A 57,671-nucleotide genomic window follows, 5' to 3' on the forward strand; every position below is an offset into this window, starting at 1 on the left:
ATCACGAACAGATCGCGCAAACAGGCGCATTTCTCTCCTTTGATGGTATATCAAAAATTAAATATGCTCCGGAGAGTACACGTATCCATTGTATTCTGGAATTGGTGAAAAAAGGATATGAAGATCAAATTCTTGTGAGTGGAGATACAGCAAGAAAATCTTATTATAAGCACTATGACCATGGATTAGGGTTGGAATATATTATTGGAAAATGGGTTCCACGCTTTATTGATGAAGCACATCGAAATGGATTTGATGGTGAAAAATTAATTGATAAGATTTTTATTCGTAATCCAGAACGTTGTTTTACATTTAAAAAATAATCCAAAGGAGTATGTTAATTCTTTGGATTATAGATAAAAAAAGTAGGTGATAAAAATGGAATTCCAATATGAAAATTCTTTTGGGGTGAAGAGGAAGATTGATCAATCTAAAATTGCTATTTTACCAATTGGTGCAGTAGAGGCACACGGCCCGCACTTACCACTTGGGACAGACAATATCCTTGCAGAACGTTTATCCAAAAAAATAGCGAAACGTGTTAATGGTTTGGTATTACCTACATTACCTTATGGTCAGGTATGGAGTCTGCGTAACTTTCCGGGAAGTATTCATATAAGTAATCGTTCCCTTATCGCGTTTTTGGTGGATATTGGAGAAAGCCTTTATAAGCAAGGATTTAAGACATTTGCAATGGTAAATGGACATTTAGGAAATCAAACTGCTTTAAAAGAAGCAGCCCGTGAATTATATGAATCTTGCCCGGAATTACATGTATTCTATTTCTTTTATCCAGGTATGAATAAAGCAGCAGCTGAGATTCGTGATAAAAACGCTTCTCATACTACTTATTTCCATGCCGATGAGATAGAGACATCTTACATGCTTTATCTAGCTCCGGAATTCGTAGAGATGGAGAAAGCGCCAGCAGATATTCCAGATATACCGGCGTATGTAGATGCAACTCCTGTCCCCTGGGAAGATTTTACGGGAACGGCAGTATTAGGAGATGCAAGTATTGCAACAAGGGACAAAGGAAAATATATCATTGATATTGCTTTAGAAAATATTGTTAACATTTTAGAAAGCTTCGGAGAGATAGAATAGAGAGGAGGATGAGAATGATTCATTCGTATTTTAACCAAATTGCAGATTTATTGGAAACCGTAGAAAAAGAAGAAAAGGAAGCTATGATAACTGCTGCGGAGAAAGTTGCCAATGCGATACAAAATGGAGGAATTATCCACTTGTTTGGTTGTGGACATTCGCATATTTTAACGGAAGAAGTTTATTATCGTGCAGGTGGATTGGTTCCAATACATCCTATTTTTCATGAGCCGCTAATGCTTCATGAAGGAGCTGTTCGGTCCTCTGATTTAGAAAGAAAAAATGAGTATGCAAAAACCTTTATGGAAGAACAGGATATTCGTCAAGAGGATGTGGTGATGATTCTTTCCACTTCAGGAAGAAATCCTGTTCCAGTTGATGCTGCTAAATTTGCAAAAAGCAAAGGCGCTTATGTTATCGGTATGACATCTATCGGATATGCATCCAGTCAACCATCACGCCATATAAGTGGGCAGCGTTTGTTTGATACCGTGGACTTAGTTATTGATAACCATGCTCCAATCGGAGATGCACTTCTATCTCATGAAAAGGTCAAGGTAAACTTTTCACCAAGTTCTACGGTGATTGGAGCTGTACTATTAAATGCTATTTTTGCGGAATCTATTAAAAAGATGACAGAAAATAATTTTGAGCCTCCTATTTTCTTAAGTGGAAACTTGGAAGGATCAGATGAACATAATCAAATGCTTATTGCTAAGTATAAGGAGCGAATAAGTCTTTAAAGTCAACCGGCTACAGTTTTAATATTTCCTTTATATTGTGCATTTAGCCAGGGAATCGCCTGTTCTAATCAATATAAAGGATTTTTTAGTCTCTACATATTTAAAAATTGAAAATTAGTAATATGATCTGTTATCCGATAAAATAAATATAATATTAGAAATTTACTACATAAGGAGACTTCACTCATGCTGCCTAAATCTACCGAAGAAACTCTAAATAAAGAATTAAATCAAACCTGCAAAGAATTAAAAGTCCCCGGTATGGCACTAACCATATATCAAGAAGGACAGAGTATTTACGAGAATTACTATGGATATAGAAATATCGACGAAGCACTTCCCGTTACTAAAGACACCATATTTGGCTTAGCTTCTATCACCAAATCTCTGACATGTCTTATGGTCATGAAATTAGAGGAAGAAGGAAAACTGAGTCATAATGATAAAGTAATCAACTGGTTACCGCAATTACAATTACCCAGAGAGGATTATTTGAAACAGCTGGAAATTAAACACCTGATGTCCCATACCAGCGGCTTACCAGGTTTGCCTTGTATTCATAATGCACGTATCAGAAGCATCCAGAATGATCCGGATGGTGAGTTTTTATTTGGAGAATGGCAAGGAAACGAAAATGCCATTATACAGACAGTTGATGAATTGATTGAACAAATAAGCAATATGGATTTTGAACTGTTGGGACCTCCAGGTGCAGTATTTAATTATTCCAACGAAGGATTTGGTCTGCTGCAAAAAATCATTGAACTGGCAAGTGGTATGACATTTATAGAATATGTTGAAGAGAAATTATTTTCTCCACTGCAGCTGAAAGATTCTTATTTTCTTACTAAATCGTTGATGAATCGAGAAAATGTAACGGAATTATATGCATATAAAGAAAAGCAATTTGGTATTTTTCATTCACCAGCCTGGTGGGATGTCGGGGATATTTATACCAATGGTTCTTGGAAAGCATCCGCTGATAACTTAATGAACTATGTAGAAATGCTGCGTTTAAATGGTACTTTACAAGCAAGGGACATTATAACTGAAGATAAAATCGAAAAAATGATTTCTCCTGCTTTTAGCTTGCCTAATGGTGGCGATTATGGATATGGAATAGAAATAAATTCTATTGGTGAATACACTCGGTTCGGCCATGGAGGCGGTATAAAAGGCGTATCCTCTAATTTTCAAGTTATCAGGGACAAGGGAATATCTGCATCTATTTTAATTAACATGGCTGATGTTCCAGCAGAGAAGATATTAGTAACCGCATTAAATATTATTTTAGGGATACCAAATGAGGTACCTTTCAAAGAGAGCAATATATTACCTGGCGAAGCGTTGAATTGGCGTATTTTTTCTGGAGTATATCAATCAGGAGAAGGCGATAAAGCTTCTGTATCGATACAGGATGATGTGCTCTATTTAAACCGAAATGAATTAATAACCTGTTTTTACTCGATATCTGAAAATGATTTTATTGCGGAAACAGGGGAGAGAATTTATTTTTCAATGGATGGAGATCGTGTACATTCAGTTCTTATTGGGAAAAGGGTACTGGAGAAAGTAGAAAGATAAAAGATTAGAAACCCTTTGATTTTCATTAAATAAAATGAGAATCAAAGGGTTTTTGAATGGAATAAAAGTAGTGTAAATCGATGTAAGATTCCTGCTTAAAGAATAGAGAAAATATGAAATTTCTAAATAGAAGGTTTACCAGCTAGAGACAGAGACCAGTTTGTTCAATAAATTGCGGCTTTGTTGGATGAGTAATTGCAAATGATTTGGAGTTGCGATTACTCATCCAATCGAAAAAACTTATTGAATGAAGTTTCATTTTATGTTTCTGCAGATATAATTTTTGGATTATTGTCGATTGTGCCATCAATAATAAATGGTGTATTTAATGCTCTTGAAATTCGTAATAATGTATCTACTTTAGGGCTTGTTAAACCAGCTTCAATTCTTCCAATTGTTGATTTAGGAATGCCTGCTAAATCAGCAAGCTGTTGCTGGGAGAGTTTCATCTGATAGCGTGAGGTTTTTATTTGTGCGGCAATTCTTCCTTCATATTGCAAGTTTTGTACATGTTGTTCACCACGTATTAATGCATATCGTTTAAAAAAGTCACTCATTGTTAATCTCTCCTTTAGTATAGGGTCGGGTCATTTTTACAGTAAATTGCATAGTTTTCTTCAGCTGGGAGGATATTTTTTTGTTTTATTAAACCGTTATATTGTTTATCGAAGTAATGAAGCAGAATAACTTTATGATAATTATGAATTGCATAGATAATACGATGATTACCCGTTCTCTCACCTTTTATTCCCCACCTGTAAAAATTATGATAATTAGTGTTGTATATAATATGTTTCAAAGAGGGAGGGATTTCGTCTGAACCAAATATTGTAATTGTTGTTTCTGCCTCAGGATACGGATTGATTGAAATAATCGTAAGTTGCTTAGCGTAGATATCGGCAATTTTGGTCCAAACTCTTGGTTTTCCAACTCGTAATTCTTGTTCGGCTTGACGTAGAAGGTATAATTCAAAATTAAATGTATTCCCTGCATATAATATTGGGTAATTTGAATGGAGCATATCATAATTCCTTTTTATTTTATTGTATAATAATGATAGCATGTATGCTATTAAATTGCCAGAAAACTCAACCTGAATTATTTATTTTACAAAAAGAATAAAATTTAATGGAATATTTCTTAGCGAGCAGAACATAAGATTTATTCTTTTCGGTTCTTCACCAAAATCTATGGGTGACATAGAAGATATAGTTTTGGTGTAAGCAACCGCTGCAACGGGTTATGATGGGCTGAGTAATAGCAACCCCAGAAATATACTTCCTTTTCCATAGGCTTGTCTTCAGCCTCCCTGAAAAAGAAGATAGCCTTTCTGCATTGTATTCACACTGGGGTTACGGTTACTATCCACACCGAAGACCAATGCGATTTCCCAAAGGGGCTATGCTTATTTCCGCTGCTAGCTAGTTGTCTTTATCACACTTAAATATTTTTCAGCCAAAGATTTTGGTGTTGCCCATTCTTTTCTTCTTTATAAATTATTAGGCGTTTGGTTTATAAGATTGGTTATTTCCGCCTAGTTTTGTATAAATAAAATCTGCACAAACGTCTGTAAGGGGCTTTCCAATTGCATCTTTATATTTGAATCCAAGTAATTGCATGGTTTTTAAAGTATCAACATGTATTAAATCAAGAAAGGCATCTATACCTTGTCTTGCGGAAAGACCTTCTTCCTCACTTTTGTTTTCATCTTTATAATCATTAATGATAGTAAAAACTCTTTCAATAGTCTCTCTTAAATATTCTATATCCTCATCTTTAATGCTAACGTTCTCGTATAATTCTTTATAATGTAACGCAACGCTTTTTGAATTATTTTCCTCTTCTAGTAATTGATCAATAATCTCCTCATATTTTTCCCTTTGATCCTCTAGGGTTTGTGCATTTCTTGCAATTTCTCTTTTAGATATGATCCAACTATAACTACTTTTAAGCAACTGAGTTGAGACGTCTGCTAAATATTTTGTTGTGTATTCATCCATGTAAAGCACTCCTTTATCCAATATAATAGAACAAATGTTCTTATAATGAATAATAAAGGATCAGTATAAAAATTTCAATAAATTATTAACTAATAGTGCGTGTTTAAAAAATCTGATAAATAGGATCAAGTCGGCTAAGTTCGCAGCCACCTGAGGTTGGGGCTGCGATTACTTGCCCTACTGAAGAGCTTTTGCGATTACTCACCCCCCTAAATAAAAGATCATTTCTTTTTTCATCATTATTATAGAAACAATTTGAAATGAATAGAAAACGCTTACATGATAATTTAAATATAGATAATGTAAATAGTAAAACATAAGGAGGGAAGGCAGTGTTAGTTCATTCAAAAAATTTATTTGAAATAGCTCAGAAAAAGAAATTTGCTATACCAGCTGCAAATTTTATAGATCAATATACATTACGTGCTTATATGGATGTAGCAGAGAAATTGAATGTACCAATTATTGTTTCATTTGCACAGGCACACCATGAAGTGATGGATGTGGAAGAAGCAGCATTGCTCGGGAAATACTACGCAAAACATGCAAGAGTTCCTGTCGTGCTTCACTTGGATCATGGAGAGGATACAGCATTTGTAAAAAGGGCAGTTGATTTAGGTTTTTCATCGGTAATGATTGATGCATCTCAAGATTCATTTGAAGAAAATGTTCAAAAAACAAAGGAAATCATTGATTATGCACATAGTCAGGATGTTGTCGTGGAAGCAGAAATTGGCCATGTTGGGTCAGGAGATAACTATGAGAATCACGCACATAGTGATTCCTCTTATACAACTGTAGAAGATGCCCGAAAATTTTATCAGGAAACCAATGTAGATTCACTGGCAATTTCTATCGGTACTGCTCACGGGAATTATAAAGGGCTCCCCGAAATCAATTTTGATAGATTAAAAGATATCTCGAAGGTTGTACCAGTGCCATTAGTGTTACATGGAAGTTCATCTTCCGGCGATGATAATTTGAGAAGGTGTGCTTCCAATGGAATTGTTAAAATTAATATTTTTACAGATATCATCAACAATGCAGTGAAGAAACTTTCTATAGAAGAGAAAAATTATTTTGATATACAGAAGCAAATGAATGATGGAATGAAGGATTGTTTAAGACATTATTTTCAAGTGTTTAAAACGGAATCGATTATCTTTTAATGGAAGGGAGTGATGTAAGCTTTGCAAAAAGAAAAAATAAAAGCTCCATTTTTTGTAGTTAACCCGAAGAGTTTTTTATATGGAAACCCCTTAATGGAATTGGCACGGAAAGCAGATGAATTAGCTGTACACCATGCTATTGATATTTTATTTACTGCACCGCCCACTGAATTAGCGAATATTGTGCAGGAATGTCCCAATTTAGTTGTCACTGCTCAGCATGTAGATGATGTTTCTCCAGGAGCTTCGATGGGGAAGGTTTCCATTGAATCTCTAGTAGATATTGGTGTCCAAGCAGCTGTATTGAATCATGCGGATCATCCATTATCTCTGTCTACACTTGTGCATATTGTACAGCGGGCCAAACAAAAGGGATTAAAAACGATTATTTGTGCAGATTCTGTTTTGGAAGCCCAAGCTATAGCGTTGCTTCAGCCAGATATTGTATTGGCGGAACCGACGGAACAGATTGGACAGTCTCAAATCAGTAGTCGTGATTATGTGACGTCTACCATAAAAAAAATAAAAGAGATCAATCCCAATGTGTTAGTAGAGCAAGGAGCAGGTATCCGTTCTGAAAAAGATGTGGAAGAATTATTCCGTTTGGGCGCAGATGGTGTAGGTGTAACCAGTGGGATTGTCAAAGCTGCTTCCCCCATAGAAATGATGGAGAAAATGATTCAAGCTGTTTCTACAATTAATAGGGAAAGGAAGTAAGAAATGACTGTATATTCAGCAAAGTTAACCCTTACCTCATATGGAAATCGAGTAACTTATCATGAAATTACCGAGCAAGTTAAACAACATGTCGAGGCAAGTGGTATTAAAGAAGGAATATGTGTTGTAGCATCGCCACATACGACATGCTCTGTTATTTTTGAAGAACTTTCTTATGATAAAGATTTTTATGGTTATGAATATTTGCAGCTTGATTTAAACAAGTTGTTGGAGAATCTTATCCCAGATTGTAAGACACAAGGTCAGTATCATCATCCGGGTCCAGAGCATATACGAGTTGGATTGGAAGATTTTAAAGGGAAAATCAGCCCGGAAGCATATACCATGTTAAATACGGATGCGCATTTGAAAAGTACATTGTTAGGTACAAGTGAAACCTTTGTCATCGAAAATGGAGAAATGCAAATTGGTATGGTTGGCTACATTTATTTTATTGATTGGGATCAATTACGTAAGCGGGACCGAACTTGTCATATAAAAATAATTGGTGAATAGAGAAACCATTGAAATTATTCTGCTAAAATAAGCTTTAAAACAATTTGAGGTTTAGGAAGATAGTAGAAATATTTGTAATGATCATCCGACCTAATTTTATAGGAGGAAGTGTTCACATTGTTTGATATTACAACACGTCAAGCAAAATTAGTTAAATTAATGACGGATAAACAGGAATATATGCCAGCGAAATATTATGCCAATCTGTTAAATGTTTCAGAACGAACGATCTTTAATGATATTACAAAATTAGAGGAGGCGTTTCATTCTTTTGAAGTGAAATTCGAAAGAAAACCAAACCAAGGAATTAAATTATCTGGAGATATCGTATCCTCAGATACATTTTATCAGCAACTAAGAAGAAAAACGGATTCAGATGAAAATGTAATTTATTCGTCTTTGGATAGACAAATTTTAATTGTTAAGTGGTTACTGATAGAAAATCAAACGTTGACCTATCAATTCTTATCCATGGAATTATATATCAGCTCTACTTCTATTACGAAAGATTTGAACCAAATTAAGCGGTTTATGGGTGATGAAGTTTCTTTGATATCAGATGTTAAAGGAACAAGAGTAGTAGGATCTGAAATTGGTATTCAAAAAACATTAAAACGTTTTGCTTATTACGTGATTAAAAAGCGTGTTCATAACTATTCCATAGCTACGTATGCGAAAAATCTAGCGCCTCTATTTCAAGAAAATGTTATACATCATGTGGAACAAGCAATGGAGGAAATTGTTTCGGTTCTCAATAGAAATATTTCAGAGCAATATTTGAAATCTTTGTTCATTTTTCTCTTAATATTGACAGAACGTTCCTCTAAAGGCCATCACATCAAGGAGATACCTAAGATGGATTGGGAGGAGAATGAGATTTTAGCAAATTACCCGTTGGCAGTACAAATATGCCATCGAATCACTACAGCGTTAAATTTTGAGTTTACAGATTTGGAAATACAATATATAAGCAGCCAATTATTTGCGCATCGGATCGAAGTAAAGGTGAATAATAAATATATTGAAAGTTTCTTTTCATCGGACATTCGAAACATTATTTCCAAAGTCAGTGCTGCAATGGGAACTAATTTAACGTTAGATGAAAGGCTCTATGATTCTCTTATCTATCATATGTTCCCAATGATTTATCGACTGAAAACGGGCATCACCATTCATAATCCATTAGTGGATGAAATCAAAAAGAACTATGGGATTTTGTTTCAAATCGTTTGGTATGAGATGGAAAACTTTGAAAAAAAATATGATATTAAGCTATCGGATAATGAGGTTACTTTTATTACCATTCATTTTCAAGTTGCTATTGAGCGGAAAGTCTTAATGAGAGAAATCTTAGTCGTTTGTCAGACAGGAATGGTAACTTCTGACTTAATTATGAACCGGATAAAGAAGCTGTTACCTGCTAATATTCATTTTAAACTGATTGCCAAGCCGATGCTGAAAGATGAAGATATTTCAAAGGTAGATTTCATTATTTCTTCTGTCAATGTAGAGGAAGTTTCTTGTCCGGTTGTCTATGTTTCTCCTGTTGTAAGCGATGAGGATTTAATGAAAATTTATAAAGCTTACTTAACATATTCAACTTCTGAACAGTTGGAAGATATCCAAGAAGTATCTTCGGCTTCAGGGAAGACTTCTGGTTATTTGGAAAAAAAGTATATCTTTTTAAATGAAGAATTAACTGAAAAGAAAGAATGCTTAAATAAAATGATTCGTTTATTTGAACAAGATGGAATTGTAACAAGTAAGTTCAAGCAAACGGTCTATGAAAGAGAGGAGTTGGGCAATACATTAGTTCAAAGTTGGATTGCTACACCTCATGGTCAGAAAGCTGAAGTAAAAGAGACGAAAATAGCTGTAATGTCAACGAAGCAACCGATTAAATGGAATCATGAGTCGCACGTATCGTTGATTATTTTATTAGCTGTTGCAGAAAAGGACATGGGGCAGATACGGAATTTATTAGGAAAACTGTTTCAAAATATTCTCCAGATTGAGTCGATGGAGAATCAGGTAAAGGCTTTTACCAAACCAGAGCAATTCATCCAATTATTTATGGAATAAGCTACTATACCGCATATTAACAAATATTGGAGGACACACCATGTATGTTGAAGAAGATTTAGTATTTTACAACCTAAAGTTGGATAATCAAAACCAATTGTTTGATTTCATGGCAAATCAGCTTGAGAAAAAAGGATATGTGACGGAGGACTTCCGTGATGCAATCAAAAAAAGAGAACAAGAATTTCCAACGGGACTCAAGCTGAATAATATGAATGTGGCCATTGTTCATACAGAAGCAGTTTATTCTAATACAGAAAAACTTGTAGTGATCAAGCCGGAACAATCAATAACATTTCATAATATAGAGGATTTAAAACCAATTGAGGTAGACTTAATTTTTGGTCTTATATTAAACAACAATGAAGGGCATTTAGAGGTTCTTAAGAAAATTAGTCAAATATTACAAGAAAAAGAAGTTATTGAATCTATTAAACAAATTGATTCACAAACGGCGTTAACAAATTTTATGCAAAAGCATTTTAATTAAATTAAAAAAACTATGATGATGAGGAGAATTAGATATGACAAAAAGAGTGATTATCGCATGTGGAGCTGGGCTGGCAACGTCAACAATGATTTTGGGGAAAGTGGAAAACATTTTGCAGGAAGCGGGGATTGATTATTCTATCACCCAAGTGCAAATTAATGAATTAGATTCTTATGATGGAAAGTCTGATTTATTTGTTACTTCCATGAAAGTAGATGAAACAAAATATAAAACACCGGTTGTTATCGGTACGCCTTTCTTAATTGGTGTTAATGAGGATGCAGTAAAAGAAAAGATTATACAAATACTTACGTAAAAGGGGGCTTTACAATGGGAATCATTGATTACTTTTTATCACTTGGATCAACTGTCTTTGTTCCGGTTGTCTTGATAATCATTGGAATTATTTTAGGGCAAGGAATATTACGAGCTATTCGTAGCGGTATTATGGTAGGCGTTGGATTTATTGGTCTTAACTTAGCAATTTCTTTAATTTCAGATATATTAGAACCAGCAGTAAATGAAATTATGCAACGCTTTAATTTTAATTTGACAGTGATAGATATAGGGTCTGGTGCAGCAGCAGGTGTAGCTTTTTCAACAGTTGTCGGTGCGCTCATCATACCAGCAGTCTTTTTATTAAATCTAGTGTTACTAGTAATTGGTTTTACCCGAACAATGAATATAGATATCTTTAACTATTCTCACTACGCTTTTACAGGTGCAGTTGTTCATTTAATGACTGGGAGCATTGTAATTGCTATGGGGGCTAGTCTTATTCAAGCGACCTGGTCGCTGTTATCAGCAGACTATACTGCAAAAAAAGTGCAGAATACGCTTGGAGTTGACGGGATATCCATTCCACAAGGTTATGCAGCTAGTACAGTGCCGTTATTTACAATACTTGAGAAGATTTATAATCGTATACCATTTCTACGTAATTCAAAATTAGATCTATCATATTTACAAGGAAAAATTGGAATGTTTGGAGACCCAATTATTATCGGTGTGATGCTTGGAATTATTCTAGCTTTGCTTGCTGGCTATAATTTTACAGATGGATCCAATCTGATGATGGGTGTAGTTGCGATTATTGTTTTATTCCCGCGTATGGTAAAAATTATTGTGGAGGGTCTGCTCCCTATATCAGAATCTGCAAAGGGATTCTTTAATAAATATTTTAAAGGTAAAGAAGTTTTTATTGGTCTAGATTCTGCATTAACACTAGGGTTGCCAATAACACAGATTGTTGGGACAATGCTTATTCCAATTACTTTAATTTTAGCAGTTATCCTGCCGGGGAATAAAGTGCTTCCTTTGGGTGATCTAGCGTTTGTCGCATTTTTTACCTGTATGGCAACTATTATCCACAATAATAATATTTTAAAAACAATAATCAGTGGTATATTAAATATGATTATTGTATTATATGTAGCCAGTTGGTTTGCCCCATATTTTAGTAGCCTTGCTGAAGGAAGTGGTGCAACTGAAATTCAAGGGCAGACGACGGCACTTTGGAATGGGAATATTTTTGATTTTATTATTGCCAATATAGGAAGAATTGGTTATATTGGATTAATTATTCTTATTCTTATTACTATACCTATTGGATTTTTTGTTAAAAAGAAGGTAGCACAACAATATACCAATAATTAGACAAGAAAGCAGGTGATATGAATGATTGTATCTCCTTCCATTTTAAATGCGGATTATTTAAATTTAGAAAGAGATATTAAGCAGTTAGAACGTGCTGGGGCAGATGCAATTCATATTGATATAATGGACGGGAGATTTGTTCAAAATATAACGTGGGGGCCTCCTACCGTTTCTGCAATTCGAAAAGTAACCAATTTGCCATTAGAGGTTCATTTGATGATAGATAAACCTGAATATAATATCAAGCACTATTTGGAAGCGGGCGCAGATATTATCATCATTCATCAAGAGAGTACAATCTTTCTAAGGAAAAACTTACAAGCTATTAAACAAGCTAAAGTACAAGCGGGAGTTGCTTTGAAGTTAGAAACGCCAGTTGAGACTATTGTCCATTGTTTAGATCTGATAGACGTGGTTCTATTGATAACTTGTGATGAAGGTTTTGGTGGACAGGTATTCCATCCTCAAGCTTTATATAAAATTTCACAGATAGTTAAGTTACGTGAGATGCGACATTTAAATTTTTCGATTGAGGTGGATGGGGGAATAGGGATAGAAACCGGAAAACAGTGTAAGGAAGCCGGTGCAGGGAGACTAGTAGCTGGATCATTTGTGTTTAATCATAGAAAGAAAAATGAAGCAATTCAAGCATTAAAGAGCTTATAAATATAAGTAATGTAGTGAATAATTGGTTATTGTTAATTTTCAGTATGTTTTATTGTTTCTTTGATTAATCTTGTTTACAAATTATACTTGATAGATAAGTAATCATAACTCCAATCAGCGGAAGAGGAAAAACTTTTCGCTGATTGGATTTTAGTTTTATAAGCCTCCTAAAAGTTATAACTTTACCAAAAATCCCTCCTAACCTTCAACGAATGAATCCATCGCTGTCATGGCCATTTGTAATAATAATAAATCTTTCAAATTCCCTAAATCCAGACTTGTTAGCTCTTGAATCATCTTTATTCGATAACGAACTGTGTTTCGGTGTATAAATAAGGCATTGGCTGTTTCATCATAATTCATATTATTATCCAAAAATACTTTTAATGTAGAGAGTAAATCACTGTTTCGCTTTTTATCATAATCGACGACCTTTTTTAGATATTCTTGAAACATTGATTGAGAAGCAGCTTTGGGGTTATCTGAGAAAAGAATTCGTTCCACATCCAAGCTTTGAAAGCTTCGAATATATAATTGACTCTCTTTAGCAGTATCGCTCTCCTCGATGCTGGTATAAGCAACTTGATAAGCCGAAATAGCTTCTTTGTAGCTGGTCGATAATGCTTCTATCCAAGCTTTCCTGCCAATTCCACCACAGAAAGAGGTAATATTTAGTTTCCGAATGGTATGGCGTATTTTATTTATAATAGATGTATCTTCTTCTGTACCCGATACTAAAAAGATATAACGATTTTGAGCATCAAATCCAATAAGTGTTTTTGGTAATACGACACGTAATTCATTTTCAAATTCGTTAAGTATATTTATCTTTTGCTGCCAAATAGGTATGTCGTTTTCGTTAGGTGAATTTTCTAAGTAACAATCTAATAAAACCACTTTATAGCTATCTCCTAAATCCCAATTTACTTCTCTGGCACGACGATAGATTACTTCTTGCTCTAGTATCTTACCTTCTAGTAATTCTGTTAAAAAGTCATTACGAAAATGCTGCAAAGTAGCAGAAGATGTCCGGATTCTTTCTATTTCTAAAACGGTAATGACAGAAGTTTGCTCTAACGCTGCTTTTTCCCATGCTTGCAGTTCGGAATGAGCTCCCCATAAAAATACACCACCAACAAGGCGATTAGAGCTATATAGCCAACGTACCGTAAATTCCGTATCATTCCAATTTGCATTTAGAATCGGCTGACTCTTTTGGCAGGATAGAGTGGATATTATTTTTTCTATTTCTTCTTGAGGAAATATTTCTTCGTGTGTATGGATAATTTGACTATAATCTCTGTTATAAATGGTTATTGGAACTTGTATGATTGTGTGCAGCAAATCAGCCAGGTTATATAAATTTCCTTTTACCTTTAAATGATGATGAAATTGTTCATAGACTTCATGCGTTTTTTGTAATTCATTTTCTTGTTTTTGATTAATCTGGGTAATGATAGGAACAATAACATCTGACCAAGAAAGATCATTCGGGAGTGAAACAATAGGTAAATTGTTTTCATCTGCGTAAGTTACAATCTTTTCCGGTAAATCAGGAATATATCTTCCAAGCTTCACTCCCACCCCAGCACAATTCTTACTTACCAAACTCTTCAACAACTTCATTACCCCTTTTTCCCATGCCTGATTACTGATAAAAGGATATCCAGTTGTTACGATAAAATCACCGCTTTTACACCATTGATAACCATCTGGAGCATCAATAAACGTTGCATTCAATACTTTATTTTCTATCCCATTACGACCGGCTAAAATGCTGGCTTGCTGAAAAGGGGCTAACTGCATCATATCTCTAATATTCATTCTGCCAATTCTCTCCTTTAGTAATTGGTTGAAAAGGATTATATTGTTCTATTGTACAAAAGATTTCGAAATATTTGTACTCTGTTACAATTACATTCGTGTTATATTAAGGGAAATCCTCTAAATATATTAAATTTTTAAAAAGCATTGTAGATAATGACAAATCTATTATTTATTCATGGAGGTAATGAATTGAGTAGACAAAGAGAGACAGAAGTGGAAAGAGAGAAATCAATAGCATTCTTACAAAGCTTAATCCGTATTAATAGTGTTAATCCTAAAGGAAATGAGCTGGAGGTAGCGAAAAAAATTGCTGCTTATGCAGAAGAGGGTGGTTTGCAGACAGAAATTAAAGCGTTTACAAAGGGGCGTGCGAATATTGTAGTCCGTTTGGAGGGAAAAGATTCTTCACGTGCTCCACTCGTTTTTAGTGGACATTTAGATACGGTGCCGATTGGAGATACACCATGGAAGTATGATCCCTTTTCAGGAGAGATTTCGGATGGGAAGATTTATGGACGAGGGTCCTGTGATATGAAAGGAGGCGTTGCAGCAATTATTGAAGCGATGATTCGGTTAAAACAAGCAAATGAAAAAACTGAAGCCGATATCATTTTTGCTGGAACTGCTGGAGAAGAAGTAGATTGTCTTGGAGCGAGAGAGTTGATGAAAGATAAATCCATTCATCATGCCGGAGCAATCGTTATTGCTGAACCAAGTAATGGAAGGGTTTTCAGTGCCCATAAAGGAGCCTTATGGCTAGAGATCGTTGTTTATGGAAAAACAGCACATGGGTCTATGCCGGAGCAAGGTGTTAATGCCATCGTCCATATGAATAATGTTTTAAATAAACTGATGGAGTATCGATTTCCATATGAAAAAGAGCATGCATTGCTTGGGAAGCCCAGCCTTAATATCAGTACAATTACTGGTGGAGTAAAGACAAATGTTGTCCCCGATCAATGTGTGGTGACGCTAGATATTCGAAGTATTCCCGAAATAAAACATGAAACGATCTTGGATAATATCCAAGCTATTCTGGATGAGATACATGCGGACAATGAAGATTTCCATGCTGTATTAACAGTAAAAAATGATTTACCCGCTCTTGGGAACGAGGAGAATCAGCCATTTATTAAATCAGCATTAGAACTGAATGCTGCATTAAACAAAATACATCCGACGGAAGCAGGAGCAAATTATTACACAGATGGATCTGTTTTTGGATCATTTTTAAATATACCAATCATTATTTATGGACCAGGGGATGAAAGGTTGGCCCACCAGCCTAATGAATATGTTGATATAGAACAATATATGAAGTCTATAACCTATTATGAAGAATTAGCGAAAAGTTATTAATAACCACATATTTTAGGAGGTGAGATAAAGATAGACTGCATGTTTGTCTAATTTTTAATAGAAATTTTAAAGGAGGAACTATCATGAGTGCAATTAAAAATACGGAGTTTTTAGCAAGAACAAAATTGGTAACTGGTTCTGGATCTGTTAAATTTCTAGCTGATGAACTAAAAAAGGATCACTATAAGAAGATATTGATTATTACGGATAAAGGAATTGCTGGCTCAGGGATCCTGGATAACATTCAAGCCATTCTTAAACCGTTAGATATAGAAACAGAAATTTATGATGACGTGAAGCCGAACCCAAGTGTGACGGCAACAGATGGGGCTTACGAAACGTATAAGGATAATCAAATTGAGGCTCTTATAGCAGTTGGCGGCGGCAGTGTCATTGATTTTGCAAAAGCTTTATCAGTGTTGCTTGCTAATGGAGGTTCCATTGCAGATTATTTTGGTTTTGATTTATATGAGGATACACCAACGCCCTTATTTGCTATTCCTACCACTGTTGGAACAGGAAGTGAAGGTGGACATGCAGGTGTAATTACCGTTGATAATGAAGCATTAAAGACGAAGAAATTATTCTTTGGAGAAGATTTATTCCCGAAGGTTGCCTTTTTAGATGGTGATTTATTAACAGGGATGCCAGGTGCTCTAGTTGCATCAACAGGAATGGATGCTTTGACCCATGCAATAGAAGGATACGTTTCTAAAAATGGAAGTGTGATTACAGATGCGCTTAATTTACATGCAGTCCGTGTGATAGGAACTGCGATTTTAGAGGCGTATTCGAATACAGATAATGAAGAAGCGATGAATAATATGGTACAAGCCAGTACATCTACCGGAATTGGGATGGCGAATGGCGGTCTTGGCTTAGTCCATGGTATTTCTCATGCAATTGGTGCCCAATACGATGCGCCTCATGGTATCGTAAATGCTATTTTGCTCCCTTATGTTTTGGAATACAACTGGGTGGCAAATCCGCATAAATTTGCGCAAATAGCAGAGGCGTTACGAGTAAATACATGGGGATTATCGGTAGAAGATGCAGCAAAAGCTGGTGTGCAGAGAGTAAGAGAATTAACTCGGGAAACGGGTATTCCTGAAAAATTAAGCGCGATAGGTGTACAAGAAGACAAAATTGATATCTTAACAGATATTGCTTTTGCTGATGAATTGTATATGGCTCCAAATCCGCGTAAAGTGACTCGAGAAGATATTTATAACATTCTTAAAGAAGCGATTAATTAAGGAAGCTTAAGTGATAAAATCCAAAACAATATGATGATAATGGAGGGAATTTTGAAATGACAGAGACGATAAAAATTTCAAGTAAAGTGACCAAGTTTTTATCTGGTACGAAGCAGTTATTTATTGATGGGAAATTTGTAGATTCTCTAAGTGGAAAAACATTTGAAACCTATAATCCTGCCAATGGAGACGTTTTGGCGCATGTTAGTGAAGCACAGGCGGAAGATGTAGATCGCGCTGCTCTGGCGGCAAAAAAAGCATTTGAAGATGGACCGTGGTCTAAAATGAGTGCGGCTGAACGAGGTAGATTAATGTTTAAATTAGGAGAATTAATTGACGAGAACAAACAGGAATTAGCAGAAATTGACGCGCTGGATAATGGGAAGCCGCTACATGAATTGCTCGGTAATGATATTCCAAATGCAGTCGGCCAATTTCAATATTATGCAGGCTGGACAACAAAAATTGTAGGACAGACAATCCCTGTAGCTGGTTCCTTCTTTAATTACACTCGCCATGAGCCAGTTGGTGTTGTCGGTCAGATTATTCCTTGGAATTTTCCATTAATGATGGCCTCATGGAAAATTGCTCCTGCATTAGCAACTGGATGTACAGTCATATTAAAACCAGCGGAACAGACTCCATTATCTGCTTTGTACCTGGCACAGCTGGCTGCAGAGGCTGGATTTCCAGAAGGAGTTATTAATGTTGTACCTGGATTTGGTGAGACAGCAGGAGATTCGCTTGTTCAGCATCCACATGTTAATAAAATTGCGTTTACCGGGTCCACTGCAGTAGGGAAATCCATCATGAAAAAAGCAGCGGATACGATGAAAAGAGTGACGCTTGAATTAGGTGGGAAATCTCCAAACATCATCTTGCCGGATGCAGATCTTACGAAAGCAGCACCAGGCGTATTCTCTGGGATTATGGCAAACCAAGGAGAAGTATGTAGTGCCGGGTCCAGAGTATATATTCAAAAGAATGCATTTGATAATGTAATGTCAGATTTGGTTACTTTTGCGGAAAGCGTGAAACAGGGAAGCGGGCTTTCCCCTGATACACAAATGGGACCTCTCGTATCTAAAGAACAGCAAGATCGAGTAGTGAATTATATTGATAAAGGTAATTCAGAAGGCGCTACCATGCTAACTGGCGGCGGACATTCTGATAAAGGTTATTTTGTAGAACCAACTATATTTGTTGATGCAGATGAAAACATGTCTATATCACGTGAAGAAATATTTGGTCCTGTAGTTGTTGCCATGCCATACGAAGATTTAGATGAGATCATTGAACGTGCAAACAATTCCCAATTTGGACTGGCAGCAGGATTATGGACAGAAAATTTAAGGAATGCTCATTATGTTGCTAACCGGTTGAAAGCAGGATCTGTCTGGGTAAACTGTTATAATGTCACCGATCCAGCTTCTCCATTTGGAGGCTATAAGGAATCCGGATTTGGCAGAGAGATGGGCTCCTATGCATTAGATAATTATACGGAAGTGAAGAGTGTTTGGATTGATTTAGAATAGCTAATTAACTCCCTTGTAGATATTACTGAAAACCAGTGTTTTTAAAACGTATGAAAAAGAATCCCATGAAATCATGATGAATCCAATGATTTCATGGGATTTTTCAATTCATCATTCAACAGAAAGCATATTGTTGAATTAAAAGAAACTATCAACGTATTTTTATTCAATAGCTGAAACTGATTTTATAACGAAAACAGGAGAGCGATATGTTTCTACATAGCATAAAACGAAACTTCACTCAGTGGGAGATTTACGGACGGTTCTCCATGATAAATATTATTGCTTTTCAGGTAGTCTTCATTTGGATGGGAATAACATACGATGTAACGCTTTAACGAAGGTTATAAAATTTTTGTTTATCAAAAATAAGAAAGGGGAAAGATTATTAAAAGAAGAAGTAAGGAGGTCAGACAATGCTTTGGACTATTCTAATTATCATTCTAGTTTTATGGTTACTGGGCTTCATTGGAGATATAGCTGGGAACCTCGTGCATATATTATTAGTTGTCGCTTTAGTAATACTGATTTATCGACTTTTAGTAGGCCGTAAACCTTAGGTGGATTTATCGCAGTGTAACTGGATGGGGCTGGAGATGCGATTACTCACCTCATTATAAAGAGTTGTGCGTCGAAAAATTTCCACTGAAGGAAGTTTCACTTTATTTACGAAGTGAGTAAATAAAGTGAAAAATAAGTGTATAAGATATATTAAAAACAGTGTGATCCCTTACCAAGGATTAATAGGTAGGATCACACTGTTTTTTATTTTATTGAGCACTAGTTCCCCTCTAATATTTTATGTGTAAAAATATTATATTGAAATAAAAAATCATATTTTTTATTTATTATATTGAATTATTATTTCAATTGATATAATATTAAAAATGTAATCGATTTCAGTAAGCGATTTCAAAAAGGAGGAGAGAAAGACTTATGATTTTATAGATAGAAAGGCTAAATAAGGCAGATTATGAATTTGAATAAGATGTTATCGGTGAATTCTTAAGAATGATGAACGAACAAGATGCTAATGGGATTTATTTTATATAGGGAAATATCCTGAATATAACAAATACATTAAATAAAATGATTACTATATTAAAATATCATTTCAGATTGATTTACTTAGGAGTAGTAACTAGTGAGGAATCTAGCATTCGAGAAAAACAGAAGGGTCTATTCATAAAACATTAAAATAATTAAAAGAAAGGTGTGGAATCCCGTGGCAGTGATGGAGAAATTGACGTATGTCATTGAGGAAAAAGTGGCTCCTCCTTTAATACGGATATCTCGAAATAGGTATCTTGATTCAATCCAAAAGGCTTTTATAACATTGATGCCATTTATTATTCTTGGATCGTTTTTTGTTCTTTTAGGCTCTTTTCCAGTCCAAGCTTGGCAAAATTTGATTGAACCAATTTCAGAACATTTGTCTAGTGCAAATAACGCAACAATGGGACTTTTATCTATTGGTCTTGCAACAGGCATTGGTTATTTTTTATCAAATTTCTATAATCAACGTGGTGAAAAAGTAGATCCATTTTCAGGTGCTATGATTAGTCTATTTAGTTTTTTGATTCTATTTCCTGTTGGTGTAAGCGAGGAAATAGGTGTTTATTTACCTGCAGATAATCTTGGAAGTACTGGTATGTTTACAGCTATTATTGTTGCAATTATCAGTACAGAAATTCATCGCTACTTAATTAAAAAAGATATTGTTATAAAAATGCCAGAAGGTGTACCTCCTATGGTTACAAATGCTTTTACTGCTTTAATCCCTGTGTTCGTTACGATGGTATTGTGGTGGACTCTGCGTTATATACTTCAAGTAGACGTTGCCGGTGTGATTATGGCTGGATTTGAACCAATTATTGCTGGAGGTACAAGTGCAATTGCTCAATTTAGTGGCTTTTTCGTTGATCGAATCCTGTGGTTTGTTGGAATTCACGGTAGTAATGTTGTTGGTTCTGTGATGACACCTGTTTGGATAGATATGCTAGGGGCAAACACTGCAGCGGCAGACGCAGGTGAAAAAATCCCTTATATTGCTAGTGCACAATTTATGGCTGAATTTGTTAGAGTAAGTCCACTGCCACTGGTTGTTCTCATGTTAATGTCAGCAGTTAAAAGATATAAAACATTAGGGAAATTAGCACTTGCTCCATCTATTTTTAATATTGCAGAGCCGATAATGTTTGGTTTGCCGATTGTTTTAAATCCTATTTTATTTGTTCCTTGGGTGTTTGGTCACTTATTCTTGTTTATATTCAGCTACTTTGTAATTTCTATTGGATTAGTGCCAGCACCTTTTGCTGCAATTCCATTTACTGTTCCAGGGCCTATCGCGGGTTACCTGGGTACGGGTGGAAGTTGGGCAGGAGCTTTACTTGCGACTATTAATCTTGTAATTATGTTCTTTATTTGGCTTCCATTTTATAAGGTTTTAGAAAAACAGACATTAAAAGAACAAAATGAAAAAGAAAAACAAAGTAATGACTAATCTTAAAAAGAGGTGATGAAGAAATGGACTCTGTGAAAATTAGAAACTATGCAAATAATGATGAAGAACAAGTGATTAAGGTATGGAATCAATGCTTAACGAAAGATCCTGTCAGTTCAGAAATATTTCACAAAAAAATATTATTAGATCCAAATTTTGATTCCGATTTATGTTTCATTGCAGAAGATGAAAATGGTTCCGTGATTGGTTATTGCCTTGGAATGGTTCGCAAATTTCCTTATGAAGATCGGGGAATGGAGCCGGAACGTGCATGGATTTCTGTAATGTTTGTTCACCCGGATTATCAACGAAAAGGGATTGGATCAAGATTAGTGAAAAAACTTGAAGAACAGTTTGAAAAGCTCGGGAAAACAAACATAACACTTGGTGCCTACAGTCCGAATTATTTTTTCCCTGGACCTGATAAAGATGCTTATGGCGGTTCCATTTCATTTTTTGAATCGTTTGGATATGAAATATTGGGAGAAGCTGTTGGAATGGATATGGTTTTATATAACTTTACCATACCAGAGGAAATTAAAGAGATAAGGAATCATTTGGAAAAGGAGCATGGTATTCAGGTTATTCCTTTTTCTAAGAAATACACGCTGTCTCTTTTAGAGTTTTTAAAAGAAAATTTCACAGGTGGCTGGGTACGGAATGTTCGGGAAACGTTGGAGAAATTTAAAGGAGAAGAACGAATTCTCTTAGCTGTAGATCAATATTCAAACATTGTGGGTTATTGTCAGCGTGCTATTGATGATTTGGAAGGACATTTTGGTCCCTTCGGTGTATCGGAAAAGGTACGCGGTAAAAAAATTGGGAGCGTTTTATTTTATGAAATGTTGTGGGACATGTATAGTAGAGGAATTTATCATGTCTGGCTCGCATGGACTAATGGTGGTGCCCAACGTTTTTATGATCGGGCAGGAATGAAAGTCATGAAACGTCATGCAGTAATGAAAAAGTTTAAATAAAAGTTAAGAAGCTTTATCATCCAATTGTTAATAATGTCACTTGAGTATTCTAAAATAATTTCACCAGGAGGATTTAAATTGAAGAAACAACATCATATTATGTCAATCGGAGCACATGCACTGGATGCCGAATTAATGGCGGGTCCAATCTCCATTAAGTATACGAAAGAAGGGCATCAAGCTTCCTTTGTCCATCTTACAAGAGGGGAAAGAGGAAATAAGAAGAAAACACCAGAGGAATATGGAAAACAGCTAGAAGTAGAGATGCCTAAAGTTGCCGAAGCAATGGGAGCGAGATCAATATGGACTGGTTATATCGCTGGTCAATTACCTCCTCAAGAAGTGATGGAAATGGATCTTTGTAAATTGCTTAGAGAAGAAAAACCTGATATTGTCGTTACCCATTGGCGAGGAAGCCTTCACCAACGTCATGTTTTGACACATGATATGGTTTTGACAGCTGTAAAAATGGCTGAAAATCCGAATATCGAAACAGGTCAAAAACCGCATCATGTGGATTATGTATATTTTGGAGAGAACTGTGAAGATTTAAATGGCTTTATACCACAAATTTATGTGGATATTAAAGATACATTTGATCAATGGTTTGAAGCGCTGTCACATTATGAATTATTCAGAGCGAATGAAGCCAATGTCCCGTATCAAGATTACTACCGGACGATGGCAACGATGCGGGCGATAGAAGTAGGCAATAGAAATCTTTCTTCTAAAGCGTTTATGCTTGCGACAAGGAAACAAGACTATTTGCATTTTTAAAAGAGGGGAGGGTTATCATGATTGGCATTTCGGTTTATCTATCGAAGGAAAATGAGGAGTTTAATCAAAAGTGGATCGAAAAAACAGCTAAAAATGGATTTTCTTCCATTTTTACATCGCTTCATATTCCAGAAGATGATACGAAGCTTTATAAAGAATTGCTCATCCAGTTAGGACGAGAAGCAAAAAAACATCAGATGGATTTATTTGCTGATATCTCTCCAAAATCATTTGAATATCTGAAGATAGATATAAATGATATAGATCAATTGTTGGAATGGGGTATCACAGGTCTCCGAGTTGATTATGGTTTAAGTGTGGAAGAGATTGTTCAACTATCTAAAAAAATGAAAATCTCTTTAAATGCGAGCACACTAACAGAAAAATTTCTGAAAGAATTAATCGATAAAGGATTAAATACCAGTCATACAGAGGCTGCACATAACTTTTACCCTAGACCAGAAACAGGTTTATCAAGAGAATATTTTATTAAAAAAAATCAATTATTGAAAAAATATCAAATTAAGATATCCGCCTTTATACCAGGAGACGGAATAAAAAGAAAGCCTTTATATCAGGGATTGCCAACATTAGAGGAGCATCGTGATACGTCATCAGTCCAAGCCTATTTGGATTTGAAGAAAAATGGGTTTGTCGATACGGTGTATATTGGAGATCCTTCCTTAACGGATGAAACGTTAGAAAAGTTTACTCTCCTATCACAGAGAATTATCCCGATTAGATATAGGGGTGAAAATAATCCGGAATTTTCCGTATTGCATACGTATTTAGAAGGCGTTCAAAGTAATCGGCCAGATCCGGCTAGAGATGTTATTCGTCTTGGAAGATCCCGAATCGATCTTCACGACAAAGTTCAATTAGACCCAATTCATACAACAAAGCGTAAAAAAGGGTCAGTTACAATTGATAATGATAATTATGGCCGGTATGCAGGAGAAATTCAGATTACATTAATCGATCTGAAACAAGATGATAAAGTGAATGTACTTGGTGAAGTTATTCAGCAAGATATGCCATTGCTAGATTTTATCGAGGAAGGAAGTCAAATCTTATTGCAAAAAGTAAAGTAATACAATCTAAAAAAGGGGATGGATTATACATGAATATTTTATTAGTATGTAGTGCAGGGATGTCAACGAGTTTATTAGTTACTAAAATGGAAAAATTCGCTAAGGAACAAAACAAAAATTATAAAATATGGGCTGTTCCGGAAGCAGAAGCAGCAAACCATATTCCAAATGCAGATGTTGTTTTAATCGGACCACAGATGAGGTTTTGGAAAAATGATGCTAAAAAAATTGCTCAACCATACAATATTCCTGTAGACGTTATTGATACGGTAGCTTACGGGATGAATGATGGTCCTGCGATAGTAGAATTTGCGGAAAAACTTGTTAATAAGGAATGAGGTAAAAATATGGAAGAGATGGAATCCATTTGTATGCAAATTATTAGTAATGCAGGAACGGCGAGATCACTTATCCTTGAAGCGTTACAAGAAGCAAGACAAGGAAACTTTTTAAAAGGTGAAAAAAAAATGAACGAGGCCAATACATTTTTTGTTGATGCACATCAAATACATGGGCAACTTATTCAAAAAGAAGCCCAGGGAGAAGGAGCCCCATTTTCTTTACTATTTATGCATGCTGAAGACCAATTGATGAATACAGAAACAATTAAGTATTTGTCTAAGGAAATGTTTTTTATGTATAAAAAAATGCAAGAAGGTAATGGGGGAATGTAATCTCGTAATTTTTTGATAGTTGGAACTTCATTTGTTCTATTTCACACATTAGGAAAGTATAAAATTTTAGCGACGGTTTTCGATGGGGCGAGTAACCGCAGCCCCAAAGAAAAATGTCGACGTAGTAAAAATTTTTAGGTATCAAGTATAAACGCAACTAAGGTAATCCTATGCCTTTCAGGCTTGGCTTGCCAAGTTTTCTTTATCGTATTACTTAAATTCTATACTTTAGACCTTTCGTAAAAGATTTAAAATTAAAAAGAAAAGTTGTGTCCCTATTAGACGGTCCACAGCTTTTCTTGTATGAAATGTAATCTTTTATACTTTTAAATATAGAAGAAAAAATAATCTGTAGTTAATTGAAAGGTTTTGTTTATTATTTTCTAAATGAATGTAATGAAAGAGGGGTTTTTGATTTGAATAAAACTGTTGGGCAATTGTTAGTAGTTGGATTAGAAGGGAAGCAGATCACTCCGGAGGTGAAAGAATTAATTAATACTTACCATGTAGGCGGTATTATTTTATTCAGTCGTAATATTGGTACCCCTGCTGAGGTATTAAAATTGACTACGGATTTACAAAAAGAAGCAAAAAAAGCAGGTTATAGGTATCCACTTTTAATATGTGTGGATCAGGAAAATGGAATAGTTCGTCGTTTAGGTGAAGGTACAACAATATTTCCTGGAGCAATGGCTTTAGGGGCTACGGAAGATATTAATAATGCATATAATATAGGCTTTGCCACAGGGAAAGAATTACTCAGTTTAGGAATCAATTGGAATTTAGCTCCTGTTTTAGATGTAAACAATAATCCTGAAAATCCAGTGATTGGTGTTCGTTCATTTGGTGAATCAGCTGAAAAAGTCGCACAATATGGAAGAAAGACAATGAAAGGAATGCAAGAAGCAGGTGTAATAACTACCTTGAAGCATTTTCCAGGACATGGGGACACGAACATGGACTCTCACCTTGATTTACCTATAATATCACATGATTTGCAAAGATTAGAAGAAGTAGAATTAAAGCCGTTTAAAGAGTGTATTGAAGCGGGAGCTGATACAGTTATGACAGCTCATATCTATTTCCCTGCCATTGAATCGACAGAAGGGTTACCTGCAACGTTATCTAAAAAAGTGATTACTGATTTACTAAGAAAAAAGCTACTTTTTAATGGTGTGGTAACAACAGATTGTATGGAAATGGATGCTATTTCTAAAACAATTGGAACGGAAAAAGGAGCAGTTGCAGCTGTGAAAGCAGGAGCTGATTTTGTCATGATTTCCCATACTTTCGAACGTCAAAAAGGTGCGATAAAGGAAATTATCAAAGCGATAGATTCTGATGAGATAGACATTAATTATATATTAGAAGCTAATGAAAGAATTGAAAATTTAAAGAGAAAGTATCTTGACTGGGATAAAATAAACTTCGATGACATAAGGGTTCCAGCAAATGTAGGCAGTAATGAGCATAAAGGAATTGCAACTGAAGTCTATCAAAATAGTACAACCATTGTTAAAAATAGCGGTCTCCTCCCATTAGATACAAATAGTAAAGTACTAGTTATTTTCCCTGAGAGTAGTGTAATGGTACGGATAGAGGATGAAAGCAGCACGAAATTTAATTTAGGAGAAGCGATTCTTCAGTTTCACCCATTTGCGGCTGTAGAACAAATAGACAACATGATATCGACTGACAAAATAAATGAAATTGCCAGCAAAGCAAAACAATATGATTCCATTATTATAGGGACTTTAAATATATCAGCAGAAAGTAGTCAATTAAAGCTTATAAAAAAACTGATGGAAATTAATGATTCTGTCATTGTCGTAGCGATGAGAAGTCCTTATGCTTTAGCGTATTTTCCAGGAGTACCTGTATATATTAGTACGTATGAATTCACTCCTCCCGCTTTAAAAATTGCTGCAGGTGCTATTTTTGGAAAAAAAGAAGCGAACGGGAAATTACCAATTACAATTCAGAATTAGTAATCGTATTTACAAAGAATAATGTAAAAATAAAAAAAAGAATTTATATTTTTTAGAGGAGGGCGTGAAAGTGAAACAACAAGTGCTGCAGTTATTAGAAAAAGAAATTAGCTTAAACCATTTACCCGGAGCAGTTGTTCAAGTGATGCATAAAGATGAAATTATTTTGAGAGAAGCAGTTGGTTCTCGTTATAATTATAACGAGAAAAAAGCGCCAATGATGTTAGATACGGTGTTTGATTTAGCATCATTAACAAAAGTGGTGGCAACATTGCCTGCTGTTTTAAAACTAATAGATGAAGGTGAGATTAGACTTGACGACCCTGTAAGCTTCTTTTTGCCTTCCTTTGCTGCTAATGGTAAAGAAGAAGTAAAGTTAAGGCATTTATTAACACATACATCAGGATTACCAGCACATCGTGAGTATTATAAAGAAGAACTTACCAAAGATAGTATTATAAATGAAATAGAGCAAGAAGAACTTATTGGCCCCCTTGGTGCAAACGTTGTTTATAGTGATTTAGGGTTTATCTTACTCTACCATATTATTGAGAAAGTGACGGATCAACTGTTTAATCAATTTTTATCAGAACAATTTTATAAACCACTAGGAATGACAGAAACAGGTTTTTGTCCAACATTTAACAGAGAACGTTATGCGACAACGGAATATAGTGAGAAATTAAATGATTACAAGTTTGGTATCGTACATGATGATAATGCTGAATCCATGGGTGGAATGAGCGGACATGCAGGGTTGTTTTCCACAATTGAGGATTTAACACGTTTCACGCAAATGATTGAAAATGAAGGAATTTACAATGGGAAACGATTCTTAACTTCAGCTGCCTTGAAGTTAGCAAGATCCAATTTCACTGAGTCTAGTGAAGACCATCGTGGATTAGGATGGATGCGTAAAAGTCCGACCTTTGCTTCATGTGGAGATTACTTTTCGAATGAATCGTATGGTCATACCGGCTTTACTGGTACAAGTATCTGGTTTGACCCCTCTATTCATCTAAATGTCATTCTTTTAACAAACCGCGTACACTTTGGTAGGAACCCTCATATTATTCGATTAAGACCTCGATTGCATAATATTATCAGAAGCTATTTTTAGAAAGTTTGTTTAGGATCCCTATTTCCTTGTAGGATCCTGATTATGGCTAGGAAAGGGCGAGTTTTGCTAAGTTAGTTCTATTGATCTGTGAATGGCTTTATCCCATAAATATATATTTTTAATATATTTGGTAAAGTACCCTCATGAATTAAATATAAAAGTTACTGACAACTTACAAACAATAATTGGAGCAGGATTTCTGGAATGAACAAAGTTTTGAGAGTCAAGATTTCTAACAAGGAGGGCAAATAATAACGTAAGATTGGCATATAGGGCTAAAAAGAAGTTATAGATAAATTAAAAATTTAAAGCTAAAGCAACTGTTTAAGTAAGTAAAAAGATTTATAATCAAAATAAAATAAGCATCATTTGAAAATACGAAACTAAATACAAAAAGGATTGATATGATGGTTTATATGACGGGTGGATTAATGCGAATTAATGAAATGCTTCCTAATTTATCACCTTCTGGAAAGAAAATAGCAATGTATATTTTAGAGAATCCACAAGAAATTATTTCACTAACTGCAAATGAACTCGGAAAAAGAAGCTCAACAAGTGGAGCAGCTGTAATTCGATTATGTAAATCATTAAATTTAAAAGGCTTCCATGAATTAAAGATAAGAGTGGCAGGCGATTTACAGAAAACAACTCAAGCAGGAGTTCAGGATATTGAACCAAACGAAGCTACCGTGTCAATCATCGAGAAAATGACAAATAATAGTATTCAAACGATTAGGGAAACAGCGGAATTAATACGTGTGGATGAACTTGAATGGGCTGTCCGTTTGTTAGAAAAAGCACGCAGAATACATTTTATAGGAGTAGGAGCATCAAGTATTATTGCACAGGATGCTGAACAGAAATTTTTAAGAATTAATAAAACTGCATATGCTTTTGAAGATATGCACTTGGCTACAACGCTTGTTGCGAATGCGGAGAAAGACGATGTAGTAGTAGGTATATCTTTTTCCGGAGAGACAGAAGAGGTAGCAAATATTTTGCAACTTGCTCGTGAAAATGGTGCGGCTACAATTAGTTTAACAAAATATGGGAAATGGCCAGTTACAGAGCAGGCGGATATTAATTTATATACATCTGCGACAAGAGAACCAACGTTTAGGAGTGGCGCTATGTCATCCAGAATGTCCCAACTCCAAGTGATTGATATTTTGTTTATGTGTGTGGCATCGTTAGAGTATGAGAAATCCATTAAACATCTAGCAGTAACAAGAGATGCAATTGAGTCTTTGAAGTTAAACATGAATAAAAATAGTACAGCTAAAAAGGCAGAAGAATCTGAATCATGATAGAGAAATGAGTTTACTTTGAAAGAAGAGGAAAGGATGAAGCATGTTCTAATACTCGATAAGCGAGGAGCAAGAAAGACAGCTGTTGTTGTGAATAAGAGAAGTCAACATAATTGTAGAAGCAGTTGTTAGATATCCAAAAATAAACACTATAGATGGTGTTCATTTTTTAAAGTGATTTTTATGTAGAAAAGAAATGAGAAAATGTTTGGCCAGCTTGACTATATGTGTTTGTTAGTATCTCTAAAGCTGGTCAACCAAGTATTGAGCAAAAAGTGTTGTCATGTTCATAAAAAGTAATGTCTTTTGTAGAATTTATAACAATGGATAATAATGTATTTATTGCTCTTTATTCTAGTATGATTAGGGATCTTGACGATGGATGATCCTTTTTTTGGAAAATATATATGATTTTAGAAATGGGATTAATACTATAATTTAACTTTAGAAAAATAAGGAGTATCTAAGATAATCTGGGGTACGTAGTTATTTACTTTGCGAATACCACTGAGAAACAGGTGTTTTCAAGGAATTCTATTTATAAGAAATTATAATTAAGAATAGAAGCTCCTATAAAATCTCTTATTTTAAAAACCCTTACATAACAATGATAACAGTTTATAAATGAATATTTATCCTCAAAATAATTTATTTTTAGTCCAATATATTTAAAATGCTTTCATACATTATAACGTTATTTACTTTAATAGATTTGTGTGATATATTTTTCACTAAGATTCAAAGAATCCGCTTTCAAAAAATAGGAGGTAAATTTTATGAATATTTTATTATGTTGTTCAGCAGGAATGTCCACAAGTCTATTGGTTACAAAAATGCAGAAAGCTGCAGAAGATCAAGGTAAAGAAGCTACAATTAATGCTGTATCAGCTTCGGAAGTACGTAATTATGTGGAAGAGGCTGATGTTATTTTACTTGGACCACAAATTCGCTATATGCTCCAAGACATGAAAAAATTAGGAGAAGAGTATCATATTCCAGTTGCTACGATTGATCAAAGAGATTATGGCATGGTTAATGGAAGTGCAGTATTAAATCAAGCTCAAAAGTTAATTGATGAGGGTGCTGTATCATGACAAAAGAAGAACTTTATGAACAGTCTTTTATGTTAATTACACACAGTGGCAATGCTCGCAGCTGTGCAATGGAAGCGATTCAATCTATTAAACAAAAAAAACAGGATGAATGTGAAGCAAAGCTTAAAGAAGCAGATGAAGAATTTGTGAAAGCGCATCGTATCCAAACAGAATTGATTCAAAAAGAAGCTAGTGGAGAAACATTTGAGATTCCAATTGTTTTTATTCATGCACAGGATCACTTAATGAATGCCATGACAACAGTTGAACTTGCAAAAGAAATTATTGATTTACACAAAGTGAAGTAAGTCCACAGGAAAAGTATTTTTTTAGTTGTAAACATTATAACGTTATTATGTTAGGTGGTTGGTTATCGATGAATAAATTTATGGGTTTCCTTGAAGAAAAAGTTTTACCTACAACACATAAGATTGCTTCACAAAGACATTTACTTGCAATTCGTAATGGAGTGCTTTCTACGCTTCCCCTGACTATTATCGGTTCTTTCTTTGTAATATTACTGAACTTCCCGATTGAAGGGTATGCAGATTTTATTGCGCCTTATCGCGACGTATTAGATATTCCATTTCGTTTCACAGTAGGAGCTATGGGGCTATATGCAAGTTTTGGAGTAGCTTATGCGTTGGCAGGACATTATAAGGTCGATCAGCTCAGTGCAGGTTTGCTTGCAGTATTGGCTTTTCTACTTACATCAGTTGTCCCAGTAAATGTGACAGAAAGTGTTGATGGTGTTATTGAAGCAGGACGCTGGCTAGATATTAGCTCATTAAGTGCACAATCCTTATTTGGAGGTATCGTTACGTCTCTTTTAACTGTAGAGATATTTCGCTTTTTTATTCAACGTGATATTAAGATTAAGCTTCCAGATACGGTTCCGCCAATGGTCGCGAATTCCTTTTCAGCACTTATTCCAGCGTTAGTGATTATCGTACTTTTCTGGTTTGTCCGTCACATATTAAATTTCGATATTAATTCTGTTATTACTTGGGCTGTCACACCGCTGAAAGATTTGCTTGTTGGTAATAGTTTAATAGGTGGAATGTTAACGGTATTCTTGATTGTTTTCTTTTGGACATTAGGTATTCATGGACCTGCCATTCTTGGTCCAGTAATTCGTCCAATGTGGGATGCAGCGATTTTAGAAAATATGGATACATTTGCAGCTACAGGAGATGCAGCTAATCTTCCTACATTATTTACAGAGCAATTTATTCAATGGTTTGTCTGGATTGGAGGAGCTGGTTCGACACTGGCATTAGTTGTACTGTTTATGTTTTCCAAGGCAAAGTATTTAAAGGAATTGGGAAAGCTATCATTTATACCAGGTCTTTTCAATATTAATGAACCAATTATCTTTGGGGCGCCAATTGTAATGAATCCATTGCTTGCGATTCCGTTTATTATAGCCCCACTAGTCAATACAGTGATTGCTTATTTATTCTTTACATTTAACTTGATCCCTATGATGATGGCAAAACTTCCATTTACCGTGCCATCTCCTATCGCAGCGATTATCAGTGCAGACTGGTCTATAACTGCTGGTATATTAGTTCTTATTAACTTTACCGTAGCAATACTTATTTACTATCCATTCTTTAAAATGTTTGAAAAGCAACAGCTTCAAACGGAGGAAGAATCTCAAAATGCATAAAAAGGGGTGCTATCTTTGCTAGAAATTATTTTTGCAGCAGTAGCTTTCGTTGGTTCTCTAATTTATTTTAATAAAAAGTCATTACAGATTTCCGTTTGGAGAGCAATGGGGATTTCTATCCTGATTATTCTTGCAGCTATTGCGTTATTTGTTCTCACAGGTAGCCGTTTTATGAGCATTATCATTGTGCCGACAATTATATGCTCTGTCTATGTATCTACACTTTATAGAGAAATGTTGATACGTATACATGAGCGTCAACAGAAACTATTAAAACAAAGAGAGGGGTAAGATATGATGCGTCGTTTAGGTGTATCCATTTATCCAGAAAAATCGACTCCAGAACAAGACAAAACATATTTAAGGAAAGCAGCTTCTTATGGATTCAGCCGTGTTTTTACGTGTCTGCTTTCCGTGCAAAAACCAAAAGAAGAAATCAAAGCCGATTTTGTGGATATTATTTCATGCGCAAAGGAATTGCAAATGGAGGTTATTTTAGATGTTGCACCGGCTGTATTTGACCAGCTTGGTATTAGCTATGATGAGTTAAGCTTTTTTGTAGAACTCGGTGCAGACGGAATTCGACTTGATTTAGGTTTTGATGGATTAAAAGAAGCACAATTGACTTACAACGAGTATGACTTAAAAATTGAATTGAATATGAGTAATGATGTCGCTTATTTAGATAATATTATGACGCATCAGCCCAATACAGAGAATTTGATCGGATGTCATAATTTTTATCCGCAAAAATATACGGGGCTTCCTTATGAATTTTTAATCAGCTGCTCAGAGCGATTTAAAAAGCACCATCTTCGGACAGCCGCGTTTGTAACCTCATCTGATGCAAAAATGGGTCCATGGAATATTAATGATGGCTTATGCACACTAGAAGAACACCGAAATCTTCCGATAGATGTACAGGCAAAACATTTGTTTGCGACAGGACTTATTGATGACGTTATTATTGGCAATGCGTATGCCAGTGATAAAGAATTAGAACTGCTTGGAAAGCTTCATCGAGCTAGACTTGAGCTCTCGGTAGAGCTTGAAAAAAACATATCCGATATCGAGAAAACAATTATGTTTGAAGAAACGCATACACGTCGTGGGGATATTAGCGAGTACATGGTGCGGTCCGTAGAAGTTCGGAAAAAATATGCTGCTTATTCGGTAGAGGCTGCAAAAACACCAGTGCAAAAACGTGGAGATATATTCATAGGCAATGATTCTTTTGGAAAATATAAAGCTGAGCTTCAGGTAGTTTTAAAAGATATGCCTGCAGATGAGAGGAAAAACAAAGTAGGACATGTACTTGAAGAAGAGCTATTTCTTTTAGATTATATTCATCCTTGGGGAAGCTTTACTTTGAGAGAAAAATAAAGAAACATAAAGGACCTTTGTTTAAAGAGTAAACAGAGGTCTTTTTGTATGGTGAAATAGAAAGCGTAAGGGATAAAATATATAGAAATGCTAAACGATCTACCCATTATTAAGTAATAATAAAAGTCTCATTACTTTTCTACTTATCAATTCCCTTATGATATATTATGAATAACAAAGAAAGGGGCGCTAGAAAATGGATTTAAAACTAAAGAACAAAAAAGTACTCGTTTTAGCTTCCAGTAAGGGGATCGGCAGAGAAATTGCGAATAAGTATGCGGAAGAAGGGGCATCTGTCATTATTACCGGTAGAACGAAAGAAATTTTGAAAAAAACAGCGGATGAAATTTCAACGCAGACAGGTAGTGAAGTCATTCCATTTGTTACAGATGTTTCCAAGAAAGAAGACATCAATCGTTTATTTACGTTTGTAAAGGAACACTTTGGTGTACTGGATGTATTAGTAAGCAATGCAGGAGGTCCGCCGATTATCGACTTTGAAACCAGTGATGAAGCGGATTGGTATGATGCTTTTGAATTAACTCTGATGAGTTCTGTAAGGGCAATAAAAGAAGCCATTCCTTTGATGAAGAAAAATGGACAGGGCAGAATTTTATACGTTGCTTCTACTTCTATTAAAGAACCGATCAGCGAGCTGCTGCTTTCCAATATTTTTAGAAGTGGAGTACAAGCTCTTTGTAAATCGCTAGCCGAGGATTATGCAAAGGACCAAATATTAATCAATATTGTTGGACCGGGTAGAATTAACACAGATCGATTAAAAAATATCGATAAGCGAAATGCAGAAAGGCATCAAGTACCGTTAGAGGACTGGCAAAATCGTGTTCAGGAAACTATTCCGATTGGCAGATATGGCACGCCGGAAGAATTTGCGGAGGCTGCTGTGTTTTTGGGATCCTATCGAAATACGTATGTTACCGGACAGACGTTGTTGATAGATGGTGGTGCGGTGAAGGCTTATTGATGGTATGAATTCATAAAAAAGTATAGATAACTCTAAATGGATGACAAAAGTTCATCATCAAAATTAAATATAACCATACTGGAAAATGGTTGGAATAAGTCTAGTAACTTGCTTATCCCAACCATTTTTTTATGAAATTACAAGGTAAATATAATTCTATGCATCGGATTTGAAAAAATATTATCTAACCCAGGGTTCGATTTTCCTTAGAATTTTGTATAGCTATTTGAAAAATTAAAAATAAAGCGTTTTCAATAGTTGGTTAGTATGTTATACTTCTTTTGAAGTAAATACTTTAATTTTATAACATTGAAGTAAATAATTCATTTAGGAGGAATATGATGAATAAAAAAAGAAAAATGGCTATGCCGGATGCTATTGTAATATTGTTCTTCTTATTAATCTTAGCTTGGATTGTCAGTTTTATTATTCCATCTGGGGAATTTGAACGTAGCACGGACGGATTGGAAACAGTGATACCTAATAGTTTTTCTTCTGTAGATGCGCCCAACCTGGGGATTATGGATGTTTTCTTATCAATACAGCAAGGATTGATAGAATCTGCTAACTTAATTTTTTTAGTTTTAATCATGGGCGGGGCAATAGCTGTTATTGAATATCCGGGGACCATTAATGCCGGTGTCAAAGTTATGGTAGATAAGACGCGTAATCGTAAATACTTATTAATTGCTTCTGTAAGTTTGCTATTTGGGATTATTTCTACAGTTGGTGTTGGCTCCAATGCAGTTATTGCTTTTATTCCTTTAGGGATTATACTTGCAAAAGCTTTGGATTTAGATGCAATTGCTGGTGTAGCCATTATTTATTTAGGATATTTTGCAGGTTCTGCAGCAGCTGTATTTGATCCAATTATTTTAGGTGTTGCTCAGGAAATCGCAGGACTTCCTTTATTCTCTGGAGCGATTTTTCGGATCTTTATTTTTATTGCTTTGATAGTTGTAACAATTTTGTTTGTCACAAGGTATGTAAAAAGAATCTCTGAAGATCCCTCTAAAAGTCTGATGGGGGAGCAGAAATTTGCGGAGAAAGATATGGATGAAACGCATATCGAGAAATTTAATACAGCACATAAGATCATTATTTTATTTTTCTTTTTATGTATCGGAGTTTTTGTATACGGTTCTTTAGCTTTAGGGTGGGGAATCAATGAACTAGCTGCTATCTTTTTAATAAACGCAATTGGAACTGCAATTATTTCTAAGCAAAGCCCGAACCAATTTGTGAAATCATTTATGGGCGGAGCAAGAAATATTCTTTATGGTGCGCTTATTATTGGGATTGCTAGATCTATCATCGTATTAATGGAGAATGGATTAATTTTAGATACAGTAGTTAATGCTATTTTTATTCCTTTAAGTGAAATGGGTACATTATTTGGAGCTTTAGCGATGTTCTTTTTTAACTTGATTTTTAATATATTAGTACCTTCAGGAAGCGGCCAAGCAGCGGTTGTAATGCCAATTATGACACCGTTGGCGGATATGTTAGATATTACTCGACAAACAGCTGTGGTTGCATTCAAATTAGGCGATGGAATTACAAATATGATTACGCCAATTTCAGGTGTGTTAATGGCTGTATTAGCTATAGGAGGAATTCCTTATACAAAATGGATACGCTTTATTATGCCGCTTGTATTGTATTGGGCAATTGTTGGAATTGCTTTTGTAATGATTGCTACGTTGATTGGTTATGGACCATTTTAAACTCAATGACTTTCATTCTTTTATCCGCTATGATAGAGGTAAAACTATAAAAGGATGATGAAAATGACCCATCAAACATTCCATCACTTAGTAAAAGAAAGTTATGAAGGATTATCTGCCGGGAAGAAGAAGGCAGCAAAATATATCTTAGAGCATTTAGAAGAAGCAAGCTACAGTACGGTTGGTGAATTACAGACAAATACTGGAGTTAGTGAAGCAACCATTATTCGTTTGGCATATTCACTTGGATTTAGTGGTTTCTCTGCTATGCAGAAACAGATTAGAGAAGAAGTAATGAAACATCGGACATATAAAGAAAATGAGACGATTTTATCTAGTGAATATAATGATATATTACAAAAGGATATAGAATTAATGCAAGATTTAAGAAAAGAAATGAATGATGAACAGTTAGAACATGCTGCTAAAAAAATTATTAATGCTGATAAAGTATATATTATTGGTCAACGAACTTCCTATGCTTCGGCATACTGGCTTTCTTATACATTGAGGTTTATGCTGCCTTCGATTCAATTGGTGGATGAGAAAACTTCAGATCAGGATTTACTAGACATGAATGAAAGAACCGTAGTAATCGCTATTTCTTTTCCGAGATATCATAAAGAAACGTATAAGTTTGCGGAAATGGCAAAAAAAGAAGGGGCAGATATTATTGCTATCACAGATTCGTCATTTTCCCCTCTAGCAAAGCTAACTTCTTTGAATTTATATACAAAAACCAACCGTGATGCTAGTGGTTATAATGGAATAGCTTCTGTACTAGGGCTATTAAATATCCTTGTAGTAGCTATTCGGAAAAATGCACCTGAAAATATAAAAAAGAGACTATTGAAAATTGAAGAAATTTATCATATGAATGATAAGCTTTTTGAATAATAAAGGAGTGTATCTATGCCAATAGAGATTTATGATGGTTTAAAGGGTCAAGATGAAAATATATTAAAGGATATTCGTAAATTAGTAGAGAAGGAATCACCTACTTTAACCAAGGAATTAGTCGATCAATGTGGAGAAGAGATTCAATTGTTATTTAAGAAATATTTTAATAAAGCACCCAAGATATACGAACGGACAGAATATGGAAATCATTTGAAATATACCTTTGGTGAGGGAGAAGAACAAATTTTGATTTCGGGTCATTTTGATACAGTTTGGCCTAAGGGGCATCTTTCTTATCGTGTAGAAGAAAATCGAGCTTATGGACCTGGGATAATTGATATGAAGGGTGGTCTGATAATAGCTATATGGGCTTTGAAAACGTTACTGGATTTGGGAGTTCATTTTCATAAACGGATTGTATTTTTATGTAATAGTGATCATGAGGGAGTAGCATCCCCAGATTCTCGAAAAATTATTGAAGAAGAAGCACAAAAAAGTAAAGCTGTTTTAATTCCAGAAGCAGCAGAAGCAGGTACGAATGCATTAAAAGTGGAAAGAAAAGGTATACTTAGGTACACCTTATACGTAAAAGGAAAATCAGCACATTCTGGGAATAACCATGAAGAAGGTGTAAATGCAATTGTGGCATTAGCGGAAATAATAAAGAAAATTGCTGAATGGACGGATTATGCATCTGGAACAACGGTTAATGTTGGAAAAATGGAAGGAGGTACGGGGGTAAATGTAGTTCCTGCTAAAGCACAAGCATCTGTAGATATTCGTGTTAAAACGATGGAGGAAGCAAATCGGATGAAGAAGCTCATGGAAGAATTAGTAATAGAAACAGAAGGAGCTGAACTAGAAATACAAGGTGGAATTGTAAGGCCGACTTTGGAACAGACTCCAGAAGCAAAAAAACTTTATGAAATTGTAAAGGCTTATGGTGATAAATTTGGATATGAAGTAAAGGCAGCGAAAGTAGGAGGAGGCAGCGATGGGAGTTTTGCTTCTGCATTAGGCATACCGACATTAGATGGGTTAGGAGCAGCTGGAGCAGGTCCGCATGCAGAGCATGAGCATATTCTAATCAACCATTTAGGAGTTAGAACATCTTTACTAGCCGGCTTAATTTATGAATTGACGAGGGAATAAATGATATAGAGTTTGTAAAAAGATACTTAGCGATAATAAATAGATTAATTTCTCATTATTTGTTTGGAGAAAAATATAAAAACAGCCTATTTTAAAATAGGCTGTTTTTATATTGCTACCACCTTCCCTTAAAAAAATTATTTTCCTAATTTCATTTAGTTTAGTGAAATTTCATTATCAATAGTGAAAATAATGAAATTGAAAACGATTGCATGTGTTATAAAATAAAAGTGTACTAAATAGTTGATGTTATCTTAAATACACTCAAAAAATGAAATGATAGAAAGGGGAGAATAACATGGCAGATGGATTTGGGATTTTGGTCATGACCCATGGAGATTTTGGTAAGGCTGCAATGGACAGTGCACAATTAATCGTAGGTGAACAGGAAAATTATGAAACAATCAGCGTATTTGTTGTAGATAACCTGGATGATTTAAAGCAGGAAATGGAAGAGAAGGTAAAAAGCTTGGACACATCTAAAGGGTTGGTAATTCTTACCGATATTGTTGGAGGAACGCCAATTAATCTAGCAAGTAATCTATTAACAAGAGAAGATACGATCATTGCTTCAGGTGTGAACTTGCCATTATTACTTGAGGTATTAATGAATCGTGGGAAAGAAGTAAGTGAATTAGAAGAAGTGATTCAGGCCGCTTATGCCCAAGGGTTATCCATTAGAACAAATAAAGATTTAGAAGGAGACGATGACGATGATTTGCTTTAGTAGAATTGATGATCGCTTAATCCATGGACAGGTAGTAACAACTTGGGTGAATATGCATAATATTGAACAGATTGTTGTACTAAATGACAAAATTGGAAACGATGAAACACAAAAAAATATTTTAACGATGGCGGCTCCATCAGGGATTAAAGTAAGAGCATTTCCGGTGAAAAAGTTTGCTGAAATCATTAAAAAGCAAAAGATTACACGCCGTACCATGCTGCTATTTACGACAAGTGAAGATGTGCTGGAAGCTGTGGAAAACGGTGTGCCGATCGATGCATTAAACATTGGCGGTATGCGCTATCGTGAAGGAAGAGAGAAGGTATCCAAAGCGCTGTCTGTAACGCCTGAAGAAAGAGACGCATTTAAAAAACTGCTTGAAAAAGACTTAGACATTACAATACAAATGGTTCCTCATGATGAAAAAGTAGATTTGAGGGAGGTCATCTAAATGGTCACCTCTTTACTCGTATCCATTTGGGCCGGTATCTGTGCAATTGATGATATCGGTACACAAATGATCAGACGGCCGCTGTTGATTTCAACAGTGGTCGGGTTAATTATGGGAGATCTTCAAACTGGTTTGCTAATCGGCGCCACATTAGAAGTTATGTGGATGGGCGTAGGGAATGTCGGTGCCTATTCTGCTCCAGACATTATTACTGGATCTGCAATTGGTACAGCGCTTGGTATCCTTTCGGGAGGAACAGGGACAGCGGTTGCTTTAGCGGTTCCTACGTCCTTGCTGGCACAGCAGTTATTAATTTTATATCGTTCCGGGATTGTTTATTTGAATCCGATTGCCAGTAAAATTGCAGAAACAGCAAATTTTAAAAAGGTATTCCGTATTCAATATATTCCAATGGTCTTTGCTTTCTTAATTCGTGCCGTTCCTACTTTCTTAGCTATCTATTTCGGTGCTGGAGCGATTGATACAGCGGTGGAAGCATTACCTGATTCCATCATGGATGGCTTATCCATTGCTGGTTCAATTATTCCTGCTGTAGGTATTGGCTTATTGATGTTGATGATGATTAAGAAAGGAGAACTATGGGTTTTCCTGATTGCAGGTTTTGCGCTGGCTGTATACCTGGATCTATCTGTACTGCCTATTACATTAATCGCTTTACCATTAGCATACCTTTATGACTTAGCTACAAAAGAGAAGGGTGCGGAGAAAGAAGAAGCGAAAACCGAGGATTCGGATGACGGGGACGATGAGGAGGATTATGATCTATGACCGAGCATAATGAGCAACATAAGATTACAAAAAAAGATCTCAACCGAATCTTTTGGCGTATGCAGTTAATGAACGTGACAAATAACTATCAATCGATGCAGGCAATTGGTTTTTTATCTAGTTTTACTCCTGTTTTAGAGCGATTATATAGGGACCAACCAGATGAATTGAAAACCAAAGCAATGAAACGTCATTTGGAGTTCTATAATAGCCACGTCAATGCAAACGCCTTAATTATGGGCGTGTCTGCAGCGGTAGAGGAAACAACTCCAGAAGAAGAAAAGGAAACTGTTACGGCAATTAAGACTGGTTTGATGGGACCGTTAGCTGGAATTGGGGATAGTCTTCTAAAATTCACCTGGCTGCCTATTTGTGGTAGTATTGGCGCCTCTTTAGCTCTGAATGGCAGTGTGATTGGGCCGATTCTAATGTTTCTATTATATAATACCGTCAATGTTGGAACAAAATACTATGGAATTCACATTGGTTACAAGCAAGGTGTACAAATGATTGAAGGTGCTGGTGGAAACTTCTTACAACGACTTGCGAATATGGCCAATGTAGTCGGGTTGATGGTAATTGGAGCATTGATCGCTTCCATTATTAACGTCAATATAGATGCCCAAATTACTGCCGGTGATAATGTTATCGAGGTTCAAGAAATGATTGATCAGGTTATGCCTGGCCTTCTTAGTTTATTAGTAACCTTTGCCGTCTATAAGATTTTTAAGCGAACCAATGGGAAGTATGCGCCGCATCTTATTGTGGGGATTATGGTTCTGGCAATTTTATTAACGATGGCAGGTGTATTAGGAGAATAATATGTGTAAAAAATATGAAGTTAACCAAATAAAAAATAATCGATTTCTCTTTCAGAAAGGGGATACTTCCGAAAAAGAAGTAGAAGTCTATTTAAAAAAACACCCTGAAGATAAACAGCAGGAGTTCTTGCTAAAAACTTCAGAGCCAAGCTTCTCTATTGATATTGGTCCTCTTGATTATCGTCCTTATTTTCTTTTGAAATTTGCTGACGAAGCCTATACAATTGGAGAGAGAACGCTTCCAGTGGAAGGGATGAACAACTTCCGTGATATGGGAGGATATGAAGCCGAGAATGGGAAGACCGTTAAATGGGGGATGCTATACCGCTCTGATCATATCTATAATGCGACAGATGCTGGTGTTGCCTATTTGAAAAAGCTGAATATCCGCACCATCATTGATTATCGAAGTGATGATGAGCTGATGAAATATCCGAATAAAACGATTGATGAGGATATGAAGACGTATCAGCTTGATCCGGTGGCGCATGCAGCAGAGTTGGCTGCTCAGTTTACCTCTTCGAAAAAGGATGAGGACATTAATCTGATCAATAAAATTATCGAGCAAAAAGAAAAAGGTACGCTAGTTAATCAAGCGGATGTAGTACTTGAACAGTATCGTACATTTGCGAATAAAGAAAACTCGAAGCAAGCTTTTGGAGAAATGTTACGTATTACCGCAAATCCGGATGCGCCTGCTGTTGTGCAGCATTGCCGCGGCGGAAAAGATCGTACAGGATTTGGAGCAATGCTTGTCCTGGGCATTTTAGGTGTAAAAAAAGAGGATTTAGTAAGAGACTATATGCTCACGGAAAAAAATCGCCAGGAGCGTAATCGTATCAAGATGGAAGGATACAAAAAACTGACGGACGATAAGGAAGTTTTGGATCATTTATATTCATTTATTGATACACGTTCAGAATTTATCGCTACTTCCATTGACACCATTATTCAGAAATACGGGTCCATTGAAAAATATGTGATGGAAGAGCTTGGGATAACCGGGGCGATGATTGATACCATGAAGGATATGTATTTAGAATAATTTCATACCGCATACAGAAGGAGGGATCACCATGGATTTAGACTTGTCCAATAAATTTGGATTTTTAGATGGCAAAGCTAGGTTTAAGGCGCTATTTCTCCTTCTTTTGCGTTCAGAAACTTATATGACAAGTGGCCAGCTCGCTGCAGAGCTCGGTGTCACATCCAGGACCATTAAAAATGATCTTCGTACGTTAAAAGAGGAGCTTCTTCAAGCTGATTTATTAATCACCTCCAAGCAATCACAAGGATATAAATTAGAAATTGCAGATGCGGATTATGCCAATCGTATCAAAGAATTTTTTCAAATCTATCAGCCCAGAACTGTTGATACGGAGTTCGATAACCGTGTTCAGTATATTTTACGGAGACTGTTATCGTCATGTCAGCCAGTAAAGGTGGAATACTTGCAGGATGAATTGAATGTCAGTTATCCATTAAGCAAAGAATTACAAAATGTAAAAGAAATATTGAGCGAATATCATCTGACGCTTGTTGTGAAACCACATTATGGAATGCTTGTTCAAGGCGAGGGTTTTAAAAAGATCATGCTGACCGTACGTGTTTATAAATATTTTGATAAAAACCCAACTGCTAATTTTGGGATAGAGGCATATAATGAGTTATTTACATGTGAGCGGGATGACATGGAAACCATTCGAAAAGTGTTTTATCAGACGATCACGCAATCCAGAATTGTATTTTCAGACATTCATGCGGAGCGCTTCATTATCTATTTAATTTATTTCCGTAATCAATATTTAACGAAGCAGAGGATAAAGCTGGACTTGCCAGAGGTTACTTTTGATTATCAAACCACAGAAGAATATGAGCTGGTAGATAAACTGATCAAAATTCTGAAGCAGCACTTTGAAGAATTTACATTCTCAGAGGAGATTATTCAGTTTTTAACATACATCGCAGTAATCAGTACGGACTTATACCGATTTAGAGATTGTACTGTTGAAAATTATGATACACTCATTGACTTAGCCGAACAAACACGGAATTTTATCCTGAAAGAGTTATCAGGGTACTTGCAAATCGATGCGTTTGACAGTGAAGTCTGTTTAAAAGATCTTCTCAAAATTATGATACCAATCAGTTTGAAAATAAAACTAGGCATATCTGACTGTGTTGATTTAGGCTATCGGAATATTAGAGATAATCATGAGCAGGATCCTTTACTCTTACATTTTATGAAAAAAATATCCCGGCAGTTTCAGGTCAAATACGCCTATCAATTTTCTGAAAACGAAGAGCATATGATTTTTAGTACCCTGTTGCTGATGCTCAATCGTATTACGTTGGACCACCGTAAGCTGAGATTAGCCATTATTGCACTGGATGGACGATTAAGTACCCAACAATTAAAATTCAATTTGCAACATCATTTTTCTGACTACATCGAAAGAATTGAGACAAAGGTTTTATATGAACTCGATTCTATGGCATATCATACATATGACTACTACCTATGCTCGAATTACGGTAAGAACATGAATATTCATTATTCTCCGATTTATTTTGCAGAAGAAGGGATGACGGAACTGGAATATGTGGATTCGTTAAAACATATTTTTTTCGACGCTTTTGATTATAATAAAAAACTGCCTGAAATAAAATATGAAGGAATCAATCCGAAATATAAATTCAATCATTTTCCAATAGAAACGCATTTTCATTATGGGTGTGAATATGAACATATTGAAATTCCGGGAGATATTCATCTCCATATATACTTTCATCTTTCTTCAGAGCAGGAGGCTTTTACAATCTTTTCCTTTCCGCAAAATGGTTCGACGCAAATTGGCGGGGAAGCTTATTATTTACTGATCAATTTAAATGTAAACGGAGACAAGCAAAAGCTTCGGATGTTGCTCGATATTTTAAATCGGGCGGTAACAGACAAGGAAAGGCTGATTTACTTATGTCGGGAAAAGCAAACGGATTATAGTCAATTTTTTATTTAACAAGTAAGAAAAGAATGAAAATACCAATCGTACACTTGACAACGATGAAAAAATAAATAGAAGCACAGAGGCTCCACCTTCAACCAGATGACAAAAAGTAAACTGGAGAGGGTGGCTTCTTTATATAGCTGTAAATTTCTCCCCGGGACGTCCTGTATCAGTTTAAAATTTCAACAAACATGAAAAATAATGATAAAATAGAAACAACATGCATGAGAATATGAATAAAGAAAGGAGCTTCGGCATGGCAGTGAAGCGAAATGATCCATGTCCATGCGGCAGCGGGAAAAAATATAAAAAGTGTTGTATGACAAAAGATAATTTAATTAATTTAAAAGAAGTGAAGGAAGAGCAATTTTACCAGCAGAAAGAAATACTGGTCGGAAAACTGCATGATTTTATTTTTAATCAGTTGTCTCAAAGCGAGGCCTTTCCATTAGAATCCCAATTTAAAAAACGAACCAAGCATATATTTCATGAATCAGGTTTAGGGTTATTCCATTTTTGGTTATACTTCTTTCACCGTTATGAAAATGGATTGCGGGGGATCGAGTGGTTTGTATCTGAGATGAAAAATCGATTAAAACCGGAAGAAAAAGCAATGGCAGAGCGCTGGATGAAACTACGGCCTCAATTTGTACAAGCTATTGATCAAACAGATGAATACGTTATTTTTGAAGACTACTTCACGAAACAAACGTATCGTATGCCGAATACAAAAGAGCATATCCCAGAGGTGCTGCCTTGGATGGGGACAATTGGCTTGTTAGAACCGATGAATGGTGTTTATTATTTTAACGGAATCCGAAGTATGCATAGTCCAAAAGAATATGAAAAGCAAATTAAATATGTAGAAATGGTTGTAAAAGAGAAACAGCTTGATTATGGACAAGTGATGATAGACCATTATCCTGAAATTTTGATTGCTCCTTATGAAGAGGAGGAAGAACAGGCAAGAGAAGAAAAGGAAGTCACCTTTTATACCTATACGTTTGATTTAGTTCATCCAGAACGTGCGGAGATATTTCTTTATAATGATATGGACCTGGATATTAAAGAGTGGACTGATCAACATAAACTGCTGGGCTGGGTAGATAGCATTCAACAATATAAGGATAGTGAACTAGCGGAAGAGATCACGATTAAATCATTGCATGCAACATTAGAAATAGAAGATAATCAGCTTACTTTAGAAACAACTTCTTTAGAAATCATCCGTCAATTTTTACACAAAATAGGGACAGTAAGTGGTGCATTTATCTTAGTTGATGATCATGAAGAAACGCATAGACTTCCGAAAAGTGTTGAAGTAACACAGACAGCAGTTGAAACAGGAAAGGATGTCCCTGAATATTTTAATTATTATGCTTCGATGCATATGCAGACAAGCATAGATACACCTATATCTGAATACAATCATCAATCCATGCGTCAATTAATGGAAAAAGAGGAAAGCCAATTAGTTGAATCGTATTTAAGAAATGCAGAGTTTAATTTGAATAGTGTTGTTTTGAATAAGTATCCGAATGTAAAAATAAGTCCTGATATTAATACAGAACGCAAAGAACTTGGGCTTCCATTATCCCCCTTTGTGACAGGCGGTGAGAACCGCTATACTTCTGTAAAAACTGTTCCAAAACCGAAAAAACGGGAAACGGTTGTTTTAGAGGAAGATATTCCAAGGTACGAAAGATTAGGTTTCTCACCAGGGACAGTAGATGCTTTTTATACGGACGATATTATTCGTTTTTATAAGGAGAAGACAGAAGGGAAATCAAAAGGTACAGAAAGAAAGTATCGAAATAGCTTATACGATATTCGAGAAATTCTGGAAAGAGAAAATGTTCAAAGCTGGGAAGAATGTGATTCTGATTTTTGGGAGAGTCTGCTAACTATAGATATTTATAAGCTTTTTGGCGGAAAAATGCATGTCAGCAATACGCAGTATAAGGAGTTAGTAACTACCGTTAAAGCATTTGTAAAATGGCTATCTAAGGAAGGGAAGATGCGTCACGTTAATGATGTTTTGCAGGCTGTTTGGAAATGCGAAGAGAAGAGAAAGGAATTTGAATCAACGGTGCAGCTAGTTGATGCGACGCAGCGGTTGAGGAATGATTTAGGGAAGTAGATTTTTGATGATAACGTCAGTACAAAACTGCATCTCTTATAAATAATGGAAGATGCAGTTTTGTGCTATCAAATAGCTGAATTAAATCTATTAAGAATCTCTTAATTCATATCCGTGCTGGTTAAATACATCTATAGCAGATAATGCAACCTCTTTATCAATCATTTGCACATAAATATCGTAAGGAATTGTTGCTGTATGTGCACCTGAAGTGAGAGCTTGAATTACTTGTTGGGAATTTTTAAAACTTGCTCCCATTATTTTGGCATTTAGGTTTCTGAAATCGATAAAAGCACGTGTTTTTTTTATTGCATCATAAGGGTCAATTCCATGGGTAGACATGCGATTGACATAGGGTGCTAAATAGTCACATTGTGCAAGTGCACCTAAAATAGCTTGATCCGCTGAGTAAATGGCTGTTCCTAATATAGTATAATCAGGATTTTCTTGTTTTAGTTTGCTTATTACGCTTAACCCTGTCTGGTTTAGTGAAATCTTTACTCCAATCTTTTTTTCCTCAGCTGCTAAAGAATAGATTCTATGTGCATCTTCATAGAGTTCGTTGAAAGTAGATCCAACTGCTTGTATAAAGAGAAAAGGAACATCCTTAGTGAAAAGTTCTTCTACTTTCTGTCCTCTGTTTTCTCCTTCTTTTAATAAAAGGGTAGGATTAGTAGTGACCCCTTGAAAGATACCAGATTGTAATGCTTTTTCAATATGTTCTGTATTTGCTGTGTCTAAAAACATTTTTTACACCTCCTACTTGTTTTCTTCATTTATCATGACCTCAACTGGAAGATTTTTTTGAAACCAATGATATTTTTGTATGATTTTTTCTCTTTCTTTTACACTATCAATTTTACAAGTGTTTTTTAAGATACCGTCTATAGATTCAGTCCATTGATTATTCATTGAACCAAAATGAAGTGCTGCTGCTATAATTAATTCAATAATATTTGTTGATTGTTTATACTGTTTCATCAGAGATAATGGTTTAATAAGTCTTTCGTTAGGTAATAACTTTCTATGAACGTCCCGTGTATTGCGAGCAATAGTATCTTTAATCTCTTTATTTTTAAACTTACTAATCGCTTGTTCAGAAAATAACTCCTGTTCTTTGATAGGCACTTTATAATGTGTAGCAATAGATTGATTCACTGGTTTTGATAATAAATGAAGTAATTTATCTATATCTTTATCATTTGCGGCTTTCGCATAATTGGAATATCCTATATAATCACCAATATAAGAGATACAAGCGCTATAGCAATTATAAGTGAAAATTTTTCGCTCTATTAAATTCTTAAACTTACTGATGGGTTTAAAGCCAGATAAATTAAAGTGTTTACCTGAAGCTTCGACATCATAAGGAATATAATCGAAATCTTCTGCGTATAAATCTAAGTTGTTTTTATTTTTAGACAAAGTCGTACAGAATACAATCCCCTCTGTAATGATCATTTTTTTGTTTAAATCAGCTTCGATAAGAGCTTTTTTCGGATTTACTCCGTTTTCACAGGTTACCAAAATGAGAGGGGAATCTATTTTCATACTTTTCCTTACTTCAAGTGATTTTCTTATAAGAGGAATAATATTTTTAATCTGTTCCTCGCCTACAGCAGTAAAAATATAATCCGCCTTAGCAATTGCTGTTATTGCAAAATCTTCTGTTGATAAAAAAGCATAATAATCTTTGACAGTACATGGTAGCAACTTATTTCCAAAGTATCTTACTTTGTACTGTTCTTTATTTGATAGAGTTTGTATAAGTTCTTTATCTTTGTCTATAAATATAATTTGCTGTTCGTCTTTTTTTAAGAGTGGAGCAATAAAACCTCTTCCTGTCTGACCAGCGCCGATGATAATACTTGTTGTTTGTTTGCTACTCAATGAATCCAACCTCTTTTCTTTAAATCAGAAATGGCCTCTAATATGATACTGTACAGAGACTCTTCTTCAGATAGGCCACAAGTGTTTTTTAAGATGTAAGGAATTCCATGTGCTTGCCTTAATCTTTTTAAAGACATGGCATCGTGATCATTAGGCTCACCAAAGTAAAGCGCTGCTGCTATAGTTTTAGAAATAGCTTTTGGTTGTATTCCATGTTTTAAACAAAGCCTTGCAGGTGCGATTAAGCGATCATCTGGACCAAGCTTTCTTATCGGATCTGCTGCATGTCGGCTCAAGGGGTCTACTATAGTTGGATCTGCATATTTTTTCTTTGCCTTTCTTGAAAATTCAATTTGAACTTTCCGTTCGATTCCTTGTTCAGCAATAAGCATTTCGTTTACTTCTTCACGAACATTATCTAGTATTTCTTCAATTTGGTTGTCTTGAGCAGCATCAGAAGTATAAACATAACCCTTTAGATAACCAAGGTAGGCAATCGTCGCATTACTAGTATTATTGGTGTATATTTTTCGTTCTAAGAAATCTCCAAAATTATTAATAAATGAAACATGATCGATAGTTGGAATAGTACCAATAAATCGAGAACGGTCTACGGGTAGATCCCAAAAATCTTGTACCCAAACATCGAGTGTATCAGCGGGGGCTTCTTTAGGTGGATTAACAGCAGTACGCATGACAACTGCTTCTGTTACACCTATTATTTCTTGAAAAAGTAATTGGTCATTCTCATTTAAATTTATTAAAATAGCTTCTTTTAACTCATTCCCTGGAGCTTTCCAATTTTCACAAGTAATTAAATTATATGCAGTTAATCTTTCTTTTTCTTGAATTAACCATTTAAAAGCTTCAGCCAAAAATTGGCCAAGTTCTTGAAGATTCTTTCCGCCAATGGCCGTGAAAAGTAATGAAGAATCTTTCCACTCCTTTGCAAAGGCTTTCGGGTTATCTAAATTAATTGCCTTATAATTATTAATTGTTGAGTTATTTTTTTCTGTTCCCATAATATGAACGGTGTATGATTGTTCTTCATTTAATTTATGAACTAAATGCTGGTTTTTTTCAGCAAAAACAATTTCTTGAGAGACAGGATAACATAGTTGAGCAATGAACCCTCTTCCTATTTTTCCTGCTCCAGCTATAATTATTTTCATAGAAATGCTCCTTTTCTAGGTTGAAAAAATTAAATAGTTGCAATCATCTTCTTTCCAAAAGTAGTGATAATTGTGTTCTCATCTCCATTCCGTATTACATGCATCAAATCTTGATCCTGAACTAACTGTGTACTGATATTCCCAAATAGATTCATCACTATATCATCTTTTTCTTCAGGGGCCATCATGATAATAACACTTTTAATATTTATTAAACCTTCCTCGGTCTGATAGGTTAGCCCATTAACATGTATAACTCCTAGATAAAGTAAATCATCAATTCTTGCGTGAATCAGTATAACTCCTTTAGAGTCTACTAGACTGCTACCATAACGTTCACGTCTTTTTAACTTCTTTATTAAGCGTTGTTGTTTTATAAAGTTATCGGTGACAATAGAAGCTACATATTTAATTAATACGCTGATGGAACTGATCGAAATATCTGCTTGATAGTGAAAATGATTGATAAGTTTATATATTGTATCCATATAGGATAGAAATATTTGTTTCGTATTCACGTTAAGCTGAAGTGAAATATCAGATTTATAACTGATAGACTTTCTTGTGTTGATTGTATCTAACAACTCCTGTATCCTCCTTAGATCAGACGTAGGTAAGAATGGATTGACTAATATAGTAGGAATTAAGCTAGTTTCCAGTTGGACAGAAGATATAAGTAAATCTACTTTGTTATTAACCAACGTAATTTCATCCACTTCGTCAATCGTTAAAGCACCTAATATATCTAACTGAGGGAACTTTTGCTTTAATGTTTCTATTAGAATTTTAGATGTTCCCATTCCGCTCATACAAACAACAGAAACTTTTATCTTTGACTGATTATTGTTCATTTCCATCATAGTAGCAACTACATGCATTGTAATAAATCCAATTTGCGATTCTGATACAGGTTGAGGAATGACGTTTCCAAGTTTTAATAAACTTTTTCTTACAGCTTCAAAAGTACCAAAGTAGTCTTTTTTTATTAAATCTAAATATTGATTAGAACCTTCCATCATTAGATGAGAACGGTTGATAAATGATCGTAAGTGAATCATTAACCTTTTTAAAAGGTCTGATTGATAATTAAAATGAATTCCTAATTCTTCTTCAATATATCCTATCAGTATTACTGCCATATTTAATGTGTACGAATCAGTACTTTTTAGTGTGTTTTCGGTGTTTATTTGACGTCTGGCAGATAAGTAAAGCCCTAATAATAAATCTTGTTCTTCTTGGTAAATTTTAATTTTAAAGTATCTTTCTGTTTGTAAAATTAACTGTTTTATATATTGAAAGGCTTCAGACTGTTCTTCCAATCCTTCTTTTGCATTATCGCTAATAATTTTGTCCTTTTTTTGTTTACTTTCAATGATAAAAGTTAATACAAGTACAAAATTGAAATAGGATTCATCAACAAAAATTGATTTTATATCATCATCAAAGCTTTCAATTAAATCTTTTACTTCTGTAGCTAATGAAAAATCGACTAAAGATATTAATAATTCTCTGGTCTGTCCAGTTAATTTTTTATCGAACGTATCTAATGTTACAAACGGTCTATTGTTAGTATGGATACAGGACATCTCAATATTTTGTGTTATAATCTCAGCCATTCCTCTAATTTTCCCCATATCAGTGCCATGAATTTTTATTCCTTTTCCCCTTTCTCGTTCCAAATATAACTGATAGCTATTTAACCATTCTTCTACTTGTTGAAGCGTGCGATCTACTGTACCTAGAGAAAGTTTTAACTTTGATGCCAAGTAATTCATTTTTAGATAATCTGATTCTTTAAATAGGTGACAAAGAATAATTAATTTTCTTTCCTCCGATGCAATAAACTCAATATTTTCATTTTGTAGTTTCGTTTTAGCCTCTTGACGCTCTTTCTCCGATAATTCTATTTTTATTCCCTTTCCTGCTTGAATGGAGTAGGGGATAGTATGTTCATTTAAATAATCTTGGACATGCTTTATTATCCGATTAATTGTTCTCGTGCTGACATCAATTTCTTTTGCTAAATGTTGGTAAGTGACAAAGCGATCTTCTGCTAAAAGAAGTTGTACAATTTGAAATGCATTTGTATCCATATTGCTCACCTCTTAAAAATAATATATTTGAAAGTCAGCATTATTTCTTTTGTTGTAGTTGTTGTAATCTGTTAACGAGTTCATCATATTCTGGCGCATTAATAAAACTAGTTATTGTTACAAATTCAGAATGGGGAGCATTTTTCTTGGCACGTTTGTAAAGACCTTCATGACATACAATTACATCTGCTTCTTCTGCCGGAATCTCATTTACTGATTTATGGATAACTTGTATATCTAAACCTGCTTTTTCAACTTTGTTTTTTAATACAGAAGCACCCATAGCACTGGATCCCATACCTGCGTCACAAGAAAATACAATTAAATTTACATCCGGATTTTGAATTTGATCAGGGTTTGTATTTTCTTTATTTAATTCATGATTTGTGAATAATTCTTGTTTTGTTTGAGATGAATTATTCTCTTCTTTATGGGTCTTCTTTCCTTTCAATGATTCCATTTTTTCAATTGATTCATTGAATGCTCCATCGTTTTCTCCCTGTTTTTCTCTTTTTAATATAAATGATGCAATCATAAAGCTAATTACTGCTCCAATAAGAGCGCCTGCATAAATTATAAAATGTTCTCCACGTGGAGACATGATGGTATAGGTTATTAAACTACCTGGAGAAGGGTAGGCAACTAGTCCAGCATTTAATAAATTATAAAATAAATTTGAGGCCATCCATCCTGTAATTGTTGCAATAATCAACTTTGGTTTCATGAGAATATAAGGGAAATAAATTTCATGAATACCTCCTAAACCTAAAATAATCATAGCTGATGGAGCGCTTTTACGAGTAATACCTTTCCCAAAAAAGTAAAAAGCGAAAAGCATATCTAATCCTGGACCGGCATTAGAACTTAATAAGAAAAATATAGATTTGCCAGTTTCTGCTGCATCTTGAAGCCCCAATGGATGAAAAATACCTTGAGATATAGCATTGTTTAAAAATAAAATACGTGCTGGTTCTGTAAAGATTGGTAATAAAGCGAGTAAATGATTATTCACTAGGATATTAACACCAGAAACTAAAATGTTGTTTACAAAAAGAATGGCTGGTCCAATTAAAATATAAGAGAATAAAGAAAGGATCAGTCCGATAATTCCGATTGAAAAATTATTCACTGTCATTTCAAAACCAGAAGATACTTTTCCTTGGATCATTTTATCAAACTTCTTAATAATTAAAGCAGAAATAGGGCCCATAACCATTGCACCAATAAACATAGGTATTTCTGAACCGACAACAAGCCCCATCGTTACAATAACAGAAATTACTCCTCCTCTTGAATCAGCCACGAGCCTGCCGCCTGTATAAGCTATCAATAGAGGTAACATATAGAGCATCATTGGATCTTTTAATTCTGCAAAGTTTTCATTAGGAAACCATCCATTTGGAATAAATAAGGCAGTTAATAGCCCCCAAGCAATAAATGCACCAATATTGGGCATGATCATTCCTGAAAGAAATCCACCAAACTTTTGTATCTTATCTCGCATTTTTTCTCCTCCTTCAAGTAGTCTTATCTTTATTCACAATTAAATTTTGTGCATCATCATTGATTACTAATTTGACTAAAAATTTGATATAATTCTTCGTCATTTGAAGTACATATGATTTTTTTAACTACCTCTTCTTCTGCCAAAGAAATAGCTAACTTCGATAAAATAGAAATATGTTCATTTTCTCTTCCCGCAATCCCTATAATAAGCTGTGCTTTTTCGCCGTTATAATCAATAGGTTCTTTAAAATGCAGAACAGTAATTCCAGAGTGTAAAATATCTTTTTTTGATTCATCTGTACCGTGAGGAATCCCAATACCATTACCTATATACGTGCTAGTCAGATTTTCACGTTGATGCATGCTTCCTATATAGGAAGGGGTTACATATCCTTCCTTAACAAGTAATTTTCCGGCTAAATTAATTGCTTCTTCCTTACTCATATAACCAAGGTTGTGTTTTATATTTCTGATTCCTAGTATTTCTTTTTCCATATTCATCCCTCCATTTTGATTGCGCTTTCATATTTAAGTTTTATATGAGTTGATTATAATTAAATAGATACTGTGGTAACAATGAATTTTAAATCTCATTTTGGCATCTGGCATAAATGACAAATTTAAATAACTTAAAATTTAAATAGCTAACATCGTGTTTTCGTTCGTAAAAGAAGAGTTATTGAAAACGAATCTTATATAAATAATTATCTGATTTTATAATTAAATTTAATATTTTTAGAAAATTATGTTGACTTAAATACTTATAAGATATATACTTTGATATTATAATTTTAAAAATATAATATTATAACTTTTAGGAGAAATAATATGAAAATTGATAAGGAATTAAAAACACCATTATACGATCAGGTTAAAAATATATTTGAAAAAAAAATTATAAATAAAGAATGGGAGGAAGGATATCAACTTCCTGCAGAGAAAGAGTTAGCGAAAACCTTTAATGTCAGTAATATCACTATTAAAAGAGCCATTCATGATCTAGTTGCAGAAGGGTATTTATATAGACAGAGTGGTAAAGGAACTTTTGTTAAATTAAAAGAGGAAACAGATTTAACCAGGCTTGTTACATTGCGAAATGAAGCTTGGGAGGATCAATACCATCCTCATCGGACAATTGAATTTAAAGAAGAAGCTGCAAGCGCTGAATTGAAATCAAAGTTAAATATAAACAAAGGCAATATCTATACTATACATCGCGTGAAACTAAAGAATGACATTCCGATAGCAATTGAATATTCATACATACCAGCGGATAAATTTCCTGAATTAAAAAAAGCAGATATGGATAGCGAATTATTATATAACTTATTTACTCGAACTTTTAAAAAAACGCTAAAGAAAGCAAAAATATATTTTTCTATTATTTTTGCGGATAAGTATCAAGCTGAATTGCTCCAAATTCCTGAAAAAGAACAATTATTTTTATTAGAAAGATATACAGTTGATGAACAAAGCAATATTATTGAGTATTCTAAATTTATTCTTAAGCAAGATCAAAGTAATTTTTACTTAGAGATTAATTTATAAAAATTTTAGAATTATAAAATATAATATTATAATATTATAACTTTTTGGAGGTGATATGATGAAAGATGTATTTCAGTATATTGAAGCGCATCAGTATCAATATATAGAATGGCTAAAGAAGGCTTGTAATCAGCCTAGTGTTTCTGCTACGGGAGAAGGAATGACAGAAATGAAGGATGTTGTTATCTATTTTTTAAAACAAATAGGTGCATCCATAGAGGTCATTGATACGGACGGTTATCCAATTATTTACGCAGAAATTCAAAGAGGAAAAAGTAAAACATTAACATTTTATAACCACTATGATGTACAACCTCCTGACCCTGTTGAGGCTTGGGAAACTAACCCATTCATAACAGTTGAAAGGGAAAATAGATTAGTTGCAAGAGGGATTGCTGATAATAAAGGGAATTTAATAGCTAGAATTTGTGCTGTACATGCTTATATGCAAGTTTTTGGGGAAGAATTACCAATTAATTTAAAATTCATCATTGAAGGGGAAGAAGAAGTAGGTAGTCCACATTTACCTCAATTCGCTGAATTACATCCAGAAAAATTAAGAACAGATGCAATGATTTGGGAAGGTGGAACACGAAATGTACATGATAAACGCCCACATATTAGTTTTGGAGTAAAAGGGATTTGCTATGTGGAAATGTTAGTCCGCGGCGCTGCTAGTGACCTTCATTCTTCAGAAGGAGTTATTATAGAAAACCCTGCTTGGAGATTAATCTGGGCATTAAATACAATAAAAGATAAAGATGAAAATATTTTAATTAAGGGCTTCTATGATGACATTATTCCTTTAACAGAAAAAGAAGAGAATTTCTTAAAGACAATGGATTATGATGAAGAATATATAAAACAGACATATAAGATAAACCAATTTCTAAATGAAAAAACAGGAATTTCATTAAGAAAAAAATTAATTTTTAAACCAGCTTGTACAATTTGTGGTATTGAATCAGGATTTACAGATGAAGGTGTGAAGACAGTTCTTCCATCAAAGGCAAGAGTGAAATTAGACTTTAGGTTAGTAAGAGGGCAAAGTCCTGAGAAAATAATAGATTTATTACGAGCGCATTTAGATACACATGGATTTGGAGATATTGAAGTGAACCAGTTAGCTGGGCTTCAACCATTCAAAACAGATCCGGAGAATCCACTTATCGATACGGTTATACAAAGTGTAAAACAGGTATATAAGGAAGAACCTATCATATTACCTAACTTAGCAGGTTCTAGCCCTATGGATAAATTACTGAAAAATACAAAAATACCAACTGTACAAATAGGTGTTGCGAACACGGAATCTAATTTCCATGCACCTAATGAGAATATCTTTATCGATGACTTTATGGACGGGATTAAGGTTATAGCTAATACCATAGCTAACTTTAATAAATAATAACCAGTAAATTTTGAAAAATCAAACAAGGGGGTAGCCATATGAAAAAGGTGATTCAGAGTTTCAGTCTTTTGTTAGTAATCTTCTTATTTATTGCTGGGTGCGGAAATAATGGTCAAGATGATTCAGCGGAAGGAGCAGAAGGGGATTCAGATACATTAGTATTAGCACAAGCATCAGATATTCCGTCAATAGATCCGCAGAATTCGCTAAGTACTACAGGAGACAGAGTACATCGAAACTTATTTAGTAGATTATTTATATGGGATAATGATTTAGATTTACAAGAAGATTTAGTAGATACCTATGAGCAAGTAGATGAGGAGACATGGCATTTTCATTTGAAAGAGGGGGTTACTTTTCATAATGGTGATTCTTTAACAGCTGAGGATGTAAAGTTTAGTTTAGAAAGAGTTATGACAGATGAAACGCTAAAAGAATATCCATATTTTGGCCAATTAGATGAAGTAAATGCATTAGATGATTTAACGGTAGAGGTTGTAACAGATGGTCCGATGCCTACGCTATTGAACTTGTTGGCGAAAAGTGGTTCAGATGTCTTGCCTAAGGATTACTTTGAAGAAGTTGGCGTAGAAGAATTTCAAAATAATCCAATTGGTTCAGGTCCTTATAAATTTGTGGAATGGGTAAAGGATGACAGAGTTGTTTTGGAAGCAAATGAAGATTACTTTGGTGAAGATCCAAAATGGAAAAATGTAGAAGTCAGAGCAATTACAGAAAGCTCTACCCGGATTGGTGAATTATTAACTGGTGGAGTTGATATTATTACAGATGTACCACCAAATGAATGGGATAGAGTAGATGCAGATCCTGAAGCAAGCTTAATAAATGGAGATACCACTCGAGTTAATTTATTAATGGTTCGCACGACAGATGAATATGTAACGTCAGATCCACTTGTTCGAGAAGCAATAGATTTAGCAATTGATAACCAAGCTATTATTGATTCTGTTTTACAAGGAAATGGTATCTCTGTACGGACAAGAGTTCCAGAAGGCGTTTTTGGATCAGCTACTGAGTTAGTAGACACGCAAGTTCATGATGTTGAGAAAGCAAAAGAATTACTTACAGAAGCAGGTTATCCAGACGGAGTTGATATTACATTTACAGCATCAAGAGGACGTTATCCACTAGACAGTGAAATCGCTCAATTAATTGGAAGTATGCTGGAAGAAGCAGGATTCAATGTAAACTTAGAATTATTGGAATCTAGTGCATTTCTTGATAAATATAATTCAAATTCAAATGATGAGTTAATTATGATTGGATTGGCTGACGGCCTACTCGATGCTTCTTATTCTTTAGTTCATTACACGGAAGAAAGAGCTGAAGGACAAACAGATTATCAAAATGATGAAGTGGAAGAACTCTTTAACTTGGCGGGCAGGAACCTTGATGAAGGAGAAAGGGAAGAACAGTACCAACGTATTCAAGAGATTATTGCTGAAGAAAGACCGCATATTTTTATTAATCAAAGTGTTGTTAGCTATGGAGTTAGTGATTATCTGAATTTTGAACCAAGATTGGACGAAGTAATATTATTCGATAATATCACTTTGAATTAAGGATAAAATTGGAGATCGATGATGGAAGTCGGTCTCCGATTTATTTAAGGGGGGAGTAAGATGAAGAAATATCTGCTGAATCGAATTTTACAAATTATTCCCGTGTTATTTATCATCTCTTTTGTTGTATTTGTACTTGTCTATGTTGCAGGAGATCCGGTTGCTTTAATGTTGCCAGAAGATGCTTCGGAGAGCGATCGACAAGCAATGCGGGATGCTCTTGGTCTTAATGATCCTTTTTACATACAATATTTCAGTTTTTTAGGGGATCTTATGCAAGGGAACTTTGGTACCTCCTTTAGGTACAATCAGCCAGCACTGCCTCTTGTGTTAGAAAGGTTGCCGGCAACAATGGAACTGGCTGCTGCATCAATGATTATAGCTATCATTATTTCAATTCCTATGGGGATTTATTCAGCTAGAAAACAAAATACTTTTGCTGATTTATTTATTACGGGGGGATCTGTTTTAG

The 57,671-nt window shown here is 34.9% G+C and carries 55 protein-coding genes (2 of these 55 running past the window's edge); 45 read left to right on the forward strand and 10 right to left on the reverse strand.

Features of this window, described 5'->3' with window-relative positions:
- From BN986_RS05065 to BN986_RS05080, 4 genes are all read left to right on the forward strand, one after another.
- Nucleotides 1-323, forward strand: the end of a protein-coding gene (locus BN986_RS05065; protein ID WP_040978565.1) for a phosphotriesterase family protein. The gene continues 670 nt to the left of window position 1, outside the view; 323 of the gene's 993 nt are visible here — the last part of the coding sequence; the start codon falls outside the window, past its left edge; it ends in the stop codon at nucleotides 321-323.
- A gap of 55 nt (nucleotides 324-378) precedes the next feature.
- The gene (locus tag BN986_RS05070; protein ID WP_040978566.1) at nucleotides 379-1,107 is read left to right on the forward strand and encodes a creatininase family protein; all 729 of its coding nucleotides are present in this window, start codon (nucleotides 379-381) and stop codon (nucleotides 1,105-1,107) included.
- Between the two features lie 14 nt (nucleotides 1,108-1,121).
- Nucleotides 1,122-1,850 carry an SIS domain-containing protein gene (locus BN986_RS05075; protein ID WP_040978567.1) on the forward strand — a complete coding sequence of 243 codons (729 nt, stop codon included), beginning with the start codon at nucleotides 1,122-1,124 and terminating at the stop codon, nucleotides 1,848-1,850.
- Between the two features lie 186 nt (nucleotides 1,851-2,036).
- Nucleotides 2,037-3,434, forward strand: a complete 1,398-nt coding sequence (locus tag BN986_RS05080; RefSeq protein WP_040978568.1) for a serine hydrolase domain-containing protein — start codon at nucleotides 2,037-2,039, stop codon at nucleotides 3,432-3,434.
- Between the two features lie 260 nt (nucleotides 3,435-3,694).
- On the opposite strand, the gene BN986_RS05085 is transcribed toward BN986_RS05080, so the two are convergent.
- The 3 genes from BN986_RS05085 to BN986_RS05095 form a co-directional block, all read right to left on the reverse strand.
- Entirely contained in the window at nucleotides 3,695-3,991 is a 297-nt protein-coding gene (locus tag BN986_RS05085; protein WP_040978569.1) for a helix-turn-helix domain-containing protein, read from the reverse strand.
- A 14-nt stretch (nucleotides 3,992-4,005) separates the two neighbouring features.
- Entirely contained in the window at nucleotides 4,006-4,497 is a 492-nt protein-coding gene (locus BN986_RS05090) for a hypothetical protein (protein WP_244444944.1), read from the reverse strand.
- Nucleotides 4,498-4,933: 436 nt separating this feature from the next.
- Nucleotides 4,934-5,434, reverse strand: a complete 501-nt coding sequence (locus tag BN986_RS05095; RefSeq protein WP_052400645.1) for a hypothetical protein — start codon at nucleotides 5,432-5,434, stop codon at nucleotides 4,934-4,936.
- 332 nt (nucleotides 5,435-5,766) lie between these two features.
- Between BN986_RS05095 and BN986_RS05100 the strand changes: the two genes are divergently transcribed.
- The 8 genes from BN986_RS05100 (at nucleotide 5,767) to rpe (ending at nucleotide 12,730) form a co-directional block, all read left to right on the forward strand.
- Nucleotides 5,767-6,603, forward strand: coding sequence for a class II fructose-bisphosphate aldolase (locus BN986_RS05100; RefSeq protein ID WP_040978571.1), 837 nt, complete (start codon nucleotides 5,767-5,769; stop codon nucleotides 6,601-6,603).
- Between the two features lie 21 nt (nucleotides 6,604-6,624).
- Nucleotides 6,625-7,320 (forward strand): triose-phosphate isomerase, encoded by a 696-nt coding sequence (locus tag BN986_RS05105; protein ID WP_040978572.1) that lies wholly within the window; start codon nucleotides 6,625-6,627, stop codon nucleotides 7,318-7,320.
- 3 nt (nucleotides 7,321-7,323) lie between these two features.
- Nucleotides 7,324-7,836 carry a secondary thiamine-phosphate synthase enzyme YjbQ gene (locus tag BN986_RS05110; RefSeq protein ID WP_040978573.1) on the forward strand — a complete coding sequence of 171 codons (513 nt, stop codon included), beginning with the start codon at nucleotides 7,324-7,326 and terminating at the stop codon, nucleotides 7,834-7,836.
- A gap of 117 nt (nucleotides 7,837-7,953) precedes the next feature.
- Nucleotides 7,954-9,918, forward strand: coding sequence for a BglG family transcription antiterminator (locus BN986_RS05115; RefSeq protein WP_040978574.1), 1,965 nt, complete (start codon nucleotides 7,954-7,956; stop codon nucleotides 9,916-9,918).
- Nucleotides 9,919-9,958: 40 nt separating this feature from the next.
- Nucleotides 9,959-10,408, forward strand: a complete 450-nt coding sequence (locus BN986_RS05120) for a PTS sugar transporter subunit IIA (protein WP_052400646.1) — start codon at nucleotides 9,959-9,961, stop codon at nucleotides 10,406-10,408.
- A 34-nt stretch (nucleotides 10,409-10,442) separates the two neighbouring features.
- Nucleotides 10,443-10,724 carry a PTS sugar transporter subunit IIB gene (locus BN986_RS05125; RefSeq protein ID WP_040978575.1) on the forward strand — a complete coding sequence of 94 codons (282 nt, stop codon included), beginning with the start codon at nucleotides 10,443-10,445 and terminating at the stop codon, nucleotides 10,722-10,724.
- 14 nt (nucleotides 10,725-10,738) lie between these two features.
- Nucleotides 10,739-12,064 carry a PTS galactitol transporter subunit IIC gene (locus tag BN986_RS05130; protein WP_081922124.1) on the forward strand — a complete coding sequence of 442 codons (1,326 nt, stop codon included), beginning with the start codon at nucleotides 10,739-10,741 and terminating at the stop codon, nucleotides 12,062-12,064.
- A 21-nt stretch (nucleotides 12,065-12,085) separates the two neighbouring features.
- The gene (gene rpe, locus BN986_RS05135; RefSeq protein ID WP_040978576.1) at nucleotides 12,086-12,730 is read left to right on the forward strand and encodes a ribulose-phosphate 3-epimerase; all 645 of its coding nucleotides are present in this window, start codon (nucleotides 12,086-12,088) and stop codon (nucleotides 12,728-12,730) included.
- A 198-nt stretch (nucleotides 12,731-12,928) separates the two neighbouring features.
- Here rpe and BN986_RS05140 read toward each other — a convergent pair whose 3' ends face one another.
- Nucleotides 12,929-14,554 (reverse strand): PucR family transcriptional regulator, encoded by a 1,626-nt coding sequence (locus BN986_RS05140; protein ID WP_040978578.1) that lies wholly within the window; start codon nucleotides 14,552-14,554, stop codon nucleotides 12,929-12,931.
- 192 nt (nucleotides 14,555-14,746) lie between these two features.
- Between BN986_RS05140 and BN986_RS05145 the strand changes: the two genes are divergently transcribed.
- From BN986_RS05145 to BN986_RS25675, 29 genes are all read left to right on the forward strand, one after another.
- The gene (locus BN986_RS05145; protein WP_244444945.1) at nucleotides 14,747-15,916 is read left to right on the forward strand and encodes a M20 family metallopeptidase; all 1,170 of its coding nucleotides are present in this window, start codon (nucleotides 14,747-14,749) and stop codon (nucleotides 15,914-15,916) included.
- Nucleotides 15,917-15,999: 83 nt separating this feature from the next.
- On the forward strand, nucleotides 16,000-17,172 hold the full coding sequence (locus BN986_RS05150) for an iron-containing alcohol dehydrogenase (RefSeq protein ID WP_040978579.1): 1,173 nt from the start codon (nucleotides 16,000-16,002) through the stop codon (nucleotides 17,170-17,172).
- 56 nt (nucleotides 17,173-17,228) lie between these two features.
- Nucleotides 17,229-18,707 (forward strand): aldehyde dehydrogenase family protein, encoded by a 1,479-nt coding sequence (locus tag BN986_RS05155; RefSeq protein ID WP_040978580.1) that lies wholly within the window; start codon nucleotides 17,229-17,231, stop codon nucleotides 18,705-18,707.
- Between the two features lie 416 nt (nucleotides 18,708-19,123).
- Nucleotides 19,124-19,267 (forward strand): lmo0937 family membrane protein, encoded by a 144-nt coding sequence (locus BN986_RS26905; protein ID WP_148417065.1) that lies wholly within the window; start codon nucleotides 19,124-19,126, stop codon nucleotides 19,265-19,267.
- A 674-nt stretch (nucleotides 19,268-19,941) separates the two neighbouring features.
- The gene (locus BN986_RS05160; RefSeq protein ID WP_040979204.1) at nucleotides 19,942-21,210 is read left to right on the forward strand and encodes a PTS sugar transporter subunit IIC; all 1,269 of its coding nucleotides are present in this window, start codon (nucleotides 19,942-19,944) and stop codon (nucleotides 21,208-21,210) included.
- Nucleotides 21,211-21,233: 23 nt separating this feature from the next.
- Complete coding sequence (locus BN986_RS05165; protein WP_040978581.1) at nucleotides 21,234-22,187, forward strand: GNAT family N-acetyltransferase; 954 nt, start codon at nucleotides 21,234-21,236, stop codon at nucleotides 22,185-22,187.
- A 78-nt stretch (nucleotides 22,188-22,265) separates the two neighbouring features.
- Entirely contained in the window at nucleotides 22,266-22,964 is a 699-nt protein-coding gene (locus tag BN986_RS05170; RefSeq protein WP_040978582.1) for a PIG-L deacetylase family protein, read from the forward strand.
- Between the two features lie 17 nt (nucleotides 22,965-22,981).
- Nucleotides 22,982-24,055 (forward strand): DUF871 domain-containing protein, encoded by a 1,074-nt coding sequence (locus tag BN986_RS05175; RefSeq protein ID WP_040978583.1) that lies wholly within the window; start codon nucleotides 22,982-22,984, stop codon nucleotides 24,053-24,055.
- Nucleotides 24,056-24,084: 29 nt separating this feature from the next.
- Entirely contained in the window at nucleotides 24,085-24,393 is a 309-nt protein-coding gene (locus BN986_RS05180) for a PTS sugar transporter subunit IIB (protein ID WP_040978584.1), read from the forward strand.
- Nucleotides 24,394-24,402: 9 nt separating this feature from the next.
- Nucleotides 24,403-24,729, forward strand: a complete 327-nt coding sequence (locus BN986_RS05185) for a PTS sugar transporter subunit IIA (protein WP_040978585.1) — start codon at nucleotides 24,403-24,405, stop codon at nucleotides 24,727-24,729.
- A gap of 416 nt (nucleotides 24,730-25,145) precedes the next feature.
- On the forward strand, nucleotides 25,146-26,717 hold the full coding sequence (gene nagZ / locus BN986_RS05190) for a beta-N-acetylhexosaminidase (protein WP_040978586.1): 1,572 nt from the start codon (nucleotides 25,146-25,148) through the stop codon (nucleotides 26,715-26,717).
- Between the two features lie 70 nt (nucleotides 26,718-26,787).
- On the forward strand, nucleotides 26,788-27,837 hold the full coding sequence (locus BN986_RS05195) for a serine hydrolase domain-containing protein (protein WP_040978587.1): 1,050 nt from the start codon (nucleotides 26,788-26,790) through the stop codon (nucleotides 27,835-27,837).
- A gap of 407 nt (nucleotides 27,838-28,244) precedes the next feature.
- Complete coding sequence (locus BN986_RS05200) at nucleotides 28,245-29,147, forward strand: MurR/RpiR family transcriptional regulator (protein ID WP_040978588.1); 903 nt, start codon at nucleotides 28,245-28,247, stop codon at nucleotides 29,145-29,147.
- 776 nt (nucleotides 29,148-29,923) lie between these two features.
- Nucleotides 29,924-30,241: a PTS sugar transporter subunit IIB gene (locus BN986_RS05205; protein ID WP_040978589.1), complete on the forward strand. Its 318-nt coding sequence runs from the start codon at nucleotides 29,924-29,926 to the stop codon at nucleotides 30,239-30,241.
- Nucleotides 30,238-30,549 (forward strand): PTS sugar transporter subunit IIA, encoded by a 312-nt coding sequence (locus BN986_RS05210; protein WP_040978590.1) that lies wholly within the window; start codon nucleotides 30,238-30,240, stop codon nucleotides 30,547-30,549. Before BN986_RS05205 ends, BN986_RS05210 begins: the two co-directional genes overlap by 4 nt.
- Before the next feature lie 68 nt (nucleotides 30,550-30,617).
- Nucleotides 30,618-31,913, forward strand: coding sequence for a PTS sugar transporter subunit IIC (locus BN986_RS05215; RefSeq protein WP_040978591.1), 1,296 nt, complete (start codon nucleotides 30,618-30,620; stop codon nucleotides 31,911-31,913).
- 15 nt (nucleotides 31,914-31,928) lie between these two features.
- Nucleotides 31,929-32,204 (forward strand): hypothetical protein, encoded by a 276-nt coding sequence (locus BN986_RS05220; protein WP_040978592.1) that lies wholly within the window; start codon nucleotides 31,929-31,931, stop codon nucleotides 32,202-32,204.
- 3 nt (nucleotides 32,205-32,207) lie between these two features.
- Nucleotides 32,208-33,296, forward strand: coding sequence for a DUF871 domain-containing protein (locus BN986_RS05225; protein ID WP_040978593.1), 1,089 nt, complete (start codon nucleotides 32,208-32,210; stop codon nucleotides 33,294-33,296).
- 196 nt (nucleotides 33,297-33,492) lie between these two features.
- Nucleotides 33,493-34,281: an SDR family oxidoreductase gene (locus BN986_RS05230; protein ID WP_040978594.1), complete on the forward strand. Its 789-nt coding sequence runs from the start codon at nucleotides 33,493-33,495 to the stop codon at nucleotides 34,279-34,281.
- A 341-nt stretch (nucleotides 34,282-34,622) separates the two neighbouring features.
- The gene (locus tag BN986_RS05235) at nucleotides 34,623-36,008 is read left to right on the forward strand and encodes a YfcC family protein (protein ID WP_244444946.1); all 1,386 of its coding nucleotides are present in this window, start codon (nucleotides 34,623-34,625) and stop codon (nucleotides 36,006-36,008) included.
- 63 nt (nucleotides 36,009-36,071) lie between these two features.
- Nucleotides 36,072-36,905, forward strand: a complete 834-nt coding sequence (locus BN986_RS05240; RefSeq protein ID WP_040978596.1) for a MurR/RpiR family transcriptional regulator — start codon at nucleotides 36,072-36,074, stop codon at nucleotides 36,903-36,905.
- 15 nt (nucleotides 36,906-36,920) lie between these two features.
- Nucleotides 36,921-38,060, forward strand: a complete 1,140-nt coding sequence (locus BN986_RS05245; protein ID WP_040978597.1) for a M20 family metallopeptidase — start codon at nucleotides 36,921-36,923, stop codon at nucleotides 38,058-38,060.
- Nucleotides 38,061-38,358: 298 nt separating this feature from the next.
- Complete coding sequence (locus tag BN986_RS05250) at nucleotides 38,359-38,787, forward strand: PTS sugar transporter subunit IIA (protein WP_040978598.1); 429 nt, start codon at nucleotides 38,359-38,361, stop codon at nucleotides 38,785-38,787.
- Nucleotides 38,774-39,241, forward strand: coding sequence for a PTS sugar transporter subunit IIB (locus tag BN986_RS05255; RefSeq protein ID WP_040978599.1), 468 nt, complete (start codon nucleotides 38,774-38,776; stop codon nucleotides 39,239-39,241). The genes BN986_RS05250 and BN986_RS05255 overlap by 14 nt, the downstream gene beginning before the upstream one ends.
- The gene (locus BN986_RS05260; RefSeq protein ID WP_040978600.1) at nucleotides 39,242-40,030 is read left to right on the forward strand and encodes a PTS mannose/fructose/sorbose/N-acetylgalactosamine transporter subunit IIC; all 789 of its coding nucleotides are present in this window, start codon (nucleotides 39,242-39,244) and stop codon (nucleotides 40,028-40,030) included.
- Nucleotides 40,027-40,851 (forward strand): PTS system mannose/fructose/sorbose family transporter subunit IID, encoded by an 825-nt coding sequence (locus tag BN986_RS05265; RefSeq protein ID WP_040978601.1) that lies wholly within the window; start codon nucleotides 40,027-40,029, stop codon nucleotides 40,849-40,851. Before BN986_RS05260 ends, BN986_RS05265 begins: the two co-directional genes overlap by 4 nt.
- Nucleotide 40,852: 1 nt before the next feature.
- A complete protein-coding gene (locus tag BN986_RS05270) occupies nucleotides 40,853-41,896 on the forward strand; it encodes a tyrosine-protein phosphatase (protein WP_040978602.1) in 1,044 nt (347 codons plus the stop codon).
- A gap of 31 nt (nucleotides 41,897-41,927) precedes the next feature.
- Nucleotides 41,928-43,868: a BglG family transcription antiterminator gene (locus tag BN986_RS05275; RefSeq protein WP_052400647.1), complete on the forward strand. Its 1,941-nt coding sequence runs from the start codon at nucleotides 41,928-41,930 to the stop codon at nucleotides 43,866-43,868.
- Between the two features lie 244 nt (nucleotides 43,869-44,112).
- Nucleotides 44,113-45,996: an SEC-C domain-containing protein gene (locus BN986_RS25675; RefSeq protein ID WP_052400648.1), complete on the forward strand. Its 1,884-nt coding sequence runs from the start codon at nucleotides 44,113-44,115 to the stop codon at nucleotides 45,994-45,996.
- A 90-nt stretch (nucleotides 45,997-46,086) separates the two neighbouring features.
- On the opposite strand, the gene BN986_RS05285 is transcribed toward BN986_RS25675, so the two are convergent.
- Genes BN986_RS05285 through BN986_RS05310 form a run of 6 tightly spaced genes read right to left on the reverse strand, consistent with a single transcriptional unit; the run spans nucleotide 46,087 to nucleotide 53,152 of the window.
- The gene (locus tag BN986_RS05285; RefSeq protein ID WP_040978603.1) at nucleotides 46,087-46,743 is read right to left on the reverse strand and encodes a transaldolase family protein; all 657 of its coding nucleotides are present in this window, start codon (nucleotides 46,741-46,743) and stop codon (nucleotides 46,087-46,089) included.
- A 12-nt stretch (nucleotides 46,744-46,755) separates the two neighbouring features.
- Nucleotides 46,756-47,886 carry a mannitol dehydrogenase family protein gene (locus BN986_RS05290; RefSeq protein WP_040978605.1) on the reverse strand — a complete coding sequence of 377 codons (1,131 nt, stop codon included), beginning with the start codon at nucleotides 47,884-47,886 and terminating at the stop codon, nucleotides 46,756-46,758.
- Nucleotides 47,883-49,058, reverse strand: coding sequence for a mannitol dehydrogenase family protein (locus BN986_RS05295; protein ID WP_040978606.1), 1,176 nt, complete (start codon nucleotides 49,056-49,058; stop codon nucleotides 47,883-47,885). The genes BN986_RS05290 and BN986_RS05295 overlap by 4 nt, the downstream gene beginning before the upstream one ends.
- Nucleotides 49,059-49,087: 29 nt before the next feature.
- Nucleotides 49,088-51,151, reverse strand: coding sequence for a BglG family transcription antiterminator (locus tag BN986_RS05300; protein WP_040978607.1), 2,064 nt, complete (start codon nucleotides 51,149-51,151; stop codon nucleotides 49,088-49,090).
- Between the two features lie 40 nt (nucleotides 51,152-51,191).
- Complete coding sequence (locus BN986_RS05305; RefSeq protein WP_040978608.1) at nucleotides 51,192-52,655, reverse strand: PTS mannitol transporter subunit IIBC; 1,464 nt, start codon at nucleotides 52,653-52,655, stop codon at nucleotides 51,192-51,194.
- A gap of 56 nt (nucleotides 52,656-52,711) precedes the next feature.
- Nucleotides 52,712-53,152, reverse strand: a complete 441-nt coding sequence (locus BN986_RS05310; protein ID WP_040978609.1) for a PTS mannitol transporter subunit IIA — start codon at nucleotides 53,150-53,152, stop codon at nucleotides 52,712-52,714.
- A 333-nt stretch (nucleotides 53,153-53,485) separates the two neighbouring features.
- Here BN986_RS05310 and BN986_RS05315 point away from each other — a divergent pair, with 333 nt between their 5' ends.
- The 4 genes in view from BN986_RS05315 to BN986_RS05330 are tightly spaced (at most 60 nt apart) and all read left to right on the forward strand, a layout consistent with a single transcriptional unit that may run on beyond the window.
- Nucleotides 53,486-54,205 (forward strand): GntR family transcriptional regulator, encoded by a 720-nt coding sequence (locus BN986_RS05315; protein ID WP_040978610.1) that lies wholly within the window; start codon nucleotides 53,486-53,488, stop codon nucleotides 54,203-54,205.
- A gap of 58 nt (nucleotides 54,206-54,263) precedes the next feature.
- Nucleotides 54,264-55,613 (forward strand): M20/M25/M40 family metallo-hydrolase, encoded by a 1,350-nt coding sequence (locus BN986_RS05320; RefSeq protein ID WP_040978612.1) that lies wholly within the window; start codon nucleotides 54,264-54,266, stop codon nucleotides 55,611-55,613.
- 41 nt (nucleotides 55,614-55,654) lie between these two features.
- Nucleotides 55,655-57,199, forward strand: coding sequence for an ABC transporter substrate-binding protein (locus tag BN986_RS05325; RefSeq protein ID WP_040978613.1), 1,545 nt, complete (start codon nucleotides 55,655-55,657; stop codon nucleotides 57,197-57,199).
- A gap of 60 nt (nucleotides 57,200-57,259) precedes the next feature.
- Nucleotides 57,260-57,671: the start of an ABC transporter permease gene (locus BN986_RS05330; protein WP_040978614.1), read on the forward strand. 506 nt of this gene lie beyond the right edge of the window; the window shows 412 of its 918 coding nt (coding positions 1-412); the start codon lies at nucleotides 57,260-57,262; its stop codon lies off the right edge, out of view.

It is taken from the genome of Oceanobacillus jeddahensis (assembly GCF_000750635.1).
GTDB lineage: Bacteria > Bacillota > Bacilli > Bacillales > Amphibacillaceae > Oceanobacillus > Oceanobacillus jeddahense.

What these genes read in the sequence shown, in the direction of transcription:
- BN986_RS05165 (WP_040978581.1), top strand. Translation starts at nt 21,234, where the DNA reads ATGGACTCTGTGAAAATTAGAAACTATGCAAATAATGATGAAGAACAA.
- BN986_RS05230 (WP_040978594.1), top strand. Translation starts at nt 33,493, where the DNA reads ATGGATTTAAAACTAAAGAACAAAAAAGTACTCGTTTTAGCTTCCAGT.
- BN986_RS05110 (WP_040978573.1), top strand. Translation starts at nt 7,324, where the DNA reads ATGACTGTATATTCAGCAAAGTTAACCCTTACCTCATATGGAAATCGA.
- BN986_RS05285 (WP_040978603.1), bottom strand. Translation starts at nt 46,743, where the DNA reads ATGTTTTTAGACACAGCAAATACAGAACATATTGAAAAAGCATTACAA.
- BN986_RS05090 (WP_244444944.1), bottom strand. Translation starts at nt 4,497, where the DNA reads ATGCTATCATTATTATACAATAAAATAAAAAGGAATTATGATATGCTC.
- BN986_RS05310 (WP_040978609.1), bottom strand. Translation starts at nt 53,152, where the DNA reads ATGGAAAAAGAAATACTAGGAATCAGAAATATAAAACACAACCTTGGT.
- BN986_RS05200 (WP_040978588.1), top strand. Translation starts at nt 28,245, where the DNA reads ATGGTTTATATGACGGGTGGATTAATGCGAATTAATGAAATGCTTCCT.
- BN986_RS25675 (WP_052400648.1), top strand. Translation starts at nt 44,113, where the DNA reads ATGGCAGTGAAGCGAAATGATCCATGTCCATGCGGCAGCGGGAAAAAA.
- BN986_RS05150 (WP_040978579.1), top strand. Translation starts at nt 16,000, where the DNA reads ATGAGTGCAATTAAAAATACGGAGTTTTTAGCAAGAACAAAATTGGTA.
- BN986_RS05235 (WP_244444946.1), top strand. Translation starts at nt 34,623, where the DNA reads ATGAATAAAAAAAGAAAAATGGCTATGCCGGATGCTATTGTAATATTG.
- BN986_RS05265 (WP_040978601.1), top strand. Translation starts at nt 40,027, where the DNA reads ATGACCGAGCATAATGAGCAACATAAGATTACAAAAAAAGATCTCAAC.
- BN986_RS05070 (WP_040978566.1), top strand. Translation starts at nt 379, where the DNA reads ATGGAATTCCAATATGAAAATTCTTTTGGGGTGAAGAGGAAGATTGAT.
- BN986_RS05215 (WP_040978591.1), top strand. Translation starts at nt 30,618, where the DNA reads ATGAATAAATTTATGGGTTTCCTTGAAGAAAAAGTTTTACCTACAACA.
- BN986_RS05085 (WP_040978569.1), bottom strand. Translation starts at nt 3,991, where the DNA reads ATGAGTGACTTTTTTAAACGATATGCATTAATACGTGGTGAACAACAT.
- BN986_RS05305 (WP_040978608.1), bottom strand. Translation starts at nt 52,655, where the DNA reads ATGCGAGATAAGATACAAAAGTTTGGTGGATTTCTTTCAGGAATGATC.
- BN986_RS05080 (WP_040978568.1), top strand. Translation starts at nt 2,037, where the DNA reads ATGCTGCCTAAATCTACCGAAGAAACTCTAAATAAAGAATTAAATCAA.
- BN986_RS05160 (WP_040979204.1), top strand. Translation starts at nt 19,942, where the DNA reads ATGGAGAAATTGACGTATGTCATTGAGGAAAAAGTGGCTCCTCCTTTA.
- BN986_RS05180 (WP_040978584.1), top strand. Translation starts at nt 24,085, where the DNA reads ATGAATATTTTATTAGTATGTAGTGCAGGGATGTCAACGAGTTTATTA.
- BN986_RS05320 (WP_040978612.1), top strand. Translation starts at nt 54,264, where the DNA reads ATGAAAGATGTATTTCAGTATATTGAAGCGCATCAGTATCAATATATA.
- BN986_RS26905 (WP_148417065.1), top strand. Translation starts at nt 19,124, where the DNA reads ATGCTTTGGACTATTCTAATTATCATTCTAGTTTTATGGTTACTGGGC.
- BN986_RS05315 (WP_040978610.1), top strand. Translation starts at nt 53,486, where the DNA reads ATGAAAATTGATAAGGAATTAAAAACACCATTATACGATCAGGTTAAA.
- BN986_RS05295 (WP_040978606.1), bottom strand. Translation starts at nt 49,058, where the DNA reads ATGAAAATAATTATAGCTGGAGCAGGAAAAATAGGAAGAGGGTTCATT.
- BN986_RS05095 (WP_052400645.1), bottom strand. Translation starts at nt 5,434, where the DNA reads ATGGATGAATACACAACAAAATATTTAGCAGACGTCTCAACTCAGTTG.
- BN986_RS05155 (WP_040978580.1), top strand. Translation starts at nt 17,229, where the DNA reads ATGACAGAGACGATAAAAATTTCAAGTAAAGTGACCAAGTTTTTATCT.
- BN986_RS05120 (WP_052400646.1), top strand. Translation starts at nt 9,959, where the DNA reads ATGTATGTTGAAGAAGATTTAGTATTTTACAACCTAAAGTTGGATAAT.
- BN986_RS05260 (WP_040978600.1), top strand. Translation starts at nt 39,242, where the DNA reads ATGGTCACCTCTTTACTCGTATCCATTTGGGCCGGTATCTGTGCAATT.
- BN986_RS05130 (WP_081922124.1), top strand. Translation starts at nt 10,739, where the DNA reads ATGGGAATCATTGATTACTTTTTATCACTTGGATCAACTGTCTTTGTT.
- BN986_RS05245 (WP_040978597.1), top strand. Translation starts at nt 36,921, where the DNA reads ATGCCAATAGAGATTTATGATGGTTTAAAGGGTCAAGATGAAAATATA.
- BN986_RS05140 (WP_040978578.1), bottom strand. Translation starts at nt 14,554, where the DNA reads ATGAATATTAGAGATATGATGCAGTTAGCCCCTTTTCAGCAAGCCAGC.
- BN986_RS05275 (WP_052400647.1), top strand. Translation starts at nt 41,928, where the DNA reads ATGGATTTAGACTTGTCCAATAAATTTGGATTTTTAGATGGCAAAGCT.
- BN986_RS05210 (WP_040978590.1), top strand. Translation starts at nt 30,238, where the DNA reads ATGACAAAAGAAGAACTTTATGAACAGTCTTTTATGTTAATTACACAC.
- BN986_RS05205 (WP_040978589.1), top strand. Translation starts at nt 29,924, where the DNA reads ATGAATATTTTATTATGTTGTTCAGCAGGAATGTCCACAAGTCTATTG.
- BN986_RS05125 (WP_040978575.1), top strand. Translation starts at nt 10,443, where the DNA reads ATGACAAAAAGAGTGATTATCGCATGTGGAGCTGGGCTGGCAACGTCA.
- BN986_RS05175 (WP_040978583.1), top strand. Translation starts at nt 22,982, where the DNA reads ATGATTGGCATTTCGGTTTATCTATCGAAGGAAAATGAGGAGTTTAAT.
- BN986_RS05240 (WP_040978596.1), top strand. Translation starts at nt 36,072, where the DNA reads ATGACCCATCAAACATTCCATCACTTAGTAAAAGAAAGTTATGAAGGA.
- BN986_RS05075 (WP_040978567.1), top strand. Translation starts at nt 1,122, where the DNA reads ATGATTCATTCGTATTTTAACCAAATTGCAGATTTATTGGAAACCGTA.
- BN986_RS05255 (WP_040978599.1), top strand. Translation starts at nt 38,774, where the DNA reads ATGATTTGCTTTAGTAGAATTGATGATCGCTTAATCCATGGACAGGTA.
- BN986_RS05270 (WP_040978602.1), top strand. Translation starts at nt 40,853, where the DNA reads ATGTGTAAAAAATATGAAGTTAACCAAATAAAAAATAATCGATTTCTC.
- BN986_RS05250 (WP_040978598.1), top strand. Translation starts at nt 38,359, where the DNA reads ATGGCAGATGGATTTGGGATTTTGGTCATGACCCATGGAGATTTTGGT.
- BN986_RS05325 (WP_040978613.1), top strand. Translation starts at nt 55,655, where the DNA reads ATGAAAAAGGTGATTCAGAGTTTCAGTCTTTTGTTAGTAATCTTCTTA.
- BN986_RS05185 (WP_040978585.1), top strand. Translation starts at nt 24,403, where the DNA reads ATGGAAGAGATGGAATCCATTTGTATGCAAATTATTAGTAATGCAGGA.
- rpe (WP_040978576.1), top strand. Translation starts at nt 12,086, where the DNA reads ATGATTGTATCTCCTTCCATTTTAAATGCGGATTATTTAAATTTAGAA.
- BN986_RS05300 (WP_040978607.1), bottom strand. Translation starts at nt 51,151, where the DNA reads ATGGATACAAATGCATTTCAAATTGTACAACTTCTTTTAGCAGAAGAT.
- BN986_RS05225 (WP_040978593.1), top strand. Translation starts at nt 32,208, where the DNA reads ATGATGCGTCGTTTAGGTGTATCCATTTATCCAGAAAAATCGACTCCA.